Raw genomic sequence first — 57,671 nt, 5'->3', positions numbered from 1 at the left:
ATGTTGCTGGTAGACATTTATACCTATCGTGGCGTAAAACCTCTGATTGCAAGAATTAAGAATTCTATTGCAAGACAATCATTAACAATTACATTTTGGGGAATATCTGCTTTTATATTTGCGGCTTTTGCTGTTTTCATGTTTGGCATTAAGCACGTACAAAAATCAGATGCATACATCTATACCGGTTATCTGGTAGCAGGTTTTGCTTTATTTTATTTTCCAAAATTTGTATTCATACTTTTCGTCTTAATAAGGGATATACAAGGGGCGATATTGAGAACCACAAAATGGTTCAGTGAGAGAAAGAACAAAAGTGTTCCACAATTTAATGCGACAAGAAAAATGGAGAGATCCGAATTTTTGTATCAAATGGGTTTGTTCCTGGCAGCAATTCCATTTGCATCCATTTTATATGGAGTAACCAAAGGCAAGTTTAATTACAGGGTGATGCGTGAAAGTATACGTTTTGATCACCTACCAAAATCGTTCAAAGGATTAAAAATTGTTCAAATATCAGATATGCATTTGGGCAGTTTCAATAAAAATTTCGAAAAAATAGAAAAGGCAGTCGAGCTGATAAATGAACAGAAACCAGACTTGATTCTGTTTACAGGCGATTTGGTAAATAACTTTGCCGAAGAAACCAATGGGTGGGCTCCCGTTTTGGCTAAAATGAAAGCCAATATTGGTAAATATTCTGTTCTGGGCAATCACGATTATGGCGATTATTCCAATTGGAAATCGCCAGAGGATAAAGCCAAAAACCTTGCAGCTATAAAACATTTCCATAAAGAAATGGGATTTCGTTTGTTACTGAACGAAACAGAAACCATTAACATTAAAGGAGAAGAAATTGCACTTGTTGGTGTTGAGAATTGGGGTAAACCTCCTTTCCCTCAACATGGCGATTTAGATAAGGCTACCAATGGAGCAAATCAGCCTTTTAAAATATTAATGAGTCACGATCCTTCGCATTGGGACGAAGAGGTAATCAAAAACAGTAATATTGACCTTACCTTTGCAGGGCACACGCATGGTATGCAGTTCGGAATTGAGCGAGCTGGCATTAAATGGAGTCCGGTACAGTACAAATATCCACGTTGGGGTGGCTTGTATCGCGAAGGCGAACAATACCTGTATGTAAATCGTGGATTTGGATACATCGGATTCCCGGGTAGAATTGGAATGCCACCAGAAATAACTGTGATTGAATTGGCATAAATAAAAAACACATATTGTAGGGACATGCCATGGCATGTCCCTTTTTTATGAATGTGAACTGTAAAGACACAAGACCTTGTATCTCTAGGCATAAAAAAATGGGAATAATACTATGTTCATGCTTTCTCGCTGTAGTATTTTATCATGTTAATGCCCCCAAATCACTCACAAGATTACCTCTCACAATTTTTCAAGACATCAAATCACACGAAAGAATACTTCTTGCAAAACTGTAAGACACTTCATCACCCACAAGAATGCTTCTAACAGACTTGCAAGACACCAAATCACATGAAAGAATATCTCTTGCAAAACTGTAAGACATCAAATCACTCACAAGAATGCTTCTCGCAAACTTGCGAGGTATCAACTCACGCGCAAGAAAAGGGCAAACACCGCTGCTAGATAGCTTCGTGTTCGTGCGAACAGGACTCTAAGCACCTTCAAACATCCAAATTTATCTCTCGAAGATAAGCTCAACAAAGTTGAGATATCTGTTGCGAAATCATTGAGGGATTCCAAGCACACAAAAACAAGCAAAACAAAAACACGGATATAGCATAAACCGAATGAATAAGCCCAAAACGAAAGCACGAATTAGACAGGAGTGCTTGCACGTAAGCTAAAGAAGTAAAATTGATCATTTCAACTGCTTATTTTTAAAGATGATGAATTAACATATCCTGTTTTACGATTATGGTTTTATGATTAAATTTATTGGTAATTATAATTACTTATATACAGTGCTAATAGATAATTTTGATAATCATGTTTGATATTGTCTCAAGTTTTATTTTTGAAATAATTGGAGCATTCATTTTTGGGACTTTAAATGGTTTTAAAGGCAAACTGTCTGAGCAAATGTCAGGTCCTTATGATACAAACAAAAAAAGTTTAAGAAATGGAATTACTTCAATTGCAGTCATATTACTAATAATTGCAATTCTAACTTCTTGCTCTACCAAAAAGGAAACTTCGATAAGTCAATTTGAAGAATATATCGGAGAAACATATAGCAACATGCTTGATTCGATGATAATTGTATTTAAACATGTAGTTGATCAACCAATTGGTTCTAATGATTTCGAATATTTTATTAAAAAAACAATAACAGATTCCCTTACCAGAAAGGACTGGTTAAAAAATTCAATAGAAGCTGCTACAATTAAGAGTAGAATTAAAGAATCTGGTCTTCGCAATGATATCTACTTCGATATTTACAAGGTGGAATATATTGATGGTATAGTAATTAGCACGTATAAATATTGGGACATTTATCATCAAGACAGTATAACAGTTATTGATTCAACCTTCATTTTTAATCCCAGTAAACAAATTGACACCTCTCTACATAGAGACGAAATGCTAGTGCCTTCTGATTTTAACATTCAAGAATATATAACTAAAAGAAAGAATCACTTAGCTTTCAACAAGCACAGTAGGTTTTATGAAGGTCTTAGAATCCATTGCAAAGATACTATGATAGAGGAGTATCTAACATTTATAGAAATGACAAAATGGTATAATTTAGTTGAATTTTCAAAAGGTTTAGAACATGAAAATCCAGATTATAATAACTATTTTTTGCAAAGAATTATAGCGCTTGAATTATTTGCAAAAGAAACTTTATCGGACCATAAACATACAGAGGTAGCTAATTTTACTTTATCAACACCTTTCAAACCCAAGCTTATCGTATTACCAGCTTATGATAAAATATCCAACAGAGGTATTTCTCCTAAAATTCAAAAAACTATTGAAACACAATTACAAACTAGTACTGAATTTATACTAATAGATTTTCCAAGTAAAGACCTGATGCATGTACCCTATCAAAATGTATTTGATAAAAGATATTGCAAGCCCATTACCGATAATATTAACTGCGATATTATTATCATGAGTAAACTTGAGCTTGTGAAAAAGACAGGAAATATCTCAACAGATTTATGGAATGTTCGATTTAAAATTTATAATGTAAATTCAAATAAACAGTTTGATTCTCAAATCAAAATAGACAGTTTGTCTGCTTCCAAAATCACAACGGAATTAGAACAAAATAGAGAAATCTTATTAATAGAAATAATACAATAAACCTTAATTCTCTTATCTCATGGCAATAGGAGGTATGAATTTAAATACCATTGATCAACTTGGGTTATACTTGCTTGGAATTTTGATATTAATTTTAATCACACAGTTTATTGAAATTTATTATTGGCGCATAAAAAGAAACAGGATTATTAAAAATTATCAAATAATACTTACCACACTAGTTCTTACATTATTCTCAATATTCATTTTTAAAGTAGATTGGGAATTTACTGGAGAACTTAAAGACAGTAGAATAACAGGATCCATATTCTTTGTAATGATTAGCATGTGCAACTTAATTAGTTTAATATTGATTGGGTTTGCCAATATTATTAAAAGGATCTTTAAGAATAAATGAATGACAAATAAAAAGATATGTACACAATAAAAATCCAATCTTTGGAAATCATTGCCATCATCGTAACAGTATTGGGCAAATTCCTGTTTATGGATTACCTGAACTGGCGATTTCCTTTTGTATTAACTGCTACAGTAATATGGCTAACATACATAATCTACCAAAGCAAAAAATCTTCTGGTATACTTCAACATTGGGGTTTTAGGAAAGATAACTTTAAAGTAGTGCTAAAAATGGTTCTACCATTTGGTATAATTGCGCTTATCACATTTTTTACAATAGGCGCTTGGCAAGGCACTTTGAATATTACCTGGCATATACTTCCAGTTTTGCTCTTCTACCCTTTATGGGGTACCATTCAACAATTTCTATTAATTGCTTTGGTAGCCGGTAATTTAAACGAAAGCAAAAACAAGCTCAACAAACATCTTATTGTACTATTTACAGCAATTTTGTTTGCTGTGGTTCATTATCCCTCCTTCTGGTTAATTGGTGGGACTTTTGTGTTGGCTATTTTTTACGGCTATATCTATTTAAAAGAGAAAAACCTTTATATTCTGGGCATATTCCACGGTTGGTTGGGTGCTCTATTCTATTACACGGTTTTAAATCGTGATCCGTTTTATGAAATATTTGGGAAATTGTTAAATCTGTAAAAAATGAAGAGCCGCATATTTTGCAGCTCTTCAATTCTATTATATGTATCTAATATTAATAGCCAGTTAGCGAAAACGAAATCAAGAAATCAGCAAACATAGCATTGGTTTTGTTTTCATAGCCCAAACGCACACCAACATTTACAGGAGCCGAAAATCGTAAAACATGTAAATCACTTGTCAACTCAATTCCTCCCGAGGTATAATTGTCTTTAAATTTAAAAACTCCTGCATCAGTTACCGATCTTAAATCCTGATGCCCGAAATCAGCAAAAGCATTCAGCTTAATTCTTTTAAAATAAGTCAGTGGTCCCAAATTCCAATCAGGATAGAATAGTGGCAAAGCATAATCTATACTAGAAGACATCACGTGTTTTCCATACAAATCGCTCATACCTCTTGGACTCTTAATCATGTTTGAGAACAAAGAATTATTGAGTGATCGATACTGGTAACCAGCATATAATTTCAATCCGTGGTGTTTAATGAAACCTGGGAAATACAGATCCCCTTCTAACGAATAGGTTTCTCCCAATTCACTATCTCCGAATGGTGTATTTCTGTAGTTAAATTCCAGAATTTGCGCCCATTGATATTGTATATCGCGAGGAGCGGTTCTGGCAATATTGTATGCAAATAATTGATATTCCATAATCTCTTGTGAGATCGACTCATCGGCAAAATTGTACTTACCTAAACCCAAAGGGTTGGTTTGCGTTGTTGCCAAAGCTATAGTATTCAAATCGGCTAGTTTTGCAATATTGTAGGTCACTTTAGGAATTATTTTTCGGGTATACTGCCCCGATGAAATATTAAATGGCAGACTAATGCTATTCTCCCACTCCCACTGTCGCCAGGTTGTATTCACCAAAATGGTGTCTTGTTGTTTAGGAAAAATTCTTTCTGCAATTGTTGCATACTCACTATCTCTATCTCCAACTGTTAGTTTTGAATCAATAATAGGAAACCATCCACGATACGACAAGTTTGCATAAAACTGACCATTATCATAGCCTTCCTCTTTTTTATATCCAACGGTAGTCATTAATGTACTTAATTGGTTCTGACTTGCAAATGATATTCCAACATCAGCCTTACCGTCAAGTCCATCCACAAAAGCAGGTGCCCAGGAATGAAAATTAAATAAATGCGTAAGTTTCGAGTAATTTTTCACTGGAAATCGATCCAAATTTGCAGTATCAGGTTCAATTTTCTCTCCCAGCTGTTCTGATAAATCTTCGGCAAGTGGATAAGTAAAATATTCGCCTTTCCATTCTACCCATTTCTTAGGATCTGTTTTTGTACGTACAGGAAGATAACCATCCGAAGTATAATCTGAATAATACAATTGAATATCCGCATCAATCAACGCATCTTTAGCACCAAAACGCGATGAAGTTACCTGATAAATTTTATCCGTTTCCTTATCAAAAGCGAATAGATTATCAATTCCGCTAAATGCTCCGTTAAAATAAATGTATCGTTCACCAGGAGTAGGTCTAGACATATCATGTGATCCCGAACTAAACAATATCTCTTGATTATTTGTGTCAACATCTATACGAACCAAGTGTTTCCCATTTTTATTCAACAGAATCATAATAATAGAATTTTCATTTTCCCAACGTGGAGACATGAAATATTCTTGTTTTGATGCGGAGAATTGATTTAGTACTTTTCCACTAATCGCATCTAATATTATCAATTTATTATCACCTTTGTTATCCGTTTCAACAGCTACAATTTTCGATGCTTTCTTATTAAAACTAGGTGCAAACAATGAATGTTTGTGCTTGTAAGTTCTTCTTTTCTTTTTGTTGATATCATACGAAACAAGAATGCTTCTATCTCCTTTTTCCCATCTTAGATTTTCTTTTTTTTCTGACCAAATCAATTTCCCTTGCTGATAATCAAAATCTATATGGCTCATATAACCAGGAGTAAACAATTCCTTTTCTGTTCCATCCTGTTGAAGTAGCTCGAATTGCAATTTATCTGCCAAACCTTGTTTCAGATAAATTAATCTTCCATCTTCAATCTGTTGCAATACTCTTTTATTAGTAAAGAACTTTTCTCTATCAGATAATTTCACAAATTCCGATTTACTGGTCTTTGCATCTTCAACTTGCCATTCCCACAACAATTCCTTCATGCTATCGTAATAAAGCAATAATTTTCCATCGGAGTAATCATTCTTATTTTTCACCTCTTCCCAATCAATCTTCTCTACAGATAAATTTATAGCACTACGATCTTGAATTGCTGATAAATTCTTAAAATGATTGTCTCTTTCCTGATGCATTGCAGACTTTATTCCATCAGCAAAACTGGTAATTCCATATGGCTTTTGTGCTACCTTATTCAAGGCATTATCCCAAAGATTGTTCCCATAAGTCGCACGAGCCTTACCTACTAAATAGTAGCCTAACTTGTACCTATCAGTAATAAAATCCTGATAAGATCCATTAACAGCCTTATCGTAGGAAAAGATACCCTTTTCAAGTAATTGAGCACGCAATTCCTGTTTAAATTCAGGATTACGTCCTCTACCCGATTTTCCTAATGCAGTTTCCAAACAAACGGCATCACCTTCGAGAAACCAAGGTGGAATATACAAGCCTACAACAACAGCAGTTGCCTGTTGTCCGAATATATAATTTAAAAATCGCGTAAATCCTTGTTCTATTTTATCCAATTGAATTACGTGTCTATACTCATGTGTACTAACATGGTTCAGCCATAATTGTGCATCATTATCCTGTCCTGATGTAGTAAATAACTCCATACGTTTTGGAGCCCAGGCAACCATTCCGTTTGTAGTTGCACTGCGTGAATGTAAAACAACTGAGAATTTTTTAGGAGTGTGCTTTAAATCTTTCCCTCCTTTTTGAATTAGATCTTCGAATAGAGCCGCAATATACCTTGCCTTAACCTCTGTTTCAGCAGGAAAAATAATTTGAAACCGATCAGTATTTATTTGTTTCCAGGAAATCGATGCTGGATCTTGACCTGTATTAAAATATTGTGAGTTAGCTGATAAACATGATATCAGCAAAAGCATTGAAAAAAGGATTTTCTTCATTTCAGAGATAAATTTAGCTTATTTAACGCGTTAAATTACCAAACTATTATTAGCAGTGCAAAATTAAATTATTTCATAAAATCTGTTATTGATTGTTTTAACATGAATATATCAAAAGCAATCAATTTGGTTTGCAAAATTCAATTTCAATGCAGACCTTTGCCTCCTTAATATACAACAGTAAAATTATTTCTGAACAGAACTCAATTATGGGCAAAATAATTATCAAAACTCCGGAACAAATCGAGGGAATAAGAAAAAGTTCTCAATTAGCCGGAAATACTTTAAAAAATATAAGCAACTACGTTAAAGAAGGCGTTTCTACTTTATATCTTGACAATTTAATTGAAGAATACATGCGTGATAATGGTGCAATTCCTGCAACATTAGATTATCATGGTTATCCAAAATCAAGTTGTATTTCACTAAACGACGTTATCTGTCATGGTATTCCAAATGAGAAAACTATTTTAAAGGAAGGTGATATATTAAACATTGATGTTACCACGATTTTAGATGGTTACTTTGGTGATACGAGTACAATGTTCACAATTGGTGACGTTACGGATGAGGCTGCGCGTTTGGTAGAAGATACTGAACATGCTTTGTATTTGGGCATTGAACAGGTTAGACCTGGTAACTATTTCGGAAATATTGGTTTTGCAATAGGACGATTTGCTCAAGCAAAAAAGTACAGTGTGGTGTACGAGTTTTGTGGACACGGAATTGGATTGGAATTTCATGAAGAGCCACAGGTGGAGCACATAGCAGCTCGAAATTCTGGTCCTAAGATGAAAGAAGGTATGATTTTTACTATTGAGCCTATGATTAATTTAGGGAAGGCACGTGCGGTAGTTGACGAAAATGATGGCTGGACAGCAAGAACTGTTGACAAAAAATTATCTGCTCAATTTGAACATACTATTTTGGTTACCAAAGATGGATATGAAATTTTAACAGATGTAGGAGATTACGAAATCTTCAGATAAAAAATTCCAAACTATTAAGATATATGCCGTTTCAAAAGATTTTTGGAACGGTTATTTTTTTCTCTTTTCTGAAGAATTTTTTTGTATTACTTTAGCTTATCACTTTAAAAATTAAACCATGAAGAATGTTGCTGTTCTACTTGCAGGTGGAAGCGGAAAAAGAATGGGAAGTAATCTTCCTAAGCAATTTCTAACCTTAGGATCAAAACCCATTATTCAACATAGTATTGAAGCCTTCGAAAATCACAAACAAATAGACGAAATCTGTATTGTTATAAATGCTGATTACCATTCAGAAATAAACGAACTAATTTCGCTTAATAAGTTTAGCAAAGTTAAACATGTACTTAGTGGGGGAAAAGAAAGAAGTGACTCAAGTTTAGCGGCTATAGATGCATATGAACGTGAACAAAACGTTTACCTTATCTTTCATGATGCGGTTCGTCCATTTGTTTCGGAACGTATTATTAGCGATGTTATTAAAGAGTTAGAAAATGACAAAACGGTAGCTGTAGCAATACCAACAAGCGATACAATATTCTGTTTGAACGTGAATGATACAATTGAGTCGGTTCCGCCAAGACAAAATCTAAGGCGTGCGCAAACACCACAAGCATTCAAATATTCAACCATTAAACAAGCCTACGATATAGCAATAGAAGATCCTAATTTTATTGCAACTGATGATTGTGGTGTTGTTTTAAAGTACCTTCCAAACGAGCCTATTTTTATTGTTGATGGCGATGAATCAAACATTAAAATTACTTTTGAGCAGGACCTATTGCATGGCTCTCAAATATTGGATGGTGAGTAATAATCGAAGTAATATAAAAATTACTCAGGAGTTAAATTAGACTCCTGAATATATTTTCAATTTTCTCTCTATTTAAAATTGCCGGATTATTCTTTAATCTTTCCAAATTACAATTGGATAATACAGCAATATCTTTTTCTAAAATACCAAGATCATTCAGTTTTAAACTCAAACCTATTTGATTCCAAAGATTATCTATTTTCAGAACTCCATCTGTAAGGTTATCTGCGTTAATCAGATTTAAAATCCTCTGAATATCTTCTTTAGCAAAATCACAATTAGCTTTCATAACATGAGTCAATGTAATTGCAACCGCATGTCCGTGTGGCACATCAAATAAAGATGTCATCTTATAAGATAGTGCATGACTTGCTGTGGTCTTGGAAATATTTATGGCTTTTCCAGCCCAATAAGCACCTTCACTGACTTTATCCTTGGCGTGATAATCGTTATCGACAACAGCTTCCTCAAGGTTATTCCAAACCAAGCTAATCGCTTTCTTTGCGTATTCTTTTGATTCTACATTTCCTCCTGTTGCCCACATAGATTCAATGGCTTGACAAAGAGCATCAGCTCCTGTGCAGGCCGTTAGGTAAGCAGGTGTCGAATAAGTAAATTGAGAATCTACAATAACGTATTCAGGTAAAATATATTTGTGTGCGAAGGAGTATTTTTCACCATTAATATACATCACTGCAAAATGGGTTGCTTCACTTCCTGTTCCGGCTGTTGTTGGTATGGCAACAAATGGGTAAGGCTTCTGATCCAATCTATTTGCCTTAATGGTTTCTACCAGATCTTCCTTAACCTTCGATAAACTGTTAATCAACTTTGCGATATCAATGGCACTTCCTCCACCAATGGCAATTGTTAATTCACAGTTCTCCCGCTTGAACAGCTCAATTCCCTTCTCAACATCTTCCAATTTGGGATTCTCCTCAAAATCAGAAAACCTAAAATATGGAGTCCCTTGTAAAAGCGACTCCATTATTTTTTGAGCTCCGGATTTTTCGTACGAGGATTTACCCGTTACCAGAAATACCTTTTTGCCCGAATGTAATTTTAATATCTCCGATAAATTAGAGATACTATCCTTACCAATGTATATATTCTCAATCATTATTTTAAGAAATCCATCAAATTTTCCTTATTCTCAACAGGAGTTGTAGTTGGTCGTCCCAAGTCATTTCTTGCTCCTTTTTTCACTCGAATTTCCAAAATCGAAGGTCCGTCGCTTGCCAGCAATTTAGGTAGTACAGACTCTATAGATTCAATTGAATCAGCAAAAAAGGCTTCTTTATATCCAAAACCTTTAGCTATTTGACCAAAATCAATATCAAATCCAATAGTTGGCTGACCTCCTACTGAATCATGCGATCCATTATTGAAAACAATATGCTTTAGATTCTTGCAATCTGCAGCTGCAATAATTCCAAACGATCCTGTGTGCATAATGATCGCTCCATCGCCATCGAAACAATACACATTTTTAGATGAATGCATAGCTACACCCATTGCAATTTGCGAAGCATGTCCCATAGAACCCACAGTAAGAAAATCTTTCTCGTGTCCGGTATTGTGCTTTTCTCTTATCTCAAAAAGTTCTCTGGAAATCTTACCTGTAGTAGAAACAACAACGGAATCTTCTTCTATCATCTCAACCACTTTTTCGATGGCTTCTTCTCTTTCCGGATAAGTATTTACAGCCTCCTTTGTTGCAAGTTTATAGGTTTCAAAAGTTCCCTTTTTAACCAAAAACACATACGGACTTGAATTCTCCTTACAAGTTGCAATTGCTTTTTTCACTTGTTCATTTGCCTCTGCTGTATCTGCACTCAACACCTCACTAGGAATCTGCATTGCATCAAAAAGATCTTTCGAAACTTTCCCTTGCTTTACATGCTGAGGCTCATCCTTCTTTCCAGGTTCTCCGCGCCATCCAACAAAAAGAATCATTGGAATTTTGTAAACATCCTCATCAGCCAAAGACAATAATGGATTTACAGCATTACCAATTCCTGAATTTTGCATGTATACAACAGGCACTAAACCTGTTGCCAAATGGTAACCACTTGCTAAACCTACCGATGCTCCTTCATTAGAAGCTATAATATGCTTATCTGCTGGATAATTATCGAACATATAAGCAGAAAGTGAAGCCAAAAGAGAATCTGGAACTCCTGTATAGAAGTTCACATCATTGCTCTCCAGATTTTTAAAAAATGATTTTAATTCTATCATTCTAATCTTATTTAGTACCAGGTATCAGTTCTAGAATTTCCTTAATTGGCATGCATTTATCATTCGCATCCGACGAGCGTCCATTAGCTAAAATCGATTTTGCAACATCCATCATTGCTGGATATGAAGCACGTAACATGTGATTTGCATAGATCACCACATTAACTCCAACTTTACTAAATTCTTCTTCTGTAATGTGGTTGAATGTTGATGGTACAACTACAATAGGTGTGTTTTTATTATCTTTTCTGAATCGTTCACAAAACTCAATAATATCTTCTCCAGTTTTCTCTTTACTATGAATCATTACACCATCGGCACCAGCTTTAACATAGGCGTGTGCTCTTTCTAATGCATCTTCAACTGATTTTCCTAAAATTAAAGACTCTACACGAGCAATAACCATAAAATCCTCAGTAACCTGAGCCATTTTTCCAGCTTTAATTTTAGCAGAAAAATCTTCAATTGTATCTTGAGTTTGTGGAACTGCAGTACCGAATAATGAATTCTTTTTAAGACCTGTCTTATCTTCGATAATTACAGCAGAAACACCATGACGCTCCAATGTTCTTACCGTAAATACAAAATGCTCTACTTTTCCACCAGTATCACCATCGTAAATAATCGGCTTGGTTGTACACTCTAAAGTGTCATTCAAACCATGCATACGTGTTGTAATATCAACAGCTTCAATATCCGGCTTTCCTTTTGATGTAGAGTCAGTTAAACTACTTGACCACATGCCATCAAATTCCTGATTCATACCGTTTACACTCACCTTAGCATTCTCAGCAATTAATCCTGTTAAACCACTATGTGATTCCAAAATACGTACCACTGGTTTAGCCTGAATTAATCGACGTAGGCGCTTCATTCTAATTTCAGGTGTAGTCCCAATTGACTTTACCTTCTCGTTTAATTTTGATGAAGAGATTCCTTGCGTATAAGGTACATCGATAACCTTACCATTCCATTCTTTAATCGTGTCGATAACGCGTTGTCTTGTTTCTTGCTGAATTCCCTCTTTCCAATCGTCACCATGAACTACAAAATCAGGCTTAACATTCATCAAATTAGGTACGTAATCAAGAGTATCCTGAGGTATAACTTTTTCAACTCCCTTTAGGTTTTCTACGATCATTTTTCTTTGCTCGTAATCCAAATAAGGTAAACGCTTATAGCTAGCAATTGCCTTATCCGTTAGAACACCAACTGTAACACTTCCCAATTTAGCACCTTCTTTAATAATATTTAAATGCCCTGGATGAATGATGTCGGCACTCATTCCAATGTATACGCTCTTACTCATGTAATATATTTTTTAAATGTTTCACAATTCTATGGGCAACTTTTCCATCAACGTCGCCAACAACTTTTTTAACCAAACTCATTCGCTGGTCAAGCATTTTACTAGGATTCTCTAAATTTTCTTTTAACAGCTCAACCATCTGCTTATCATTATAAGCATTATCACCCACTTCCCAAAGATCAAAATTAAGCAGATCTAATCTGCCATTCAATTTATTAGGCATTAATTTATAATACCATCTCGATTTTACAAATCGATTTACCACTACTGGTTTACCCATCGCTGCAAATTCATAAATGGCAGCTGAAAAATCTGAAACCAGAATATCAGCTACAAGCATAAATGGAATAAGAGAATTTTCCGATAGATCTGCAAAATACACATTATCGTACTTATTCCAATTCTGAATCAATTCAAATTCCTTTATATACCTCTTCCTCATATAAATATAAAAATGAGGTTTAATAAGGATGTTATACTCACTCAGCAATTCAGGAAAGTTTTCAGATATCTTTCTAATTGATGAAGGATAAAAGGTTGGCGCATAAAGAATAGTTTTCTTTTTAGGATCTAAATTGTATTTTTCTTTTAAATCCTGAATCTCTTTTGGATTTTCTTGTAGTAAAGAATCCAATTTAGAATACCCTACTACAACAGTATTATCCCTTTTATCTGGATGAGCCCGAAGAATATTCTCACGAATAAATTCAGTCTCAACAAATCGAATATCAAATTCAGTATGAGTATCTCTTAAATAAACATTTTTACCTCCCCAACAACCATGAAAAATGGATACTGCTTTTTGATAATCTATATTTGTAGGTATTAATGCATTTCCAAATATTAAAAATTTACAAACTAAATCTTCTCTTGGTAATAAGTAATACTCAATGGAACGTTTCTTACAAAAAGCAATAGTGGTTTTATTTTGTTCCTGTATATTTCTTGATTTTTCCTCTGGAATTACAACAGCAAAACTTAAGGAGTTAGCATTCATCTCATCCATAACAGATATGAAATGAGGCAAGTAATAATTATTCTCTAAATAAAATAAAGCAAAAAAAGAATTTAACTGACTCTGCATATCTAGTCTTTTTATAAAATTGAAGATCTTATTTAAAAATTCCGGACTTAGACAATCTAATAAAAAATCCTAAGTTATCCTTTAAAAGTTCTCCCTTATCAACAGCACATGCTAAATCTATTTTAAAAGGAAGTTTCCTTGCAGGTACAGTCACTTCCATGACTCCAGAAAACTGATTTAAACTTGAAGTATACGGACTTGAATAGGTACCATAATTCTTACTGAAAGTAAAATATGTCTTGTATGGCAATCCAAGTAAATGCCCCATAAGACCTATATGAACAGCTTTAAATCTGTTATTTTCAATTACAGTGTGACCATCTTTATATCCTGTTGTAAACAAAGGTGATCCAATTGTTCTTCCATGATGAGTCCAACCCGAGCGATATTCGCTATGGTTAAAATAATTATCTCGTCCTCCAATAATATGGTCTCCTTCCTGAAAAATAGATCCTCCCTGATCAGTTGTATGATAAAATTCAAATAGTGCAGATTGAATTAATGACTTTTCATTCTTATTATTTTTGAAATATAAACCGTACAATCCATCTGGTAAGTTATTCATTCTTTTACCCGACCCATCTTCAAAAACTGTTTGATAGTATGCATTCAAACTAAAATTCTTGTCATTATAATATAAGTCGAAACGATAACTTCCAATGTGATTACCTAAGCGATACTCATCGTTACCAAATGTTCCAGCATCATCCCCTTCTATTTTAAATATTTTCATATATTTTGAAAATGATCCTGAAATATCGCCGTTTATAGGGTGTGTTCCTGCCCACAAGGCATAATGCTCGATACCAGCACTTGCGCTAAATTTATAATCTTTAAATATCCTTAAATAAAAGTTTTTGTGATGTATCCTTGCATTATCAATATATCTATTGTCAGTTGTAATTCCATCAGACAACAAGCCTTTAAACGAAATTAATCCATTGGTATAAGGCACGCCTGTCCAATCTGAAACACTTAATTCATATTTAGGATAGGCGCGTGAATTATTTGAATACATTAAATCTCCATTCGTTGATGATAGTCCATCCTTAAGAATGGAATTGTTTTTCTGTCCGATATATAAATTAAATATTTTCCATTTTAAACCAACATAAGCCTCATCCACTATTAAATTTGATTCATGACCTGAGTACGCAACACCACTTGTTTTCCACATGAAATCAATTTCTCTTTCATTACTGTCGTTATAATCCATCCCAAATGAAATATCTCCCATTATAAATCCTTTGTCTGGAACTCTTCCATTTTTGTTAGAATGTAACCAAAACGGTAAATTTTTATTTGTCCCTACAGCTGATGAAATCCCCACTTCATATTTGGTTTTCTTTTGTGCAAAGATCACAACACAAATCATCATCAAAGAAGCTAATAGAAAGGCTTTCAATTTCATTATTCTAATATTTAAATTTTAAAAGTGAACAAAGATAAGTATTATAATCTGAGATACTCAGAACCTTGTTTAATTTATCATTTTTTTCAAACAAATACTTAAACGAAATGATTCATGTAATATTGAGTAAGAGTGTATTTTTTGTTTTCTTTGCATAAAATCTCAAGTTTATGCAATTAGTTACAATCAACTCACTCATTATGCCAAAGGGAATTTATAATAATTTATCCATAGACAATAATGATATAATCGAATTGATGAATTAATTGATAACGTTCTATTTCCGTTAAAAGAAATAAAATTGTCTATAAGCATAATAAATAAAACATTATAAGAATTATATGAAAATTGTATTATTTTGTGAGCAGAAGTATACCATTTCAATGGTAAAACCAATACATGAACAAGCTATTTTAGAAGGTTGTCATGAAATATTGTGGTATATCCATAAAAATAATATTTCAGAATTTAGTTTGGATGTTCCTTGGACGAATAATATTAATGATATCTATGAATTCTCTCCTGATGCAATTTTTGTTCCATGTAATGTTGTTCCTTATGATTTACCTGGGGTGAAAATTCAAATTTCACATGGGTATGAATGTGGAGAAAAGCGTTATTTTCGAATTCGGGATTATTTTGATTTGTACTTAACCCAAGGACCATATTTTACAGATGGATATAAAAAGGCACTTAAAAACAAACGCAAAGCTGAAGTAGTTGAGACTGGTTGGTCACGAAGAGATGGAATTATTCGAGATTTAAATAAATACGATGATTATAAACAAGATCTTCTTACAAAATACAAGAAAGAAAAAATTGTTTTATATGCTCCAACTTTTCCTCCGTCTATAACTTCTTTGCCTTACTTGCAAGAAGGAATTCAAAAATTCGTTGAAGAACGAGATGATGTTTTGCTAATTCTCAAATTTCACCCTTTAACAGATAAAAAATGGATGAAAGCATATGAGACCATTGCAAACAATAATAAAAATATGCTGTGGATGGCAGATGTGGATATCAACAAATTCTTATTAATTTCGGATGTAATGATTAGCGATTCATCGTCTGTTGTTTTTGAGTTTCTGTTTCTTAATAAGCCAGTAATAACCTTTAACAATGCATCGAAAGTAAAATATTGGCGAAACATTAACAATCCATTACATCTAGCTGATGCTTTTAATAAAGAAATTACCTTGGATGAATTTGCCAATAAACGTAAAGAAGCAATTCTATACTTTGATCCCTATTCTGATGGAAACTCATGTAAGAGAATGTTAACTGCAGCTCAAAATTACATTGATCAATTTGGAGTTCCTGAAAAAAGAAATCTAGGTTATTTCAGAAGAAAAAAATCCTTAAAAAGATTTAAATAATGCGATACGAAATAAATCCTTCCTACAGTCTTCTTAAAGAGAAGATACTTGACATTCCTCGTATATTTGAAAATGAAGGACAAGTGATTCAAGATGGTCGAAATCTAATTAAATCAATAAAAATAGATGATTTAATATTTAATATTAAATCATTTAAAACTCCTAACTTAATCAACAAGTATGCTTATCGTTACTTAAGAAAATCAAAGGCTAAAAGATCTTTTCAATATGGTTCTAAGTTGTTAAAATTAGGAGTTTCAACTCCAGATCCTGTAGCTTATATAGAATACTCTAAACTTGGCGGATTGACTAGAAGTTATTATATCTCAATACAAGCTGAATATGATTACACATTCAGGGAACTAATTGGTCAAAACATTGAAAACATAAACGATGTGTTGATTGAATTCACTAGATTTACATACAACTTCCATAAGCAAGGAATTTATTTCATTGATCATTCTCCAGGGAATACACTAATAAAAGAAAACGATTCTGGTTTTAACTTTTATCTAGTAGATCTTAATCGAACCAAATTTACTTCTATTGATATAGATTTGGGCATAAAAAACTTCTACAGGCTAGGCTCTACTAAAGAAATGGTAGAAGTAATGGCAAAAGAATATGCAAAACTTTGGAATACGGATGAAAATTCTGTTATTGAAAAAATGATGCAACTAACAATGTCTCATAATGAAGCAATTAAGAAAAGAAAAGCCAAAAAGAAGAAAGCATAACTAGATAACTTGCATGCAAAGAGAATTTAATTAATCTCTTTGCATTTTTATGAATTCACGAATAATAATAGGTATAGATCCTGAACAAACATTATCGAAATCAATCTCTGAAAACTTATAAAACTTAAATGCTGAAATATCATCCTTAGCGTGTATTTTATTATAATTTATCACAGAGCATGCAAATGCCAAATCAATTGTAAATACAGAAATTCCGCCAAAAATATATTCATTGGGAAAAGACATAAAGTACTTCATGCTTTTCACATCTAAATTCAACTCTTCCTTAATTTCTCTGGAGACAGCATTTTCTGCAGTTTCCATCACATCTACAAAACCACCTGGCAAATCGAGCATTCCTTTTTGAGGTTCAATAGCTCGTTTGGTGAGAAGAATTTCACCATCATCGTTAACTATTAATGCGGCTACAGCAGCAGCTGAATTTATGTACAAATGAAAATTACAGTTTTCGCAAAGAAATGAGTTATCCTCTCGATATTTAAAATTTGCACTTCCACACTTCGGACAAAAAGCAATAACATTTTCCGGAAGTGTACCTTTATTAACAGGATTCATAAACATTGATTTTTTTGAAGAATAACAAATCTAAAGGAATGATTTCTGTTAACCAACAAACAATATAAATTTTCATTACAATTGTTCCATTTCTTGTTTTCATACTATTAAAAAAAATATTTTGGACTTCTATTAAGCAGGCAATTTTCTTATTTGGATTGAAATCAAACTAGGTAATCTATGCTGCATTTATAGTGATTATTTTAAAAAGTTACTACTTTTAGCAAGAAGCAAGTAACAAATGGGAACGGTCAACCTCATTTTTATTTTATATCCTGACATTAATTTCGGGGTTGTATCTTATTCAAATTGAATGGTCGCTAATTTTAATTGGACAAGATATTCAGACCGCCCATTATGTAAGCAACTAACCCAAATACCATAAACCCAAAAAAGGCAAAACTTCTTTAAAGTTCTGCCTTTTTTACTTTCTAATAACCAATTGCTTTGCTGTCTTTATGCCTGATTGTATCCGCACAACCAATAACATCTCCATTCTCCTGAACGAAAATATTCGCCATCATTCCAATTTTACTCATATCTATAATCACATGCCCCATTTTCTCTAATCTCTCTCGAGTAACATTATCAATTGCATTAGGTTCTATATAGATTTCATCTGGAAGCCATTGAGAATGAATTCTTGGTGCATTTACACATTCCTGAGGAGTCATTTCAAATTCCATTGCATTAATAATATTTTGAAAAACTGATGTGATAATTGTAGATCCTCCAGGAGTACCAAGTACCATTCGCAATTCTCCATCTTTTTCAACTATGGTAGGAGTCATACTACTAAGCATTCTTTTCTCAGGCTGAATCGCATTTGCCATTCCTCCCACTAAACCAAACTGATTCGGAACTCCGGGTTTAATACTAAAATCATCCATTTCATTATTCAACAAAAATCCTGCTCCATCAACCACCACCTTACAACCATAGTTGCCATTCAGTGTTGTGGTGATAGCTATCGCATTCCCAGCTTTATCTGCTATAGAAAAATGTGTGGTTTCAAAACTCTCAATTACATTTACTTCTCCAGCTTTAATTTCCTGAGAATCTGATTTTTTATCTATACTGATATCTGAAAATCTCTCATCCAGATATACATCGCTAATTAATCGGGATGTTGGAACATCATAAAAATCAGGATCACCCAACCATGTTGCTCTATCGGCATACACTCTTCGTTCCAACTCTGTCATAATATGAAAATGCTCCATTGATGCAAATCCATAATTCCTTAATTCAAATTTTTCTGCGCCTTTTAACAATTGAATCAATGCAATTCCACCACTCGAAGGAGGCGGCATTGAAATAATTTTACAATCACGATATTTCCCAACAAGTGCCTCTCGCCAAACGGCTTTATAGTTCTTTAAATCTTCATTTGTAATAATTCCATTTCCATTTTGAATTTCACTTATTAACAACTCCGCAGTTTTACCACCGTAAAACCCCTCTCTTTCATCAAGCTGTATTCGCTTTAAAGTTTCCTTCAATTCTGGTTGCAAAAGAATATCTCCTTTTAAAAACAGAGTATCCTTTACATATCTAATTTCTTTTTTTCCTGAATTCTGTGTTAATATTCTTTCGCGATAATCATTTAACTTATTCGCTTCAAGTTCAGTCAATTTAATTCCATTGCCTGCAAAATCAATAGCTGGTTGCAGTAATTTCTCCCATTGTATGCTTCCATATTTTTTATGCAATTCGCACATTCCATCTACACTACCCGGAACACCAACAGCCAAATGTCCCTTTTGACCAAGGTTTGTAAGCGCATTTCCAGAGCTATCAACATACATATTTTCATATGCGGCTAAGGGAGCCTTTTCGCGAAAATCAAGAGTATTGTATTTTCCATCAGCAGTTCTAATAACTGCAAATCCTCCACCTGCAATGTTGCCAGCTCTAGGGTAAACAACCGCAAGAGCAAACTGAACAGCAACAGCAGCATCAAAAGCATTACCTCCCTGTTTTAAAATATCTGCACCTACTTCCGAAGCCAGAAAATGTGCTGTCACTACCATTCCATCACTGCCTTTGGAAATCGTTTCTTTTTGATCACAAGAAGATTGCCCAATTAACAAGCACAAAATTAACAGTATCGAATATGCTTTTTTCATCATTAAAATTGATTTTTCAGGTTGAATTCCTAAAGATAATACTGTTTACTATGAACATTAAGCTACTTCAAAAAAATAATGTAGAAATAGTCTGATTTATATTGAATAAAAAGAGCTGTTGCAATTGCAACAGCTCTAACTTTTATGAATTATATTTATTAATTAAAAATATAACGTATCCCTATTTGCAATTGCCATTTAGAATTTACCGATACATCATCAATATAAGATTCTTTTAGGTTAGGATCGAATTGTAACCAAGGAATACCATTATTATCCACTCCATTAACAGTTATTGGTCGCGTTGTTGTTGCAAACTGACGAACTCCCCAGTTAGAACTAATCATATTCCCAATATTTAATACATCAATCGAAAATTGCAAGGTGTTTTTCTTTCCTCCTACATCAAAATTATAATCCTGCATAAATCTAAAATCCATTTGACCGTACCATGGCAACATTGCACCATTACGTTCTGCGAACTTGCCTCTTCTGTCTTTCAGATAATCATCCTGACTTATGAATGCATCTAAAGCAATCCATTGTTGAGCTGCATCAGCTGCAGCAATACCATTGCCACTGCCATCAACAATACCAAAATTTATGTCATTAGAATTTCTCGGCACATAAATTAGGTCGTTATTAGCAATAGCATCTCCATTTATATCTCCTGTGTATGAGTAGGAATAACGATTCCCTTTACCTGCTTCGTAGAACATAGCAAAAGAAGAAGCAAATTTTCCATACTTAATTTTATAAAGTGCAGAAGCAATTACTCTATGCTTCAAACCATATCTGGACCATGAATATTCTGGGCTATTAGGATTTCCTACAACCGGATTTCGTTGAAATGCATCAGCTGCAATTTCTGCTGGAATTGATGTTAAATCTTTAGCATTTAAATATGTATAAGCAATATCTGTAGTTAAACCACAATCCCATTTTTTAGCAAGTTTACCCGTTGCTGTGAATTGATATCCTTTACTTGTATTGTCCATTACAATTGCTCCGGCATCTAAAAATGCCTCTGATTCTGCAGAAGCAGAATAAATATTCACCTCATTAAATCCTGCAAATCTAGCTCTATTATCGCCAGTTCCAGACAATTGTCCCGATGGAGGTAACATATTATAATTTCTATGTACCACAGCATTTACATCTTTCGAATAAATACCCTCAACAGTTGCCAACCATCCATCACCAAACTTAACATCCAACGCCAAATTGTTTTTCCAGACTTGTGGGAATTTGAAATCGTCAGCCGTTGCATTTAACTGAAATTCATATCCTGCATCAATTCGTGCATTGGTTGATTGATTGCCTAGCCATACAAAAGGGATACGACCGGTAAAAATACCAGAACCTCCTCTAAGTTGCATTGTATTATCCCCTTTAATATCCCAATTAAAACCAAAACGAGGCGACCACATTAATTTTGAATCTGGCCACTGAGCAGGATCAAGTCTCACAGAATTTCCTTTTTCGTCAACCCAGCCGTCAAAATCACGACCTCTATTAGTTGCTTCATCTTGCGGTATATTATTATAATACTTAGGAAAATCAATACGAAGACCAAAGGTAAGTTTTAAATCATCGTTAAACTGAAATTCATCCTGAGCATAAAAAGCGATCTGTGCAACATCAACATCAGACCATGCAAATGCATTTTGCTGAGCATCCGTCACATCTTGATTCAAATCGTTAGTAGCATTTCCAACAAAGTAAGCAAAGTCATCATTTAAAAAATTCTGGACGCTAAAAGCGTTCACCCAAGGGTAATAAAATAAATTGAATGAATTCTCAAATTTGAATCTTTCATAGTTAAATCCAACTGTAATTGCGTGACGATCTGAATAATACGTTAAATTATCTGAAATCTGAAATACATCCTGATTTAAGCGATTATTAGTAGAGAACATTTCGGAACCTGCCGTTAATGCTACATTACCATTTAAATCCATAATATCAACAACTGGGAATGGCTCGGAATGTGGATTACGCTTATCGCGAAAGGCTGTATATCCAACCAATAATTTATTAGAAATTTTACTAGAGAACATGGAGTGAAGTTCTCCTACAACTGAATGAATTTCATTAAAAATTCGGTAAGATGAATTTTGGAAAGGCAAGCGGAAACTTGTTGGTCCACGACCACCAACAGCCTCTGGATGAGGAAGAATATCCTTCCATGCATCAAGCATATTATAACGTAAAACTAAATTGTGATTTCTAGAAAGATTTGCATCCAGCTTAATCAAAAATTTATCATTAGAGGTTTCATGATTGTATCCCTGATATTTTCCAGGATCGTAGCCCCATCGATTAATTAAATGCTGTTGAACTGCCATTGCATCAGCTTCTGAAACACTTGTTGTATTCGAATTTCCAGTATTTGAACCATTATCTGCAACAAATCCATGAGCCAACTGATCTCTTCTTTCCTGCTCATAGTTAATAAAGAAAAACAGCTTATTTTTTATAATCGGTCCACCAAGACTAATGCCATATTGCTTTGTGCTAAAATCCAGATTCTTAACCTTAAGACCACTCACTTTATCACCAATCATATTTTCGTTTCGAAAATAGTAATAAGTGGATCCTTTAAAATCATTTGTACCCGATTTGGTAACTGCATTTACACCAGCTCCGGTAAACCCTCCCTCTCGAACATCAAAAGGTGCCAAAGATACCTGAATCTGATCAATAGCATCGAGCGAAACCGGCTGTGCATCAGCCTGTCCTCCAGGAGTTGAAACATCAAGACCAAATGAATTATTAAAAATAGAACCGTCAAGAGAAAAGTTGTTATACAAATTGTTTCGTCCACCAAAACTATTGCCATCAGATTCTGGAGTTAATCTAGTCATATCTGACTGACTTCTTGAAATTGTTGGCAAGGCAGCAATTTTCTCTCTATTTACATTAGTTTGAGCTCCCGTTCTATCCTGACTTATTACGTCATTCTTATCGTAAATGACTGTAATTTCATCAATTTGCACATTGTCTTCGTGCAAAATCAGATTAATTTCGGCAGATTTATTTAACTGCAAATAAATATTTTCCTGCTTCGATTCCTTATATCCAATAAAAGTAACGGTAACCGTATAAGGACCTCCAATTTTCATATTTCTAATGTCATAACGTCCATCATCCTGAGTAATGGTTCCATATTGAGTTCCTGTTGGAGTGTGAGTAGCTACCACAGTGGCTGCAAAAACAGGAGTGTTGTTTGGATCTACAATTTTACCACGCATAGACGAGGTAGTAACCCCTTGTGAAAAAGCATCAGGCATTAAAAATGCCACAATTGCAAAGAGCAACAATAATTTAAATTTGTTCATAGTATAAAGATTAGATTATAATTAGGTGATATTAAAATACAAAAAAAACAAAAACAAACCCGCACTCCACCATTTCGATATTACTTACTACCAACACCTTACCATCATAATCAAACACTACTACTGTTAACCTATATTGAATTCAACAGAAATTACATATCCTCACAAGCTTTAAAAAGCAGTACTCACACAACTTATTGTTTATCATACTTTTACAATTCATATCTTTACTTATAATAAATTGTTTTTTACTAATCAGTTGGATAAAAAATTTGTTCTAATTTTTTGAAGAAGATTACAGAATTGCGAAAAAATTATAATTTCACGCAAGAATAAGTTATAATACCTATAACCCCACAACAAATGGAAAAGATAAACCAATTCATCAACTATCCTTTAATTACCTCAAAATCAATCAATATTAATCTTTATCATCTATTGATAATAATTGCGTTGCTTTTTACCACTATTTTTATTCTTAGGCTAATTAAAAGGATCTTTAAAAGATTAGTGGATGAAGATAAAATTGATCAGGGAAGTGGAACATCAATTTATCTAATCATTAAATACATAACATGGGTCTGTATTATTGCCTTTAGCCTTGATACTATTGGGGTTAAACTTACCTTGCTTATTGCGAGTTCGGCTGCCCTACTTGTAGGTGTTGGTTTAGGTATCCAACAAATCTTTCATGATATTGCTTCCGGCATCATCTTACTTTTTGAAAGAAATCTTAAAGTGAATGATATTATTGAGTTAGAAAACGAGATTGTAGGAAAAGTTGCAGAAATTGGTCTTAGAACTTCAAAAATTCTGACACGTGATAACATTATCATGATTATACCTAACTCGAAATTAATTAGTGACAACGTAATTAATTGGAGTCACAATGAAACCATAACCCGGTTTAATGTACAAGTAGGTGTTGCTTATGGATCAAATGTAGAAATGGTTGAAAAGGTGCTTTTGAAAGTAGCAGAAGAACATCCGGATATAGCTAAGAAAAGAAAACCATTTGTTCGATTTATCAATTTTGGAGATTCCTCTCTCGATTTTAAATTGTTTTTCTGGTCGAAAAAAAGCTTCATGGTTGAATTTATAAAAAGTGATTTGCGATTTGCAATCAATAAGGAATTTGAAAAAAATAACATCACCATACCTTTTCCACAAAGAGATGTTCACATCAAAAATAATTAGGGCAATTAAAAAGGGTATCCTAATTGGATACCCTTCATTAATAAAGTGAAATCTTCTTACTCACTCCATATTTTACTTTCCTGATCGATATACCAAATCTTTCCTGATTTTCCCTTACCAAAAGCAATAAACTGTTTCGATGTTGTTTCGATGGTTATTCCATTAAAATTTAAGCTATTTGAATAAATAAAATTCTTAGAATAGTATTGTTTTTGTTGATTGTACACTTTCATCAGTTCCATTTTTAAAGGATAATCCAAATCCTTTTTAGGCAACAAATTTCCTTTAACTTTTTCAGAAAACTCAACAAATGCCCATGTTTCAGGTTGGTGCATAGCTATCACACCTTGAGGAGACCAAACCCAATTGCTTTCAGGAAATGCTTTATTCGTTTTAGGGTTAATCTTTTTCTTGTATTTTCCATCCTTTACTTTCATTTTCCAATTGACTCTTGAAAAATTCACTCTCCATTGCTCACCATCTTTTGGCTTTCTTCCTTCAGGAGCACATTCCTTTAAAACCTGCCAAGGAAAAGCAATTTCCAGAGTCCATTTTTCATCCTCATCATTCGGATTGTTTAATGTACCATAAATCTTAACTGCCGATTTTAACCCCTGTATATCCCAGGCATTTATTGCTGGAGCTCCATCGCGATATGGTTTTGCAATTAACAAATCCCACACCGTATTTAAAGCATTCATTTCAAATTCATAATACCTATGATTATCTCCTTGTGGATCAATAAACACCTCAAAATCATTATCATAGAAGATTACCGTATCACGCTGTTTGAGTTTTGCACAAATATGTGGCTCTTCAATTTCCGCTGCTACATAAAAATAATTCTCATCCCATAGCATTTTGGCGCGAGTCTTATATTCAGGTTTAGGTTTCTTATCACCTTCTATATCTACAAAATAATTAGTCCATGGAGCGTTCTCCCATTCCTGTTCGCCAATAACTCCATCAACATTTATCGATTCCGCTGATTTGTAACACATGTACGACTCAGGATAAGATTGAGCAAACAAATTCCCAAAGCAATATATTGCGATTAGTACCGTAAGTAATTTCTTCATTTTATTTAAAGATTGTTTGAGTTTCTATTTGGCTAATCTAATGATAAAATTTTGTAATATTTCACTCTAAAACCCTCGTAAGATGGGAGAAATACGAAGAAATTCTTTGGAAACATACTACTAAACAGGTTTAGTTCCTACCTAAATAATTTAATAATTAATTGTATTGTTTTAATTTTAAAAGCTAATTCAAAATTCAACTATCATGCTTGATATATTATTTAAGAGAAGAAGCGTAAGAAGATATACTAACACATCCATCGATCAGGATAAAATAGACAGAATACTAAAAGCCGGACTATTGGCTCCATCATCAAAAAGTAAATATCCCTGGGAATTTATTTTATGCAATAAGCCAGAACTTAATCAGAAACTTTCGGAATGTAAACCCCATGGCGCAAGTTTTCTTAAACACGCCCCAGTATCAATAGTGATTACCGGGGATGAGTCGTTAAGTGATGTATGGATAGAAGATTGCTCTATTGCAGCTGGATTCATGCTATTGCAAGCAGAAAAAGAAGATATTGGAGCATGCTGGATTCAAGTAAGAGAACGTCCGCACAATGATTCAATAAGTGCTGAGGAATACATTAAAAATCTTTTAGAGATTCCTAAATCGCAACGAATTTTAGCAATTATAGCCTTAGGCAATAAAGAAGGAACTAAAGATGGGCGGGAAGAATCATTCCTCAAGAAAGATAAAATTCACATTAATAAATTTTAAAATAAAACGGAAACTCAAAAGGTTTCCGTTTTATTTTTCTCTCAAAATTAGTAACTTTTGCCTTCTTTAGTAATTATATCAACGAAAGTGTAAATACAGTACTCTTTTAGCTTATTCAAATTCATATTGTCCCATGATACGAACAAGGTGGTTTTTAATATTTTTGCTCGCTCAATTGTTCATTCTGTCATGTGCTCCGAAAAATGAAGATATTTTAACCACAAAAGAAAAAGAATGGTTAAAAAAACATCCAAATATTAAGATTGCTGTAAGTACAACATTTGCTCCATTTCAATATCTTGATAAAAACAATAAATCAATTGGTATATCTGTTGATATTCTAAATCAGATAGAAGAAAATATCAATTATCAATTTGATAAAATCTATTTCGACAATTGGTCTAACATACTAGAAGCTGGTAAAGCTGGCAAAGTAGATGCAATACTAGAAATTCAGGAGACAATGGATAGGAGGAAGTATTTTCATTTTACACATCCATTTATCACTCTTCCCCACTCCATTCTAATGAGAGATGATGCAGAAGATCATATTTCTTTAGATGAAATGGAAAATCTCAAAATTGGTGTTGTTCAAAACTACGCGGTTCATGAGCATATAAAACTTCTTTATCCTGAACTAAAATTGGTTGAATTAGCAGATGACTTGACCTGCCTTAGAGAGTTATATTCTAAAAATATCGATGCTGTCATCACCCAACAAGGATATGCTATTTACCTAATTCACAAAGAAATAATTCCCAACCTTAAAATAGTTGGTGATGTGGGGTATGATAATATTTTGGGCATAGGATCCAGAAAGGATTGGCCTATTTTAACCAGAATATTGGATAAAGGTCTTGCACAAATAACTCCTAAAGAACAAAATGCAATTTACAATCAGTATATACCTATACAAGTACGTCCATTTTGGCAAAAAGCTGTATTTTGGATTGTACTTTTTTCAGTAATGCTTGGTTTAGTACTAAGTACATTAGTAGTTTCTATCTGGAACAAAACGCTCAGAAAAAGAGTAAGTTTAAAAACCAAGGAATTAACCGAAGCGAAAAATAAAGCAGAAGAAAGCAATCAATTAAAAAGCTCTTTTCTAGCCAACATGTCTCACGAAATCAGAACTCCTTTAAATGCAATTCAAGGGTTTTCAGAACTTATAAGTTCCAAAGATTTAGATCTGACAAAAAAGGAAAAATTTGCCAATATCATAAATACCAACTGTCAATCCTTAACTCATTTAATTGATGAAATATTAGATTTATCAAAAATTGAATCGGGTCAGATAAAACTAATTGATCAGAAATTTGAACTTATCACATCCATAAATGAGATAATAAGCATACAACAACAAAACATTCCTTCGCACAAAAAGATTATCATTCAGTTTGTAAATCAGTTACAGTCTGAATCCTTCCATTTGATATCTGACCCTTTTCGGTTTAAACAGGTTTTAAATAACCTGATTGAAAATGGCATTAAATTTACCGAAAACGGATACATTCGGATTTATGCTAGTTTCAACAGTAATTCAGAAGTAATATTTTGTGTGGAGGACTCAGGAATTGGTATAGAGGAATCGGCCCTTAATTTTATTTTTGACCGATTCCGTAAGATCGAAATTGACAATACAGTTCTTTACCGAGGATCGGGACTTGGCTTAAATATTTGCAAAAAATTACTTCGTTTAATGGATGGTCAAATTTGGGTTAAATCGACACCTGGCAAAGGATCTGCATTCTACTTTACCCTTCCAATTAAGCAAGAAACTAAATGGCGTGACGCTGTTTCAGCAAATTAACCACCTCTTCCAGAGTATATCCTTTTGCAGATAATAAAACCAAATAGTGAAACATTAAATCGGCGGCTTCTCCCATAAATAAATCTTTATTGTCATCCTTGGCTTCAATCACCAATTCAACAGCTTCCTCTCCTACCTTTTGTGCAATTTTATTCATTCCTTTTTGAAACAAACTTGCCGTATACGATTTCTCTGATTGATTTTTCTTTCTTTCGGCAATAACCTGCTGCAATTGCAAAAGAAAATCAATTGAACTAGCCTTATTCTCCTCATCCCAACATGTATCAGTTCCTTTATGACAAACCGGACCTATCGGATCCACTTTTATCAAAAGAGTATCATTATCACAATCCAAGCTCAGATCTTTCAAACCTAAAAAGTTACCACTTTCTTCCCCTTTCGTCCATAATCTCTGTTTACTACGACTGTAAAACGTCACTTTTCCACTTTCAATGGTTTTCTGGTAGGACTCCTTATTCATATATCCTAACATTAAAACCTTTTGTGTTTTCACATCTTGTATAATTGCAGGAACTAGTCCATCTCCTTTATTAAAATCAATTTGATTTGTTAGATCTTTAAAATTCATATGTTTACTCTTATTGTGGTTAAATTATATTCTTGTTGGTATTCCTTTATTTTTCAGATATTTCTTCAATTCTGGGATTTCAATTTCCTTAAAATGGAAAACACTTGCCGCCAAGGCCGCGTCTGCTTTTCCATGAATAAAGGTATCAGCAAAATGTTCCATATTACCTGCTCCACCCGAAGCAATAACTGGTATGTTTACCATTTCGGATATTTTTGCCAAAGTTTCATTAGCAAATCCATTTTTGGTTCCATCGTGGTTCATAGAAGTGAACAAAATCTCTCCTGCACCTAGTTTTTCTACTTTCAAAATCCATTCAAACAAATCAATTCCTGTGGCAAGTCTTCCTCCATTTAAATACACTTCCCAATTGCCATCAACACATTTCGCATCCACCGCCAAAACAACACATTGGCTTCCAAAACGTAATGCCAAATCGGAAATTAACTTCGGATTACGAACTGCCGAAGAATTAATCGAAACCTTATCAGCTCCAGCATTCAATAGCATTTCAACATCTTCGGGTGTAGAAATTCCACCTCCAACAGTAAAAGGAATATTTAGTTCTTTAGCCACTTTCTGAACCAAATCAACTAAGGTTTTTCTTTTTTCATGTGTAGCCGTAATATCCAGAAACACCAACTCATCAGCACCTTGCTCTGCATAAAAAGCCGCCAGTTCAACGGCATCTCCTGCATCTCTCAAATCAACAAAGTTCACACCTTTAACAGTTCTCCCATCTTTTACATCCAAACATGGAATTATTCTTTTCGATAGCATAATTACAGTATAAATTCACGAACTAATTCCTTCATATCTATACGTTTTTCATAAATAGCTTTGCCGATTATAACACCCCAACAGCCAATTTCATTCAAAACTCGCACATCACTAACATCTCCCACTCCACCACTGGCAATCAGCTCCAAATCAGGAAATTCCTGCATTATACCATTGTATAATTCAACGGCCGGACCTTGCAACATTCCATCTTTTGAAATATCAGTGCAGATAATGGTTTTTACTCCTTTTTTCTGATACTTCTCTAAAAATTGATACAAGTGATAATCCGAATCTTCCTGCCATCCTGAAATTGAAACCATCTCGTTTCGAACATCAGCACCCAAAATGATTTTATCAGCTCCATATTTTTCCAACCAAGCTTCAAATAATTCCGGATTTGATACAGCAATACTTCCACCTGTAACCTGTGCAGCTCCAGATTCAAAAGCCAATTCAATATCCTGATCAGACTTTACTCCTCCTCCAAAATCAATTTTCAGATTTGTTCCCGAAGAAACTCGCTCTAATACTTTCGAATTGCAAATGTGTCCCGACTTTGCACCTTCTAAATCAACCAAATGCAAACGTGTAATTCCTAAATCCTCAAACTCTTTAGCTACTTGAAAAGGATCTTCACTATACACTTTTTCAGTGTTATAGTCTCCCTTAGTTAACCGAACACAACGACCTTTTATGGTATCAATGGCTGGTATAATTTTTATTCTAGACATTTGTTTCATTATAAATTGATAAAATTCTCAATAATTCTTACGCCCACATCTCCCGATTTTTCAGGATGAAATTGGCAAGCATAGAAATTATCCTTCTGCAATGCAGCGCTAAATGGCAGAATGTATTCACATTGAGCTGCTGTCGCTTCTATAATAGGCACGTAATAAGAATGTACAAAATAAACAGACTGATCACTTGTAATTCCCTTGCACAGTTCACCACTTAAATCAGTTAACTGGTTCCACCCCATGTGTGGTACTTTACGTTCATTTGTAAATCGCTTTACCTGAACAGGAAAAATCCCCAAAGAACTTGTCTCTCCTTCTTCAGAACTTTCGCACATCAACTGCATACCCAGGCAAATTCCTAAAACAGGTTGTTTTAAATCCGGAATCAATTTATCCAATCCACTTTTACGAAGTGAATTCATTGCCCAGGAAGCTTCTCCAACACCAGGAAAAATAACTTTATCAGCATTTAGAATCACTTTCTCATCTTTCGAAACAATTGGGGTAACTCCTAATCTCTCAAAAGCATATTTTACCGATTGAATATTTCCGGCTTCATAATCAATAATTACAATATCTTGCTTTTTCATACACTACAGTTTCCCTTTAGTAGATGGCAATTGCAAACAGTTTACATCTCTTCTTATTGCCATTCGAATTGCTCGCGCTAATGCCTTAAAAATTCCCTCAATCTTATGATGTTCGTTAGTTCCTTCAGCTTTAATGTTCAAATTGCACTGCGCTCCATCGGTAAAAGATTTGAAAAAATGGTAGAACATTTCCGTTGGCATTCCTCCAATCATTTCCCGATTAAACTCTGCTTCCCAAACCAACCAGTTTCTTCCGCCAAAATCAATTGCAACTTGTGCAAAACAATCATCCATTGGCAAAGAAAAACCATATCGATCCAAACCTAACTTATTTCCTAATGCTTTCTTGAAAGCTTCGCCCAAAGCTATTGCTGTATCCTCAATAGTATGATGTTCATCAACTTCCAAATCTCCATTCACCACCACCTTTAAGTCGATTCCTGCATGTTTGGCTATTTGATCGAGCATGTGATCGAAAAAGCCAATTCCCGTATCAAACTCACCATTTCCTTTTCCATCCAAATCTAAATAAATGCTGATTTGAGTTTCCTTGGTATCCCTATTTATCTTAGCGGTCCTCTGATCTAACCTTAAGTACTCAAAAATCTTTTCCCAACTTTCTGTTTTAAGAGCCACAAATGTTTCAAGATCATTTTTCGATTCAGATAGTTCATCGTCACCAATATCTCCACTTGCTGTGATAAAAATTGCGTTCGCATTTAAATTCTTTGCCAGTTCAACATCTGTCCATCTATCTCCTATCACAAAAGAATTTTCCAAATCATACTCTACAGAGAAATATTTGGTCAGTAATCCTGTACCTGGCTTACGTGTTGGAGCATTTTCTTCAGGAAAAGTTCTATCAATGCAAACATCTGTAAATTCAATTCCTTCATTTAAAAATGTTTTCATCATTTTATTGTGAGGAGACCAAAATGTATCTTCCGGATATGATGCTGTTCCTAAGCCATCCTGATTGGTAATCATCACCAATTCATAATCTAGTTGATCAGCAATTTTTGAAAGATTTCGAATCACTCCGGGATAAAACTCAAGTTTTTCTAGACTATCCACCTGATAATCCAAAGGCGGCTCAAGAATTAAGGTTCCATCTCTATCTATAAAAAGCACTTTCTTTTTTGTTGTCATATCCTAAAATTTTGAATCATAAGTTAAAAGAGCATTACGAAGCATCTCATTCTCTGTGTTGGTTCCTATACTAATTCTTACACATTGTTCCAATCCTTTAATTTTAGATCTGTCCCGAATAATAATTCCCTTTGCTAGCAAATAACGATACAAACCTTTAGCATCCGTCACTTTTATTAGAACAAAATTTGAATCTGAATGAAATACTTTTTTAACAAATCCTAAATTGATTAGAAAACCAATTAATCGATTTCGCTCCTTCACTATCTCTGTAACCTGATTTATAAATATATTTTCCTCCTTCAAGCCTTCCAATGCTTTTTCCTGCGTAAGACTATTCACATTATAAGGAGGCTTAATTCTATTCAAAATTTTAATAATTTCCAGAGAAGCAAGTCCAATTCCTAAACGAATTCCCGCCATACCCCAGGCTTTGGAAAGAGTGTGCAAAACCACCAGATTAGAATATTCGGACAACTTCCTGGACAAACTCTTGTTCCGCGAAAAATCAATATATGCCTCATCAACAATCACAATTCCATTAAACTTTTCCAGCAACTCTTCAACTTTGGATTCCTCAAACAAATTAGCAGTTGGATTATTCGGTGAACACAAAAAGAGCATTTTTGAATTCATATCTGCTGTCTGAATAAGCTTTTTAATATTGGGTTGAAAATCCTCATCAAGATTAACTTCCTTTATTGCAACTGCATTTACACCTGCAGCAACTTCGTACATTCCGTATGTTGGTGTACAAATCACCACATTATCCTTATTAGGTTCGCAAAAAGCCCGAAACAAGAGGTCAATAATTTCATCACTACCATTTCCCAAAATCATGTTCTCAGGATTCACGCCTTTAATTTCGCCGATTCTCTTTTTTAATTTTTTTTGCAATGGGTCAGGGTATCTGTTAATGCCATTTTCATATGGATTTTCATTAGCATCCAGAAATACGGATCCATTTCCTGAAAATTCATCTCGAGCAGAAGAATATGGTGTCATTTTTTTTACATTTTCACGTACAAAATCCTCCAAATTAAATTTTGATCCCATAATTCTATTCTGATTTAATCTTTTTCAAACGAACACTTACGGCATTACAGTGAGCATCCAGCTGCTCCGCTTTTGCCATCGTTTCAATCACAGGTCCGAGCTCCAACAATCCTTTTTCACTAATCTTCTGAAAAGAAATACTCTTCATAAAAGATTCCAAATTCACTCCTGAATACGCTTTAGCATATCCGTTAGTAGGTAAAGTATGATTGGTTCCTGAAGCATAATCACCAGCACTCTCAGGCGTATAATTCCCTAAAAATACCGATCCAGCATTTTGAATATGGCTCACAACTTCTTCTTCATTTTCAACAGATACAATAAGGTGTTCAGGACCGTACTCATTCGACATTTCAAGAGCTTCTTCCATTGATTCTACTAAAATGATTTTTGAATTTTTCAATGCCAATTCCGCAACATTTCTTCTGGAGAGTGCCGACAATTGAACTTCCACTTCTGCAACTACTTTGTCAACCAAATCTTTATCCCAGGTAAGCAGAATAACCTGACTATCTGCGCCGTGTTCAGCCTGCGAAAGTAAATCAGCAGCTACAAAGGATGGTTCAGCGATTTTATCTGCCAAAACTAAAACTTCCGAAGGTCCTGCAGGCATATCAATAGCTACACCAACTTTATTCACTCGCTGTTTTGCTGCAGTTACAAACTGGTTACCCGGACCAAATATTTTAAAAACATTAGGAATAGATTCTGTACCAAATGCCATTGCTCCAATTGCCTGAATTCCTCCAACACGAAACACTCTATCGATTCCTACCAGCTTGCTGGCATATAGTATTGCGGGATCAATTTCTCCATCTTTACCAGGGGGAGTACAAAGAATCACCTCTTTACAACCGGCAAGTTTTGCTGGAACACCTAGCATCAAAACGGTTGAAAAAAGTGGTGCACTTCCACCTGGAATGTACAAACCCACCTTTTCAATTGCTGTCGCTTTTCTCCAACAACTTACGCCTGTAGTTGTTTCTATTATTTTAGATTCCGGAAATTGAGATGCATGAAAAAGCTCAATATTTTTTGCAGCAACAGCCATAGCCTGCTTCAAATCTTCACTAATCAATTGAGTCGAAGCGTCAATTTCTTCACGACTAACTTCCAGTTCATCAATTTTAATTCTATCGTAAAACCATGTATATTTTAATAATGCTTTGTCTCCATCACACTTTATTTCTTTGTAAATCTGATTTACAACTTCTTCCAACTCATCCATATCGATTGCTGGACGGGTTAAGATTTGTTGCCAATCCTGTTTTTGCGGATATTTTATTACTTGCATAACTTTTTTCTCTAGCGTTTGAATATATCGAACTGTTTATAGCACCATCTTTTGAATAGGGATTATCAAAATACCTTCAGCTCCACTTAGTTTTAACTGATCGATAACTCCCCAAAAATCACTCTCGGTGATTACAGAATGTAAAGAACTCCATCCATCCTTCGCCAATGGCATAACGGTTGGACTATTCATTCCCGGAAGAACTTTTATAATATCATCAATTTTATCATTAGGGGCATTCAATAAGATATACTTGTTATTTTTAGCCGCCAAAACCGATTTCATCCTAAACAGCAAACGATCCAGAATTGCACTTTTCAAATTACTGATATTCTTATTGGCAACCAAACATGCTTCAGACACAAGAATCTCTTCAACTTCAGTTAATCCATTCTTAAATAAGGTACTACCAGAACTTACCAAGTCACAAATCCCATCAGCAAGCCCAATATTCGGTGCAATCTCTACAGAACCTGAAATTTCGTGAATTTCGCAATCCAAATTATTCGTATCAAGAAATTGTCGCAATGAATTTGGGTAAGAAGTAGCTAACTTTTTGCCATTAAAATACTCCAGTCCATTATAGTCAACATCTTTCGGAACAGCCATTGCCAATCTACACTTAGAGAATCCAAGTTTTTGAAGCACATCTAATTCTTTCTGTTTTTCAATTACAACATTCTCTCCTACAATAGCGATATCAGCTACTCCATCTTCTACATATTGAGGGATATCAGAATTTCTAAGATACAAAACCTCTAAAGGAAAATTAAAAGCACTAGCTTTTAATTGATCCTTTCCATTGTCTATTGAAATTCCGCATTCTTTAAGGATTTTAAGAGAATCTTCTTTAAGTCGTCCTGATTTTTGAACAGCAATCTTTAATTTTTCGCCCATGATTATTTAAAATTTTGGTTCCGACTGAGTACAGAAATAGGCAAAAAAAAAGCCCACCTGAATCAGGCGGGCATTAATAATGTTAGATTATATATCTTTTAGAATATGGCACAACATCGTAAGCTCACCTTGTGGTAAGTATAATGATGATGATGATGTAGTGCTACTAAATTCATTTTTTTCTCTTTTATGTGCTACAAAGATTAGTATTAAATTTTAAGTGAGCAAATTTTTCAGATAAAGTATTGAAAAATTAACTTTCCAATAACATCCCCCTTCATTATAATACCAATTAAAATTTCCAATCATTTCTGTAAAATTTCATTTTAAAATTAAGGGGTCTCCAAATGAAAATGAGCTTTTTTTTAACTCACCCCCTAATCGAAAACGTTACAACAAATAAAAATTCATTTTTTTGAGCATTACCCCCCTATTTTAATGTGGTGAATTAATTTTTATTTATACATTTACAGAATAAACCCCTAAAATACATAGGGTCATTTTTGAAAAAACCACATAATTTCAAATGACACACCCAAATAATAAGGGGTTGAATTTTAAAAAACTAATTATTACTAACTATTAGTACTATCTAATTTTAATCGTATGAAAAAGAATTACATCAATTTTCGAATAGACTCAATTATTCTCGACGAAAGAATCAAAAAACAATCACTTTCTTCAATTTATCGACAACAGTCGAATTTTCGCTTGGTTTAAAACGAAATCCGAGATTCCTTAATCCGGGGAATCTCGGTATTTCCAAAACAAAAAAATTAAGTTAATTCCATTATTACAAAATCTATTAGTTTATGAAAAAGATAGAAGCAATAATTCGCAAAACGAAATTTGAAGAAGTAAAAAAAGGTCTTCACGAAATCGGAATTGATTACTTAACATTTTGGGATGTAAGAGGTGTTGGTAAATCTGTAGAAGAAAGAGTGTATCGTGGTGTTGTTTATGATACAAGCAGTATTGAGAGAACTCTCATATCTTTTATTGTGAGAGATAAATTTGTTGATAGCTGTGTTGTAAGCATTCGTGAAAACGCATACACCGGAGAAATAGGCGATGGTAGAATTTTCATTTATGACGTTCAGGACGCCTATAGAATCCGTACGGGACATTCCGGAGATCGTTCATTATACGATGAAGAGTAAAAAAAGCAGCCACCTTATTTTCACGAATCAAAATTATTTTATCATGGAAGAGATACTTAACTTAAATACAATACAGACAACAGTAACTGCTACCGCGCACTCCATAGATGTAGTGTGGGTACTATTATCAGCAGCACTAGTAATGTTTATGCAGCCAGGTTTCGCGATGGCAGAAGCTGGTTTTACAAGAGCAAAAAATACAGCCAATATCCTAATGAAAAATCTATTGGATTTTGGTGTTGGCTCGATATCATTCTTTCTCATTGGCTATGCTTTAATGTTCGGAACCGACATTGGAGGATTAATTGGAAAACTTCCTTTTATGGAAGATATTACTCCAGATATTGACTACTCCTTTTTAATGTTTCAAACTGTATTTGCTGCAACGGCAGCAACAATTGTATCGGGAGCGGTTGCAGAAAGAACTGAATTTAAAACTTATTTATTTTTTAGTATAATTACAACTGCAATTATTTATCCTATCTCAGGTCACTGGGTATGGGGTGGCGGATGGTTAAGCCAACTTGGTTTTCACGACTTCGCAGGCTCTACAGTTGTACACTCTGTAGGTGCATGGATGGGTTTAATAGGAGCTGTTCTCATTGGACCTCGTATAGGAAAGTACAATGGCAAGGCAAACGCAATACCTGGTCACAACTTAACCTTCGCAGCACTTGGCGTATTTATCCTCTGGTTTGGATGGTTTGGTTTTAACGCCGGATCACAACTTGCAGCATCAGGAACCGACAATACTATAGCAATCTCTCATATTTTCCTTACAACCAACCTTTCCGCAGCTGGTGGTACATTAGCCGCATTAACTGTAAGTTGGTTAAGATACAAACGCCCAACATTATCATTAACCTTAAATGGTGCTTTAGCTGGTCTGGTAGCTATTACGGCAGGCTGTGATATTGTTAGTCCACACGCTGCCATCATTATTGGTATTCTTGCTGGTACCACTTTAGTGTTTTCAGTTGAATTTATTGATAAACTATTAAAAATTGATGATCCTGTTGGAGCGATTACCGTACACGGAGTAAATGGTGCACTTGGTACTATTTTAGTAGGATTTTTTGCAACTGATGGAGGAGTATTCTACGGAGGTGGATTTAGCCTTCTTGGAGTACAGTTATTGGGTGTTCTTGCTGTAGCTGCATGGGCTCTTGGAACAGCCTACGTATTATTTAAAATATTAAAAATTACAATTGGCTTACGCGTACCAGCTGTTGTAGAAGAAGAAGGTTTAGATATCTACGAACACGGAGAAAAAGCATACCATTAATAATTTTAAACTACTCGTTTCTCATCAAAGTGGCATGAAGATGAATTTCTTCTGCCACTTTTTTACTTTTTCAGCAATTTATTTTAAAATACTTCGTAATTTCAATTTGTAGTTAAATGAAAATTAAGAAATAATAATTACTTAAATTTATCGTTTCTTTGATGTTTCCGAGAATTATCACACACAATATTTAATTAAAATTGATTATTATGAAAAAAGTAAATGTCTTTCTTTTAGCATGTTTGTTCTTTACTCTAAGTATCGGTCAAACGGGATGTTATGGTCCATTTCGACTAACAAAAAACCTACACGAATGGAATAGTACAGTGGGCGATAAGTTTATAAATGCTTTGGTATTTTTTGCTTTCATAGTTATACCGGTTTACGAGGTTGCTGTTTTGGTAGACGGTATTGTTTTAAATACTATTGAATTTTGGACTGGAGATAACCCTGTAACTATGAAAGATGGAGATAAAGATGTCCAAATTGTAAAAAAGGATGGCAAAAAATATCGTATCACTGCCACCAAAAATAAATTCCATATCGAACAACTACAAGGACCTGATAAAGGTAGATTTGCTGAATTAATTTTTGATCCAACGACTGAATCATGGAACTTAAAAGACGGCGACAAAGATTTACAAAAGCTAGTTAGCATTCAGGAAGAAGCAAACTTAATCGAAATATACAAACCAAATGGAGATGCTATTTCTGTTAACCCAGACAGTTATAACTTAGCAGAAATTAGAAGTCAAGTGAATACAAGCTCAATTAACTGGGCATTAAGATAAAAATTATAGACCCGGCTTAAATAGTCGGGTTTTTTTATTCTTCCTTCAAAAAATTTTTTTCATTACTACTATAAATGTAACTTTAGTACTAGTCCAAAAACTAGTAGTTATGAACAAAGCTCCAACTCTCAACTTCTCCTTATTTCGTCCAATTTTAGTGATATTTTTACTATTGGCTTTTGTTCCCAAAATACACTCAAACACCACACACAAAACTCCTCAACCAGATAAAATTAAGTTACAATTAAAGTATTATCATCAATTTCAGTTTGCAGGATATTATGCAGCATTACACAAAGGCTATTTTAGCGAAGAAGGGTTAGATGTTGAACTGCTAGAGGGTGGTAATATCAATTCTATACAAATGGTACTTGAAGGTAAAGCCGATTATGGTATTGCCGCCAATGATATTTTAATTGAAAGAGTTAACAATAAACCAATCGTTCTTTTGGCATCTATTTTCCAAAGCTCTCCATCCATTTTCCTATCTCTAAAGGAATCGAATATTCATACGGCTCACGATTTAATAAACAAACGGATAATGCTATTAGATCAATTTCGTGATCCGGAATTACTTGCCATTTTCTATCAGGAAGGAATACAATTGTTTAATATTCAACGACAAACTACTTCCTACAATATTAATGATCTGATAAATAAAAAAACGGATGCCTTAAATGCTTACTCTACAAATGAACCTTATTTTTTAGAAGAACAAAATATCCCCTACTCCATTATCTATCCGCAGAGTTACGGAATTGATTTTTACGGAGATGGCATATTCACCAGTGAAAAAGAAATAGAAAACAACCCCAAACGCGTAGATGCATTCATTAGAGCCAGCAAAAAAGGTTGGGAATATGCACTTGCTAACTCGGAAGAAATCATCGATCTGTTAATTACCAAATATGGCGTAAAAAAAAGTAAAAATCATTTAAGATTCGAAGCCAACCAAATCAAAAAATTAATCCTGAATGAGTACGTTGAAATAGGTCATATTAATCCAGGTAGATTAGATAATATTGCAAAAATATGTGCACAAATGGGCATGATAAAACCCAATTACAATCTAGATGGATTTGTTTATCAACCCGAACAATTTAAAACACCATTCTGGTTAAAATGGACATTAATCATTATCACTCTTATTTGTTCCATTGTTATAATTTTCTCTCTGTATTTATTTATTTTTAATCGACAACTTAGAGTAGCTGTGATGAAGCAAACCTCCTCATTAAGTATTAAAAATAAGGAGTTAGAAAATGAAATAAGTGAAAGAATAAAGACGGAGGAAGCCTTAAAAATATCGGAGAAGCGTTTCCGCGAATTGATTGAAAACCTGCCATCGGGTGCGATTATTATTGAAGGAGACAAACTCTTTACCAACAAAAAGGCTTATGAAATAACTGAGTATTTAAATGAAGAAACACCAGATATTGAATCGTGGTTTGCTGCTCTTTATAAAAACAAAAAAAATGTTAATTTTCAAACCTATTTAAAAAGTAAAACTGAAAGCTTTAAACTACCAACTGTCAAGAGCATTACAACAAAAAGTGGATTAAAAAAACATGTGGAATTTCATGCTTATAGTTTCGACAATAAAGAAATATGGCTGATGAATGACATAAGTCAAAGAATTGCAACAGAAAAAGCACTTATTACCAGTGAATACAAACTAAGAACATATATTGATGAATCTCCAAATGGATTAGTCATTTTTAATCGAGAAACCAAAGTCTCATTCTCAAATATTTCCTTTACAAAACTTCTGGAATTAGAATCTGATTCGGATAAGGTTTACTACATAAGTGACTTTTTTGCTCCTATAGAAATGGAGAAAAACAAAGATATGTTGAAACAGCTCCTCACCACAGGTAAAGTTCAAGGAGAAGTAATAATCCAAACAGCAAATAAAACAACGCTTCCTGTATTCATAAATGCGGTCCAACTTAATAGCAACGAGTATTTAGCATTTGTCATGGACACCTCACAAATTAAAAAAGTTGAAAATGAATTAAAATTAGCCCTGAAGAAAGCTGAAGAGAGTGATCGATTAAAATCGGCATTCTTGGCAAATATGAGTCATGAAATAAGGACTCCTATGAATGGAATTTTAGGTTTTAGCCAACTTCTACTAAAGAACAACTTAACTAAAGAAAAGAAAGAAAAATATGTTGATATTTTAAATCAAAATGGAAGACAATTGCTTGATATTATTAACAACATAATTGACATCTCTTATCTAGAGGTACAGCAATTAAAAATTTTCTCTTCAGCATTTTCTATCTCCAAATTATTCAATGATATAGAAATATTATTCAAACTGGAAAAATTAAAATACCAAAAGGAACATCTAAACATCTCATTTATAAATAATGTTCCCGAGGAATATGATCAAATTAATTCTGATTCGGGAAAAATAAAACAAGTTCTTATAAATTTAGTGAATAATGCCTTAAAGTTCACTGCTGATGGCTTCATTAAGATAACAGTTGACTTATTCGAATCAAAACTTGTTTTTAAAGTTGAAGATAGTGGTATTGGCATTCCGAAACACAAGGAAAATATCATTTTTGAAAGGTTCGGACAAATTGAAAATGTATATACAAAACAATTTGGTGGTGCTGGTTTAGGACTCCCAATTTCCAAAGGATTGATTGAATTATTGGATGGAGAAATTTCTCTTTCATCAACTGTAGATAAAGGTTCTAAATTTGAATTTTTTATTCCCATTACTAAAATAAATGTCAAAGCTCAAAATGTAGAATTAAGAACAGAGATATTTAATTGGACTGGTAAAAAAATCCTAATCGTAGAAGATGTTGATATCAATATTAGTTATTTTACAGAACTTTTTGAAAACACTCAAGCCGAATTACTTATCTGTAAAAATGGGAAGGAAGCAATCGATCTGTGCAAATCCAGAATTGAACCTGATTTAATATTAATGGATATTCAAATGCCTGAAGTAAATGGAATTGAGGCTACTAAAGCAATAAGGCAAATCCTAACAAATACACCAATCATAGCACAGACAGCATACGCATCCATCAGTGATAAAGAAAATGCTATATTAGCCGGATGCAATGATTTCTTTGCTAAACCATTGAATTCTGAAAAACTACTAATGAGAATTAATCAATTTTTAGAAACGTCAACCTGAAGTTTTCGCTGCTTTTTCTCTTTGCGGTGCTTAAATCCTTTACGCTCCATTTTACCCCATTTTCTATTTCCCATGGCATACTGAATGTTCCCCTTAATAGAAAAAAACAAACAAATCGGGTGCAATAAAAATGGCTCTAAAACAGCGGCAATCCATAATTTAAAAACATCCCCTTTTCGTTCGTAACGATGAAAGGTTAATTCTTCATACAAAATAGCCCAAGTGGTAAAAAACAAGGCAAACGTATAAACAAAAAGAAATGTGATTAAAATAAAATTAAGACTTAAATTTCCAGTAGCATATAAAACAATGGCATAAATAATACCTATCAACTCAACAATTGGTGCCAACCATTCAAAAATAAACCAAAATGGATATCCCATCATACCCATGGCTCCATAGCGAGGCGAAAAGAATATTTTGGAATGATCGGTAAGCGTTTCAATTGTGCCACGTGTCCATCTACTACGTTGACGACCAAAAGTTCCTAGGTCCACCGGAGCTTCAGTCCAACACAAAGGATCGGGTACATACTCTATCTTGTATTTCTCACGTTGCTCCGACATATAACGACGAATACGAACAACCAATTCCATATCTTCACCAATAGTATGTGCATAGCCTCCACTCTGAACAACAACATCACGATCGAACATTCCCATGGCTCCTGAAATAATGATTAAACCATCTAATTTTGCCCATGCCATTCTACCCATTAAAAATGAACGAGTATACTCCAACACTTGCATCCTGGCTAACAAATTACGTGGCACTCTTACTTCAGATATTCGACCATCCTCAACAATACATGAATTTACAATACGTACTACGCCTCCTGCTGCAATCACTCTTCTATCTGTACGCTCTAAAAATGGCTTAACCAATTTTAAAACGGCATCGGGTTCAAGTATTGAATCAGCATCAATCGCCATAAACAAATCACGATCGGAAATGTTAATTCCAGCATTTAAGGCATCAGCTTTTCCACCATTTTCTTTATCTACAACAATTAAATTGGAATAAGAATTTAACTTCGACTTGTATACACCTCTAATTTCTTGTGTAGGTACTTCAATATTCACAGCGAAATTTACTTTCTCCAATTTGAAGGCTTCCTTCAACTCTTCAAAGGTTGAATCTGTGCTTCCATCGTTGATTACAATTACGTCAAAATTATTGTAATGTATGGTATAAATGGATTCCACATTATCTACAATAGTTTTGGCTTCGTTAAAAGCTGGAACCAATACAGAAACCGAAGGTGCCAAAGGCGAATCCAGAATTACACTGTAATCCACGAAGCTATTTTTTTTCAAATAATGCCTCAATGAAATTCCAGAAATTATACTCAAAGCCGTATAACTGAATATCAAAAGAAATGCATAAGATATGAATATCTTATCCAAAAAATAACTTATAAACCTTATCAACTCGTCGTAATTCATATTCTAGGATCTAACACATGGTTTATAATGGACTCTAACTGCTCATCAGCATCTTCCAATTTTTCTTTTAACTTATTTACCCCAAACTCACCAATCATTGCTATGGATTTACAAGCCTCCATTTGAATTTTAAACTCCTCATCGTTTAATTTATCTAATAAGAAATTGATCTCACTTTCCATTCCCAATTTCCCAATAGAACGAATGATATTCAACTGATTGGGCAACTCCTCTAACACAAATATTTCTTTCAATTTACTTACCGCATCTCTATTTTCCAGATCAATAAGAGTTTTTATCACCTTTCCTTTAACCAAGTCGTTATCATGATCAATTAACTCCATAACCTTTGCTGCAGCTTCCTTTTGTTTCAATACACGAATCATATCCAAGCAAAACATTACAACAGAGTCATTCCAATGATCCAACCAAAGATGAAATTCAGGAATCTCAATTCGGTTCTTACGAATTAAATCAAAAACATTTATTTGCTCCCAAACTGTAAAAGGTTTTTCCTGAGAATCAAGAAAAGCAAAAGGAACAAAGGGCAATAACTTTATCAATCCCATTTGAGATTCAATTCGTAACACTTCGTTTGACTTTTGCTGAAATCCCATAATTCTTCTGTTTTCGGATTTCACTCTCATATGACTCAGTTCTCTAATCCCAAATATTTTTTTATTCCAAGCCCTTCTATTTAATTTCTTAACTGAATCTTTATCTAATTTTAATTCGGTATAAAGCATTCGAATTTTGTCACTCACCTCTTTATTCTCAGCTTTATCAATCGACATTAAAACATGAATCATTACATTTCGATGAAACGTTTTTGTTTTTAATTCTTTTAATTCCTTAATGTCATCCTTGGATTGATTTCCAATTAAAAAACCTATAACATATTGAGAATATTTTTTATACAACTCATTGTATTTACTCTTTCTGAAGGCAATGTAAAGCTTCGATATCAAAATCGAAGGCAACAAAATCAACAGTGAAAAGAAAAATATCAAGATTAAATAAACAATTAGTCTATTTAACGCATTGTAAGGCAACCTTTCAAAGGTAAAATTCAAGATTCCTTTTAGCGAATCGATTATTCCTTCAAAAAAATCGAACACAATATAACACGTATCAGGGAGCATATTAATTACCTCCTGAAGATCAAAATGGCTGATATGTTCTAATAGTAAAGACATCTTAATCTCTCTTCTCCTTTTTTAATTTTAACTCCAATCTTACTGCTTCAAGTCTCTTTCGAACAAATGGTTTTAAGCCTGGAATAAAAGCTCCTGGATCTAAAAAATCCCCCAAAGCCGTATTCAAATTATCATCAAATTCTGTATTTGTATACATCTTATGATTGTCGGCATAAACATGCTTTTTTATTCTTATCGAGAGTCTATCAATTTCATTATTGATATCCTTCTCAATATTCTTTCTAAGTAGTAATTCCTTGATATATCCGCTGTAAAATTCCCGGTACTTTTTCACACCAAATAATGTTCTCAAGAGAGGAACATCATGATTTTTTTTGATATAAAACACACTCAAATTTTCCGCCTCGCTTAAAGTAAATACAGAACTAAAAGCACAAAACGAATAGTTTGCATCGTATGGAATCCACTCAAACTTTTTCGTACTGGTATTTTTATAGAGATAATAATTGTGTCGATGCAAAAGATTATAGGAATCAACATTCATAAATAGAGATGTTATTGCAAAAATCTTTAAACAATCCTCTACATTAAAAACACTTTCAAGGTCTCCCTGATCATTCGCTATTCTAATCAAATCAATCAATTCTGAGTATCCTTCTATAGATTTTGTTTTATTCTTGTAGTCGCTTTGGTACTCTAAAATATTTTCACCCATATATTTAAAGGTGGCCTTAGGTTCGCCCTTAAAAAACCAACCTTTTTTGTTTCCAAAATTGTGTTTCAAAAATCCTCTATTTATTTCTTCAACCAATACATATAATCCCAACAATTCGTTGTTTAAATAGACATTTGCATAGGCACATCTTGGAGCGGCAATTTTTTCCGAACGCAAGAAATCCAAAAAAAGTTTTTCCCTCATAAAGCTTGGATCTCTAAATGCATTGTTCAGGTTTATCGTTTTTAATCCATTTAGCTTTTGCTTTTTAACAAATTCTCCAAAATTAATTTTCAATGATTTTTTCTTCCCGGGATAAAAATCATAAGACGACTCCCCCTTTATTCTCACACCACATGAATAATAAATTTTTCCATTCACCTCAACATTTCCTTGAAGATATTTTTTGACATTTAAGGAATCTCGCATTTCCTTGTGTTGAATCAAGCTATCCCATGCAGCGTTCTGCAGGAAATTAATTCGAATCTCATGTACTTTCTCCGTATCAAATATTTCACTACCAGGTATATTTTTCCCTTCATCTTTCGGCTGCTGTGAATATGTATTAGAAAGAAAAACACATAGTAAAACTGATATGAATAGAATTTTCCGCCTCATCCTTATAAATTGTATGATAGTTTAATTGACAAACTCAAGATATTCCTATTGTCATTAAGCCTATATTCCTCTTTTTCTATTCCTGCGCGCAACAAATAAGTAAATCGTTTATCTAAGAATTGATCCTGATAAGCCAACCTTAACTTGTAGCTATCGGATGTATAGGTTTCAAAATTTGAGGTATTACCACGAAACTCATCCGGAGAAGTTCCCAATCCCACTTCCACTCCGATGTATTGCTTAGCATCACTCAAATATCTTCTTGTGGTAAACAGAAATGATTTTGATACTTTACTGTTTTTAGGGGTAAAATAGCCACGAAGAGAAAACCAATAATTTCGATAGTATTTTCCTATAGATCCTGTATAGATGTATACATTTTTACTTCCGCTACTGCCATTAAATTTCATAAATCGAATTCCTGCTGAGGCTTCAAATTTCGAAGGCAATTTCTGATACCATTCCGCACCGGCTCTGTGTTCTGGAAATAAATTATCCGGCGAATAACCATAATTTAAATACATGTAACTCGTTCTGGTTACACGAGGATATGCATCCAATTCAAACTGTTTGGAAACCTCTTTCGACCATAAACTTTCACCACCTGAAACCAAATCTCCAACATTCACTTTTCCTATTAAACTGCCCCATGAATTCTTTCTGCTTACTTGCAATGATGTGACATGCCATCTTCGAATATATGGCTCCTTGAAGTGTTCGAAATCATGTTTTAAAGCCAATGTATATCTTCGTGATCCAGATTTATACTTCTTGAATAATCTTATTCCCTCACTACTTGCGGGGTTTATTTCTAACAATTCATTTATTGCTTGCAGCGATTTACTTTCCAAACCTTTATCCTGCAGCAATCCAATTTTCTTGATAATAATTTTCTCCTCTCTAGGATAAAATGATAATCCATAATCGCAATAATACAATGCCTTGGAAAGCTCTCCCGACCATTTTTCACAATCTATACTAGCCAGAATAGCGTCTTTATTATCAAAATCCAGATCTAAAACCTTTTGCAATTCAAGTCTGGCTTCATCATATTTTTTATCCCAGGAAAACGTTCTTCCAATTAGAATTCGTGCAGGAGTAAAATTTGGCTTCTCTTTCAGTAAGGCGTAACAAATTGTTCTGGCATCTTCCCTTTGTCCATTAAACGCTAATTCTCTGGCTTTAGAAAACTCATTTTTGAAATTCTTAACACCAGGCATAGCATTTTCCTGAGCAAAAGAAACATCCATTTGCACTACGGAAAAAACAATTGTAAATATGAGAGTATAAATTTTTATCATATAATCGAATTGACTTATTTAATCTGCATAATTCATTTTATTTGCACTTCGCAACGAAATACTATCCATAACCGTCCCCATAAATGGGCGATAGTATTTCCAAAAGAACATTTTTCTATCCTTTACTTGATTCGGACTATAGAAAGCCCCACTTAATTTTTCAATTCCGTCAAAATATGAAGAATAAATCCCCATATTGTTATCAGAAAAATCACAGGCGAAATAAAGAAAATTATAATCTTTTTCGTGTTCTATAATTGCAGGGAAAGTACTTGGTATATTCAAAGAATCCAGCAAACTTTTTCCATTCTTATTCACATCTAAATTAAAATTGGCAAGAACATGATTTCGTGAATCCGTTGAGTTAATATCAAACCAAAAGGGATAATAAATTTCTGCAGGAACATTGTATTCCAATTGAGTGCTTAATTGGCTTTTTAAAATAGGAAAACGAGTATTTAAGTGCCTACCCTCTTCTAAAATTACAATTCGTTCTCTGTTGTCAACCAATACAATTCCTCCTTTTTTAAAATCATACTCATCCTTATAATTCTTTTGATACAAATCCGGAACCCATTTCGGAATTTCGGGATCCAATAGTGTATCAAGTGTATGGTAATATTTACCAAGCCATCCACTCCATTTGACACCAAACAATTGTTCTGTCTGTTTTCTTAATACTGATGATGTTGGTGATGCAAAAAAATTGAATTCTGCAATTATCGTTTTTCCTTTCCGTTTTAATTCCCTCAATAAATTTAATTCTTCTGGCTGTAAACCACCGTAAAATAAAGAGATCGTATCTTTCCCATAGTCAGGATGGTCTTTCCAATTGGAATTGTAAATTCCGTAAGTATCCGCAAAAAAAACAACATCCAAAGAGTCTGCCATCTCAACAATGGCATCCTTGGAATACAATTTTAAATCTTTTATAAGGTAATCTCCCTCCTCACTTGGGTGAAAACCTAAAAAATCAACAGCATAATTATACTCTTCACCATTCTTTTTTACCCATTTGTTCTGATTGGCAACCCAGAAAAAAGAAAGATGTTCAGAAAAGTTTTTATCCGGTGTTGTTTTATCAATCACCAAAAGATTTATCGGAATGTTTTTTTTAAGTTTCCAGCTAATCCATGATACTACAGGAATCAGTAAAAACAATAAAATTAACACTCGTAATAGCTTCCACATTCGCTTTTTTACTTTAAATTACTTATTATTCACCTTTATAACGGTGATACCTATAAATAAGTTATATTTTTTTGATAAGTATTTTTAATTGCTCCATATAAAGCTATATTTCATATTTGACTGAAATGAGGTATTTTTTCAAAAATCCTCTTTTTTATTTGAAAACAACATTTTGATATATTAATTATATTTAATCATCCATGAAGCATATTTCAATTCAAATTCTATTCGTAATATTTATCGCTTCTTTTTTATCGATAAATTGTAGTGCTCAAAACTCTAATAATGACAAAATCAATACAGAAATGAGTCGATCAAATAAACTTGCTGTGCTATGGACAAGTGCAGATAAAGATGTTGCTGAAAAAATGGTATATATGTATACCTATAATGCAGCAAAACAAGAATGGTGGGATGAAGTCGTTTTTATAATTTGGGGACCATCCTCAAAACTTTTAAGCGAAGATGATGACCTGCAAGCATACTTAAAAAAAATGCAGGATGTTGGCATTAAATTGTATGCCTGTAAAGCTTGCGCCGACATGTATGGTGTTTCCGAAAAGTTAGAAAGCCTGGAAATTGAAGTAAAATATATGGGACAAGATCTAACTGAATATTTAAAAACAGATTATAAAGTAATAACTTTTTAAGAATATGCTGAATCATTCAATTTACGATTTTCTTCTTGAGCTGCGTGAAAACAACAACCGCGATTGGTTTCACGCTAACAAAAAGAAATACGAACAAGCGAAAAAAGACTTCCAATTATTTGTAGAGCTCTGCATTGAGCAGATTAAGGATATCGATCCTGATGTATCAGGATTACAAGCCAAAGATTGCATGTTTCGTATTTTTCGTGACGTTCGCTTTTCAAACGACAAAAGACCTTACAAAACCAATTTCGGGGCTTTCCTGGCTAAAAATGGACGTAAAAGTAAATTTGGAGGCTATTACATTCACATTGAACCAGAACAATGTTTCTTAGGAGGTGGCTGTTACATGCCTGCCGCCAATGTATTAAAAGCCGTACGTACTGAGATTTATCATCACTCTGATGAGTTTCGTGAGCTAATTGAAAATAAAAATTTCAAACAACATTTTCCGGAAATGTATGGCGATAAGCTAAAAACCGCTCCCCGGGGCTTTCCAAAAGATTTTAAAGATATTGATTTACTCAATTACAAACATTACGCTGTGGGCAAATCGGTTCGTGATGAGCTTGTACTATCGAATGAGTTCTCCAGTGAAATTGAAAATACATTTAAAGCTCTGTATCCATTAAATCGATTTCTTAATGAAATCGTATTGGATTTATAGACAATTGAGTTTACTTATTGATAACATTTTATTCAAAATACCGTTTTACGAATATAAAACGGTATTTTGAATAATAACTTCGAGGCTGCATTAACAAAGAATAACATCTTTTAAATAATTTGATTTGTTGATCAATGAAATGATTACTTATTTAGCCGTCGTAAAATTTAAGAATGCATAAAAGTAAGTACATACAAAAAGTAGAAGATTACGTTATTGATTTACTGTGCGATTTGCCTGAAAGTTTGTGTTATCACAATCTTAAGCATACACAAGAAGTTGTTGAAGCAAGTAGAGTTTTGGCAAGCAGCAGTAAGTTATCTGATGTTGAAACTGAAATTGTTGTTATTTCTGCCTGGTTTCATGATGCAGGACACACCACCACTTATTTCGGACACGAAGAAGCTGGAGTAGAAATTGCAAAAAAATTCTTAAATGATATCAATTATCCTACACATAGAATTAAAGAAGTCCTAAACTGCATCTTAGCAACACACTACCCGCCTAAGCCAAAAAATGAAATACAAAAGGTACTTTGCGATGCAGACATGTTTCATCTAACATTAGATGATTATGAATCAAGAAGTATGAAGTTAAAAGAAGAAATTGAATCGGTAACCGATAAAGAAATTCCCTTGCGTTACTGGTGTGATCAAAATATTGAGTTTTTAAATGATCATTGTTATTTCACTTCTTATGGCAGGAAATTCCTGAACTTCCTGAAAGAAAAAAATTTAAATAAATTCTTTCATAATTATTGCAAAAACCAATAAGTTATCCATTAGAAAATCAAATAGCACACTCACAAACCACCTCTAATACACATTCATCCAATCACAAAGAAATATCACCACCAACAATTCACTAACTCTAACAAACTTATCAATATAGAATCATTCTTAAATTTTGCTTTACTATTTTTATGATACTGTAAACCTATATTTAAGAGCTATGAAACACCTTACTATCATTAAATTATTAGTTTTATCCTTTGTATTTATTAGTAGCACATCCAATCTATATGCCATAAAAGATCCAATTAAATATGGTAAAGTGAGTATGGATGAGTTAAAAATGACAACATATGAAAAAGATACTACTGCCACTGCCGTGTACTTGTGTGATTATGGAGTAAGTAAAATTCAATATGAACAAGCTGTAAAAGATTTCAAATATACCTACACTAGAATATACAGAATAAAAATTTTAAAAGATGAAGGTTTGGATTACGCCAATCTGGAATTTGGATTTAATAAAAACAGATATGATGTTAGTATGGTAAAAGGCTGTACTTACAATCTTGAAAATGGAAAAATATCCAAAACTAAAATTAATTCAAAAGATAGAATTCTAGAAAAAACATCAGATGACTATTTTACCTATAAACTTGCTTTAGCAAATGTAAAACCCGGATCAGTAATCGAATTTAAGTACCAATTGTCATCAAATATACCATGGAATCTGGATCCCTGGTACTTCCAAAAAGACATTCCTGTTCTACACAGCGAATTTAGAGCCTATCTTCCTGAATATTTCGTCTATAAAAAAAATGGCAAAGGCTATTTGCCATTTAAGGTAAACGAACACACCTATTCAACTGGAAATATGGGAAGCAGAACCTACACAGTGGACAATTATAGATTTGTTGTCAGCGATGCACCTGCTTTTAAAAAAGAGCCATACACTACCACAAGTAAAAACTATAAATCGGCAATCGAATTTGAAATTGCTGGTACAAAAGATGGACATGGAGTGTATCATGATAAAACAGGAAACTGGGATAAAATTAATACAAGTTTAATGGAACATTCCTATTTTGGTTCTCAACTAAAAGGTGGTGGATTTCTGAAAGAGGTAGTTGAAGAAATAAACTCGACCCAAAGCAGTGATGAAGAGAAGATGTTAGCTGCCTTCAACTATATTAAAACAAATATGAAATGGAACGAATACTATGGAAAATTTGTTACTACATCACTTAGAGCAGCTTTTAAAGAGAAAAAAGGGAATGTTGCTGATATCAACTTAATGCTTGTTGTCTTATTGAACAAACTAGGTTTAAATACCGATCCTGTAATTTTAAGCACCAGAAATAATGGTTTACTTAGCCTGTTCTCTCCTAGTCAATCAAAATTCAATTATGTAATTGCCAGTTGCAAATTGAACGATAAAAGATTCTTTCTTGATGCAACTGAAAAAAATTGCCCTTGTGATTTATTGCCAGAACGTTGTATTAACGATAAGGGAAGAGTAATCTCAAGCTCAGGCTCCTATTTTGTAGATATTAAAACGAATAGCATTTCCAGAACAGCAACTATTGCAAAAATGAATCTATCAGAAGATGGAATTGTCTCTGGAAATTTAAGTCTATCCCTTAATGGTTTTGCTGCTTTTGAATACAGAGAAGCCCTACAAGATCAGTCGGAAGATGAATTGCTGGAAACAATGGATGAAGCCTACAAAACACTTAATGTAGAGAGTGCTGAGTTCAAAAATTTAAAAGCCCCCGAAAAGAATTTAATAAGTAGTATGGATGTTGAATTAGTTGAAGAATTAGATATCACAAACAATTTAATTTATTTCAATCCATTTATAGTTAGCAAAATTGAATCCAATCCATTTACATTGGAAGAGCGTAAATATCCGGTTGACTATACTTATCCTACCGATAAAACATACCTACTTGAGCTGATCATACCTGAAGGTTACACTTTAGAAAGTAAACCTGCACCGACAAGAATAAATTTACCAGAAAAATCAGGACAATACCTTTATAATGTTGCTGCAGCAGGAAATAAAATAATGATTACAAGTCGATTTAAAATAAATAAGAGACAATTCTTATTTGATGAATATGCTAGCCTTAAAGAATTCTACAATTTAATAGTGGCAAAAAATGCAGAAATGATTGTTTTGAAGAAAATGTAATTGTCCAAAACAATGCTGATCCTACTTTGATCCACTATACATACAGTTAAAGGTATTATTCGTTAAATTAAACATTATGAATTCTCGTTACATAAATATATTAATCGTTTTTCTTTTATTATCGCTAAGTTCGTTTGCAAAAAAAACACCTAAGTACCCGAGCTCCGAAATTTCGGAGGATTTAAAAGTTAATGCTGACGCAGTCATTAGAACTGAATCCAACTCTCTGGAGATCATCTCTATTAATAAGGTTGTATTCAAATACCAAACTGCCATTACCATTCTTAATGAAAATGGGAATGGTTTTGGAGAAATAGAACTGTACTACAAAAAAACAAATCCCATATCGGAATTGCAGGCAGCTATTTACGACGCATCCGGTTATCTTATCGAAAAAGTGAAAACAAATGAGGTAAAAGATTATAGTGCTTCAGGATCCTCACTTTTTAGCGATTCCAGAGTGAAGCATTACGAGCCCATTCAAAAAAACTATCCATACACCATAGTTTACAGCTATAAAAAGGTATATGACAGTTATATCAATCTACGAGGCTGGTATCCATATCCTGGTTACAGATGTGCTGTTGAAGAGACTAAATTTGATGTTATTGCTAGTAATACAGATAACTTCAGGTTTAAACCTTATCGCCTAGAAGTTGAACCTAAAATTAACAAGGCAGCGAATGAAACTTCTTACCACTGGGAACTCAAGAATCTTTCTGCCTTAAAGAAAGAGCCCTACTCTCCTCCATTTTATGAAACAGTACCCAAATTGATTTGTGCTCCTAAAGATTTTCAAATGGATAAGATCAATGGTCACATGTCCTCATGGTCTGAATTTGGAAAATGGACGTCAACTCTTAATCAAGATAGAGATAATCTAGATCTTGAAAGTCAGGCAAAAATTAAAAACCTGGTAAAAGATTGCAAAACAGATGATGAAAAAGTTGAAGTACTATATAAATACCTTCAAAACAAAACAAGGTACATTAGCATTCAGGTAGGAATTGGTGGCTGGCAATCCTTTTTGGCTCAAGATGTAGAAGATAAAGCTTATGGCGATTGCAAGGCGCTATCAAACTACATGAAAGCCCTACTGAAAATTGTAAATATTCCTTCTTACTATACACTTGTTAATTCAGGTTCAAGTGCAGCAAATACAGATACTTCTTTTGTTCATAATTTTGCAGATCATGCCATTTTAATGGTGCCGCTGGAACAAGACAGTATTTGGTTGGAATGCACGAGCAAAACTCAGCCATGTGGATTCTTAGGTTCATTTACCGATGACAGAGAGGTGCTGTGTATGACTGAAGAGGGTGGAAAATTAATACATACGCCCGTGTACAACATGAAGGACAATGTGCAAGAACGAATTGCACAAGTCACGATTAAGCCTGATGGCAATGCATCGGCAAGCGTATCGACAAGCTATCAAGGAATACAATATGAAAATATAGAATACCTATACGATATTAGTTATGAAGATCAGAAAAAGAAGCTGTACAAAAGTATTAATCTACCCGATTTTAAAATTATTGATCTTACTTTAACCCAAACAAAAACAAGGATTCCGAAATCAGAATTACAACTTGATCTCGATATAAGAAACTATGCATCCAACTCTGGTGATCGATTGTTTATTCCTTTAAACCTTTTGAACCGCTCTACTTATATTCCTAAGAAAGTAAAGGAGAGAAGGACACCAATCTACTACAAAAGAGCCTATTGCGATATGGACAGCATTCACTTCACCATTCCATCAGGATATACTATAGAGAGTCTTCCTGAGAAAAAAATAATTGAATCGGATTTTGGAAAATACAGCAGTGAGGTGATTCAATCAGAAGGTAAAATCACTTATATCCGTAAACAAGAATACTATAAGTTTACCGAAGCGGCTGAACGATACAACGAGTTTCGAAATTATAAAAAAGCGATTGTTAGAGCGGATAAAGCAAAGTTGGTGTTAAAGAAATTCCAACAGTAAAAATGTAGAAAAGTAGAAATGTATAACAGGTAGGAAAATATGGCAAGCATTAACTATTTTGAAGAGTTAATTATTTGGCAAGATGCCAGAATCTTAACAAAAGAAATTTATTCTTCCTTTCACTCTTTAAAAGATTTTGGTTTTAAAGATCAAATTCAGCGTGCCTCTGTATCTGTTATGAATAATATAGCTGAAGGATTTGAACGATACTCAAATAAAGAATTCGTTCAATTTCTTCGAATAGCTAAATCTTCCTGTGCTGAAGTTCGCAGCATGCTGTATTTAGCTGAAGATTTAAATTACATATCTACAGCAGAATCAAATGATTACAGGAAAAAGTGTATGTACATTTCAGGTAGTATCCAAAACCTTATCAAGAAGCTACAATCACGAAAGTAATTAGGTAGATTTTGTAGTAATTCTACTTTTTGACTTTCTACCTTTCTACTTTTCTACTTTTCTACTTTTCTACCTTTAATACTGAGGCAATAAAAATGACACATTCACGCCACCTTCGCTTCTATTTTCCACATCCACCTTGGCTTTGTGAAGATCCATAACCAATTTAACCACAACCAAACCTGGGGTAAATCTTTTAAAGTTTTTGCTGTCCTCATCTTTTTTGAGTTCATAAAATCGGAAGGTATAGTTCACCTCACCATCAGCAAAATGAGCACCACTATCCTGAACAAAAACTTTTATTTTATTCCCTTGTAGTTCTGCTCCAATATTAATTTCGGATTTAGATGGGGCGTTGGTAATGGCGTTTTCAAGAATTTTTTCCATGCAAATTTCAAGCAATCGCTCATCCCCTTTCACAATAAAGTTTTTAGGAATATCTACTTTAAGCTTTACCTTACGTTCCGAGATTAATGGTTTTAGCTTCTCTGAACTGAGCTTAACAATTTCGGTAACAGGGATACCCAAAACCTTCATTTCGTAACGATCAAAACGCAAGGCTGATAACAACAAAGCGATATCCGAAATACCAATCAACTTCTCACAAGCTTGCTTTATGAATCGAACGTATTTCAAATTCGTTTTATTCTTAATGGCATATTCAAGCATATCGGCAAAGCCAACAATCCCATTTAAAGGTTCGCGTAGCTCTGTTGACATTAAGGATAGGAAATCATTTTTCGACTCTTCCAATGTTGACAACTGGCGATTGGCTTCCTCCAAATTCTTATTTGAATCCTCCAATTCCATCGTTCTGGCAGCAACTCTCTCTTCCAGCTGCAGGTTCATGAATTTTAAAGCTTCATTCTTGTGTTTTAGATCCAGATGTGTATCTACACGTGCTATCAGCTCTTGTGCATTAAATGGCTTGGTGACATAATCCTGAGCTCCAATATCGAAACCTTTGATAATATCCTCGCTATCAACCTTAGCGGTAAGAAAAATTACTGGAATATCCTTTGTTTTATCTTTCGATTTAAGATACTCACAGACTTCATAGCCATCCATTTCCGGCATCATAATATCCAAAAGAATCAAATCGAAACTATGTGTTACACACAGCATAATTGCATCTTTACCATTTAAGGCGTAATGTACTTCATAAGATTTGTTGGAAAGAATAGCTTGTAAAACCTTTATGTTATCAGGAATATCATCAACTATTAGAATACGGTTTTTCTTCATCGCCGCTTAATTATTTGTAGTAGATTAGTTTTATTGTGTAAAAGAATTTGGTAACGATTAAATTGAATACATACACCAAATTAAAGTCTAAATATAACATATAAATTCAAACTATAAAGAATAAAAAGGAAAAAGCTACTGCTGATGCGACTATGACTTACAAAATGGAAGCAAAATCATAGAAAATAAAGGCACAAATAAGAAAAATAGAACTGCTTTGAAAAAATGAGCTACAAAGTGCTTTCAAATCTAAGTTAAATTGATTGCAATGATTAAGCAATCGTTTTCGATGGTAAAACATAGATATATTTACACTTAGAAATAAAATTGGCAAACTTGACAGCTTGACAGTAGAAATTATTTTAATACATTTGTAAGATCATTACACTACTATTACAATTTTTTAAAATGGAAAATTTACCTAAAGAGATAGCTGAAGCTATCAAAAGCGGCTTAGAAGACAATCAATTGATTCAAATGGCTCAGGATCTGCTAGATCGTGGTGACCAGGAAAATGCCGCAAAAGTTTTGGATTTCTGTTTCTAAGATCCAATCCAGTTTACAAAAACAAAAGCCAAAAGAAATTCTTTCTTTTGGCTTTTGTTTTTTTTTAACCACTCCACTCACCCCTTACTCCCCTATAGGGGAAATCTTCCTATAAAGCATACTCTGATCTTACCAATTGAGATTTGGATTTTGGAACTTTGCATATTGGAGATTTCTCCTTTATACTTTATACTTGGTACTTTTTACTTTGAAACTTTCTCCTTTATACTTGGTACTTTATACCTTGGTATTTGAACTTGTAAAGCAGGCGGCAAAAGTCAATCAGTCCAATGGTCAAACGGTCAAACGGTCGAATGGTCGAATGGTCAAAAAAAAGAACACTCAGATCTTACCATTTGGAATTTGATTTTTGAAACTTTATACTTTATACTTTAGATTTTGTTTTTTGGGATTTGGAACTTTGCATATTGGAGATTTCTCCTTTATACTTGGTACTTTTTACTTTGAAACTTTATACTTTATACTTTATACTTTATACTTTGGATTTTGGGATTTGAAATTTTGGACTTTGGACTTTAACACTACACATGAACATGCATATTTCCATGACCAACAGTTCATTTTTAACGACATATGTCGATTATTTTAAATTTACTTAACATTTTGCTTGGAGGGAATAAAGATTTTTTTCTACATTTAATATAGAATTACAATACAGCTGTTTTAATTCTTACTTCGCCGGTTGATTTTTAATCGAATCAATAGGTAGAACTCAATCATCTCACAGATTTACATTCCTTGTGTTTTTAGTACTGGGATAACTAGATAAAAACAGAGGGAAGCGATAGATCTTTACTACTTAAATCACTTTACTTGTTAACTTCTAAATTTTATTTCTACAAAAATTAGAGACAATTAAAACAGCTTTTCTTTTTATTAAAACCGCACAGGACCCATAAGATCCAAGAAGACCTTCAAACAGAATGTTCTATCTCAATTGGTAGTAACAGCTGTAAATTCGAGACAACCTATGTTTGGGAGCGTTTAAAACCTTTCCAAACCAGGATTCTCACTTGCCATTGAACAAGAACAAACTGTTCGGAAGGTTTTCTTATTGCCTGGCACAATTTACC

General features: G+C 33.7%; 45 protein-coding genes (1 of these 45 cut by a window edge). 21 read left to right on the top strand and 24 right to left on the bottom strand.

Features of this window, described 5'->3' with window-relative positions:
- The 3 genes from GCQ56_RS05765 to GCQ56_RS05755 form a co-directional block, all read left to right on the top strand.
- A protein-coding gene (locus GCQ56_RS05765) for a metallophosphoesterase (protein ID WP_152733465.1) crosses the window boundary here: on the top strand, window positions 1-1,224 show its 3' portion. It extends 42 nt beyond the left edge of the window; the window shows 1,224 of its 1,266 coding nt (coding positions 43-1,266); the start codon falls outside the window, past its left edge; it ends in the stop codon at window positions 1,222-1,224.
- A gap of 768 nt (window positions 1,225-1,992) precedes the next feature.
- Complete coding sequence (locus tag GCQ56_RS05760) at window positions 1,993-3,318, top strand: hypothetical protein (RefSeq protein WP_152733464.1); 1,326 nt, start codon at window positions 1,993-1,995, stop codon at window positions 3,316-3,318.
- 375 nt (window positions 3,319-3,693) lie between these two features.
- The gene (locus GCQ56_RS05755) at window positions 3,694-4,332 is read left to right on the top strand and encodes a CPBP family intramembrane glutamic endopeptidase (RefSeq protein WP_152733463.1); all 639 of its coding nucleotides are present in this window, start codon (window positions 3,694-3,696) and stop codon (window positions 4,330-4,332) included.
- 55 nt (window positions 4,333-4,387) lie between these two features.
- Here GCQ56_RS05755 and GCQ56_RS05750 read toward each other — a convergent pair whose 3' ends face one another.
- On the bottom strand, window positions 4,388-7,414 hold the full coding sequence (locus GCQ56_RS05750; RefSeq protein ID WP_152733462.1) for a hypothetical protein: 3,027 nt from the start codon (window positions 7,412-7,414) through the stop codon (window positions 4,388-4,390).
- A 209-nt stretch (window positions 7,415-7,623) separates the two neighbouring features.
- Between GCQ56_RS05750 and map the strand changes: the two genes are divergently transcribed.
- Together map and ispD are read left to right on the top strand one after the other, a co-directional pair.
- On the top strand, window positions 7,624-8,403 hold the full coding sequence (gene map / locus GCQ56_RS05745) for a type I methionyl aminopeptidase (RefSeq protein WP_152733461.1): 780 nt from the start codon (window positions 7,624-7,626) through the stop codon (window positions 8,401-8,403).
- Window positions 8,404-8,521: 118 nt separating this feature from the next.
- On the top strand, window positions 8,522-9,217 hold the full coding sequence (ispD, locus tag GCQ56_RS05740; RefSeq protein WP_152733460.1) for a 2-C-methyl-D-erythritol 4-phosphate cytidylyltransferase: 696 nt from the start codon (window positions 8,522-8,524) through the stop codon (window positions 9,215-9,217).
- 31 nt (window positions 9,218-9,248) lie between these two features.
- Here the strand turns inward: ispD and GCQ56_RS05735 are convergent, their stop codons facing one another.
- The 5 genes from GCQ56_RS05735 to GCQ56_RS05715 are packed head-to-tail and all read right to left on the bottom strand — an operon-like array spanning window position 9,249 to window position 15,262.
- Entirely contained in the window at window positions 9,249-10,337 is a 1,089-nt protein-coding gene (locus GCQ56_RS05735) for a phosphonoacetaldehyde reductase (protein WP_152733459.1), read from the bottom strand.
- A complete protein-coding gene (aepY, locus tag GCQ56_RS05730; protein WP_152733458.1) occupies window positions 10,337-11,458 on the bottom strand; it encodes a phosphonopyruvate decarboxylase in 1,122 nt (373 codons plus the stop codon). The genes GCQ56_RS05735 and aepY overlap by 1 nt, the downstream gene beginning before the upstream one ends.
- A gap of 7 nt (window positions 11,459-11,465) precedes the next feature.
- Window positions 11,466-12,767, bottom strand: coding sequence for a phosphoenolpyruvate mutase (gene aepX / locus GCQ56_RS05725; RefSeq protein WP_152733457.1), 1,302 nt, complete (start codon window positions 12,765-12,767; stop codon window positions 11,466-11,468).
- The gene (locus GCQ56_RS05720; RefSeq protein ID WP_152733456.1) at window positions 12,760-13,851 is read right to left on the bottom strand and encodes a CDP-glycerol glycerophosphotransferase family protein; all 1,092 of its coding nucleotides are present in this window, start codon (window positions 13,849-13,851) and stop codon (window positions 12,760-12,762) included. Before GCQ56_RS05720 ends, aepX begins: the two co-directional genes overlap by 8 nt.
- A 28-nt stretch (window positions 13,852-13,879) precedes the next feature.
- Entirely contained in the window at window positions 13,880-15,262 is a 1,383-nt protein-coding gene (locus GCQ56_RS05715; RefSeq protein WP_152733455.1) for a capsule assembly Wzi family protein, read from the bottom strand.
- A gap of 341 nt (window positions 15,263-15,603) precedes the next feature.
- Here GCQ56_RS05715 and GCQ56_RS05710 point away from each other — a divergent pair, with 341 nt between their 5' ends.
- Together GCQ56_RS05710 and GCQ56_RS05705 are read left to right on the top strand one after the other, a co-directional pair.
- Entirely contained in the window at window positions 15,604-16,638 is a 1,035-nt protein-coding gene (locus GCQ56_RS05710; RefSeq protein ID WP_152733454.1) for a CDP-glycerol glycerophosphotransferase family protein, read from the top strand.
- On the top strand, window positions 16,638-17,375 hold the full coding sequence (locus GCQ56_RS05705; RefSeq protein WP_152733453.1) for a hypothetical protein: 738 nt from the start codon (window positions 16,638-16,640) through the stop codon (window positions 17,373-17,375). Before GCQ56_RS05710 ends, GCQ56_RS05705 begins: the two co-directional genes overlap by 1 nt.
- Window positions 17,376-17,405: 30 nt before the next feature.
- Here the strand turns inward: GCQ56_RS05705 and GCQ56_RS05700 are convergent, their stop codons facing one another.
- The 3 genes from GCQ56_RS05700 to GCQ56_RS05690 form a co-directional block, all read right to left on the bottom strand.
- Window positions 17,406-17,951 (bottom strand): NUDIX domain-containing protein, encoded by a 546-nt coding sequence (locus GCQ56_RS05700; protein ID WP_152733452.1) that lies wholly within the window; start codon window positions 17,949-17,951, stop codon window positions 17,406-17,408.
- A gap of 431 nt (window positions 17,952-18,382) precedes the next feature.
- The gene (gene ggt / locus GCQ56_RS05695; protein ID WP_152733451.1) at window positions 18,383-20,083 is read right to left on the bottom strand and encodes a gamma-glutamyltransferase; all 1,701 of its coding nucleotides are present in this window, start codon (window positions 20,081-20,083) and stop codon (window positions 18,383-18,385) included.
- Window positions 20,084-20,238: 155 nt separating this feature from the next.
- Complete coding sequence (locus GCQ56_RS05690) at window positions 20,239-23,421, bottom strand: carboxypeptidase regulatory-like domain-containing protein (RefSeq protein WP_152733450.1); 3,183 nt, start codon at window positions 23,419-23,421, stop codon at window positions 20,239-20,241.
- A 363-nt stretch (window positions 23,422-23,784) separates the two neighbouring features.
- Here GCQ56_RS05690 and GCQ56_RS05685 point away from each other — a divergent pair, with 363 nt between their 5' ends.
- Window positions 23,785-24,618, top strand: a complete 834-nt coding sequence (locus GCQ56_RS05685; protein WP_152733449.1) for a mechanosensitive ion channel family protein — start codon at window positions 23,785-23,787, stop codon at window positions 24,616-24,618.
- Between the two features lie 56 nt (window positions 24,619-24,674).
- Here GCQ56_RS05685 and GCQ56_RS05680 read toward each other — a convergent pair whose 3' ends face one another.
- The gene (locus GCQ56_RS05680; RefSeq protein WP_152733448.1) at window positions 24,675-25,697 is read right to left on the bottom strand and encodes a carbohydrate-binding family 9-like protein; all 1,023 of its coding nucleotides are present in this window, start codon (window positions 25,695-25,697) and stop codon (window positions 24,675-24,677) included.
- A 205-nt stretch (window positions 25,698-25,902) separates the two neighbouring features.
- Here GCQ56_RS05680 and GCQ56_RS05675 point away from each other — a divergent pair, with 205 nt between their 5' ends.
- Both GCQ56_RS05675 and GCQ56_RS05670 read left to right on the top strand, forming a co-directional pair.
- A complete protein-coding gene (locus GCQ56_RS05675) occupies window positions 25,903-26,421 on the top strand; it encodes a nitroreductase family protein (RefSeq protein WP_152733447.1) in 519 nt (172 codons plus the stop codon).
- A 133-nt stretch (window positions 26,422-26,554) separates the two neighbouring features.
- Window positions 26,555-28,231, top strand: coding sequence for an ATP-binding protein (locus tag GCQ56_RS05670; RefSeq protein ID WP_152733446.1), 1,677 nt, complete (start codon window positions 26,555-26,557; stop codon window positions 28,229-28,231).
- On the opposite strand, the gene hisIE is transcribed toward GCQ56_RS05670, so the two are convergent.
- From hisIE to hisG, 8 genes are read right to left on the bottom strand one after another with little or no spacing between them, the layout of a single operon-like run.
- A complete protein-coding gene (hisIE, locus tag GCQ56_RS05665; protein ID WP_152733445.1) occupies window positions 28,200-28,820 on the bottom strand; it encodes a bifunctional phosphoribosyl-AMP cyclohydrolase/phosphoribosyl-ATP diphosphatase HisIE in 621 nt (206 codons plus the stop codon). The genes GCQ56_RS05670 and hisIE overlap by 32 nt on opposite strands.
- A gap of 24 nt (window positions 28,821-28,844) precedes the next feature.
- The gene (gene hisF / locus GCQ56_RS05660; RefSeq protein ID WP_152733444.1) at window positions 28,845-29,600 is read right to left on the bottom strand and encodes an imidazole glycerol phosphate synthase subunit HisF; all 756 of its coding nucleotides are present in this window, start codon (window positions 29,598-29,600) and stop codon (window positions 28,845-28,847) included.
- Between the two features lie 2 nt (window positions 29,601-29,602).
- Window positions 29,603-30,334 carry a 1-(5-phosphoribosyl)-5-[(5-phosphoribosylamino)methylideneamino]imidazole-4-carboxamide isomerase gene (hisA, locus tag GCQ56_RS05655; RefSeq protein ID WP_152733443.1) on the bottom strand — a complete coding sequence of 244 codons (732 nt, stop codon included), beginning with the start codon at window positions 30,332-30,334 and terminating at the stop codon, window positions 29,603-29,605.
- An 8-nt stretch (window positions 30,335-30,342) separates the two neighbouring features.
- On the bottom strand, window positions 30,343-30,933 hold the full coding sequence (hisH, locus tag GCQ56_RS05650; protein ID WP_152733442.1) for an imidazole glycerol phosphate synthase subunit HisH: 591 nt from the start codon (window positions 30,931-30,933) through the stop codon (window positions 30,343-30,345).
- Window positions 30,934-30,936: 3 nt separating this feature from the next.
- On the bottom strand, window positions 30,937-32,082 hold the full coding sequence (hisB, locus tag GCQ56_RS05645; RefSeq protein ID WP_152733441.1) for a bifunctional histidinol-phosphatase/imidazoleglycerol-phosphate dehydratase HisB: 1,146 nt from the start codon (window positions 32,080-32,082) through the stop codon (window positions 30,937-30,939).
- A 3-nt stretch (window positions 32,083-32,085) separates the two neighbouring features.
- On the bottom strand, window positions 32,086-33,138 hold the full coding sequence (hisC, locus tag GCQ56_RS05640) for a histidinol-phosphate transaminase (RefSeq protein WP_152733440.1): 1,053 nt from the start codon (window positions 33,136-33,138) through the stop codon (window positions 32,086-32,088).
- A 4-nt stretch (window positions 33,139-33,142) separates the two neighbouring features.
- The gene (gene hisD / locus GCQ56_RS05635; RefSeq protein WP_152733439.1) at window positions 33,143-34,432 is read right to left on the bottom strand and encodes a histidinol dehydrogenase; all 1,290 of its coding nucleotides are present in this window, start codon (window positions 34,430-34,432) and stop codon (window positions 33,143-33,145) included.
- A gap of 36 nt (window positions 34,433-34,468) precedes the next feature.
- Window positions 34,469-35,329, bottom strand: coding sequence for an ATP phosphoribosyltransferase (gene hisG / locus GCQ56_RS05630; protein ID WP_152733438.1), 861 nt, complete (start codon window positions 35,327-35,329; stop codon window positions 34,469-34,471).
- Window positions 35,330-36,141: 812 nt separating this feature from the next.
- Here hisG and GCQ56_RS05625 point away from each other — a divergent pair.
- The 4 genes from GCQ56_RS05625 (at window position 36,142) to GCQ56_RS05610 (ending at window position 41,728) form a co-directional block, all read left to right on the top strand.
- Window positions 36,142-36,489, top strand: coding sequence for a P-II family nitrogen regulator (locus tag GCQ56_RS05625; protein WP_152733437.1), 348 nt, complete (start codon window positions 36,142-36,144; stop codon window positions 36,487-36,489).
- Between the two features lie 43 nt (window positions 36,490-36,532).
- The gene (locus tag GCQ56_RS05620; protein WP_152733436.1) at window positions 36,533-37,774 is read left to right on the top strand and encodes an ammonium transporter; all 1,242 of its coding nucleotides are present in this window, start codon (window positions 36,533-36,535) and stop codon (window positions 37,772-37,774) included.
- A gap of 209 nt (window positions 37,775-37,983) precedes the next feature.
- Window positions 37,984-38,565: a DUF3332 domain-containing protein gene (locus tag GCQ56_RS05615; protein WP_152733435.1), complete on the top strand. Its 582-nt coding sequence runs from the start codon at window positions 37,984-37,986 to the stop codon at window positions 38,563-38,565.
- 109 nt (window positions 38,566-38,674) lie between these two features.
- Window positions 38,675-41,728, top strand: a complete 3,054-nt coding sequence (locus GCQ56_RS05610) for an ABC transporter substrate-binding protein (protein WP_152733434.1) — start codon at window positions 38,675-38,677, stop codon at window positions 41,726-41,728.
- On the opposite strand, the gene GCQ56_RS05605 is transcribed toward GCQ56_RS05610, so the two are convergent.
- From GCQ56_RS05605 to GCQ56_RS05585, 5 genes are all read right to left on the bottom strand, one after another.
- Complete coding sequence (locus GCQ56_RS05605; RefSeq protein ID WP_299993419.1) at window positions 41,704-43,026, bottom strand: glycosyltransferase family 2 protein; 1,323 nt, start codon at window positions 43,024-43,026, stop codon at window positions 41,704-41,706. The two genes, GCQ56_RS05610 and GCQ56_RS05605, sit on opposite strands and share 25 nt — an antisense overlap.
- Window positions 43,027-43,169: 143 nt before the next feature.
- On the bottom strand, window positions 43,170-44,369 hold the full coding sequence (locus GCQ56_RS05600; protein WP_152733432.1) for a HEAT repeat domain-containing protein: 1,200 nt from the start codon (window positions 44,367-44,369) through the stop codon (window positions 43,170-43,172).
- Window position 44,370: 1 nt separating this feature from the next.
- Window positions 44,371-45,663: a CotH kinase family protein gene (locus GCQ56_RS05595; protein WP_152733431.1), complete on the bottom strand. Its 1,293-nt coding sequence runs from the start codon at window positions 45,661-45,663 to the stop codon at window positions 44,371-44,373.
- Window positions 45,664-45,665: 2 nt separating this feature from the next.
- On the bottom strand, window positions 45,666-46,964 hold the full coding sequence (locus tag GCQ56_RS05590) for a YaiO family outer membrane beta-barrel protein (RefSeq protein WP_152733430.1): 1,299 nt from the start codon (window positions 46,962-46,964) through the stop codon (window positions 45,666-45,668).
- Window positions 46,965-46,982: 18 nt separating this feature from the next.
- Complete coding sequence (locus GCQ56_RS05585; protein ID WP_152733429.1) at window positions 46,983-48,155, bottom strand: hypothetical protein; 1,173 nt, start codon at window positions 48,153-48,155, stop codon at window positions 46,983-46,985.
- Window positions 48,156-48,460: 305 nt separating this feature from the next.
- Here GCQ56_RS05585 and GCQ56_RS05580 point away from each other — a divergent pair, with 305 nt between their 5' ends.
- The 6 genes from GCQ56_RS05580 (at window position 48,461) to GCQ56_RS05555 (ending at window position 54,786) form a co-directional block, all read left to right on the top strand.
- Window positions 48,461-48,805, top strand: coding sequence for a DsrE family protein (locus GCQ56_RS05580; RefSeq protein WP_152733428.1), 345 nt, complete (start codon window positions 48,461-48,463; stop codon window positions 48,803-48,805).
- A gap of 4 nt (window positions 48,806-48,809) precedes the next feature.
- On the top strand, window positions 48,810-49,472 hold the full coding sequence (locus GCQ56_RS05575) for a DUF2461 domain-containing protein (RefSeq protein WP_152733427.1): 663 nt from the start codon (window positions 48,810-48,812) through the stop codon (window positions 49,470-49,472).
- 173 nt (window positions 49,473-49,645) lie between these two features.
- On the top strand, window positions 49,646-50,245 hold the full coding sequence (locus GCQ56_RS05570; protein WP_152733426.1) for an HD domain-containing protein: 600 nt from the start codon (window positions 49,646-49,648) through the stop codon (window positions 50,243-50,245).
- A gap of 178 nt (window positions 50,246-50,423) precedes the next feature.
- Window positions 50,424-52,397 (top strand): DUF3857 domain-containing protein, encoded by a 1,974-nt coding sequence (locus GCQ56_RS05565; protein ID WP_152733425.1) that lies wholly within the window; start codon window positions 50,424-50,426, stop codon window positions 52,395-52,397.
- Window positions 52,398-52,473: 76 nt separating this feature from the next.
- A complete protein-coding gene (locus tag GCQ56_RS05560) occupies window positions 52,474-54,387 on the top strand; it encodes a DUF3857 domain-containing protein (RefSeq protein ID WP_152733424.1) in 1,914 nt (637 codons plus the stop codon).
- 39 nt (window positions 54,388-54,426) lie between these two features.
- The gene (locus tag GCQ56_RS05555; RefSeq protein ID WP_152733423.1) at window positions 54,427-54,786 is read left to right on the top strand and encodes a four helix bundle protein; all 360 of its coding nucleotides are present in this window, start codon (window positions 54,427-54,429) and stop codon (window positions 54,784-54,786) included.
- Window positions 54,787-54,861: 75 nt separating this feature from the next.
- Here GCQ56_RS05555 and GCQ56_RS05550 read toward each other — a convergent pair whose 3' ends face one another.
- Complete coding sequence (locus GCQ56_RS05550; RefSeq protein ID WP_152733422.1) at window positions 54,862-56,031, bottom strand: hybrid sensor histidine kinase/response regulator; 1,170 nt, start codon at window positions 56,029-56,031, stop codon at window positions 54,862-54,864.
- 408 nt (window positions 56,032-56,439) lie between these two features.
- On the opposite strand from GCQ56_RS05550, the gene GCQ56_RS20245 reads away from it, so the two are divergent.
- Window positions 56,440-56,577, top strand: coding sequence for a hypothetical protein (locus tag GCQ56_RS20245; RefSeq protein ID WP_193323719.1), 138 nt, complete (start codon window positions 56,440-56,442; stop codon window positions 56,575-56,577).
- The last annotated feature ends 1,094 nt before the right edge of the window (window positions 56,578-57,671 follow it).

The organism is Marinifilum sp. N1E240 (assembly GCF_009295825.1).
Lineage (GTDB): Bacteria > Bacteroidota > Bacteroidia > Bacteroidales > Marinifilaceae > Marinifilum_A > Marinifilum_A sediminis.
The sequence above is the reverse complement of the archived record's forward strand: the minus strand, read 5'-3'. Positions and strand labels throughout refer to the sequence as shown.

Excerpts from the sequence above, each read along its gene's own strand:
- GCQ56_RS05760 (WP_152733464.1), top strand. The coding sequence starts at position 1,993 with ATGTTTGATATTGTCTCAAGTTTTATTTTTGAAATAATTGGAGCATTC.
- GCQ56_RS05755 (WP_152733463.1), top strand. The coding sequence starts at position 3,694 with ATGTACACAATAAAAATCCAATCTTTGGAAATCATTGCCATCATCGTA.
- GCQ56_RS05750 (WP_152733462.1), bottom strand. The coding sequence starts at position 7,414 with ATGAAGAAAATCCTTTTTTCAATGCTTTTGCTGATATCATGTTTATCA.
- map (WP_152733461.1), top strand. The coding sequence starts at position 7,624 with ATGGGCAAAATAATTATCAAAACTCCGGAACAAATCGAGGGAATAAGA.
- ispD (WP_152733460.1), top strand. The coding sequence starts at position 8,522 with ATGAAGAATGTTGCTGTTCTACTTGCAGGTGGAAGCGGAAAAAGAATG.
- GCQ56_RS05735 (WP_152733459.1), bottom strand. The coding sequence starts at position 10,337 with ATGATTGAGAATATATACATTGGTAAGGATAGTATCTCTAATTTATCG.
- aepY (WP_152733458.1), bottom strand. The coding sequence starts at position 11,458 with ATGATAGAATTAAAATCATTTTTTAAAAATCTGGAGAGCAATGATGTG.
- aepX (WP_152733457.1), bottom strand. The coding sequence starts at position 12,767 with ATGAGTAAGAGCGTATACATTGGAATGAGTGCCGACATCATTCATCCA.
- GCQ56_RS05720 (WP_152733456.1), bottom strand. The coding sequence starts at position 13,851 with ATGCAGAGTCAGTTAAATTCTTTTTTTGCTTTATTTTATTTAGAGAAT.
- GCQ56_RS05715 (WP_152733455.1), bottom strand. The coding sequence starts at position 15,262 with ATGAAATTGAAAGCCTTTCTATTAGCTTCTTTGATGATGATTTGTGTT.
- GCQ56_RS05710 (WP_152733454.1), top strand. The coding sequence starts at position 15,604 with ATGAAAATTGTATTATTTTGTGAGCAGAAGTATACCATTTCAATGGTA.
- GCQ56_RS05705 (WP_152733453.1), top strand. The coding sequence starts at position 16,638 with ATGCGATACGAAATAAATCCTTCCTACAGTCTTCTTAAAGAGAAGATA.
- GCQ56_RS05700 (WP_152733452.1), bottom strand. The coding sequence starts at position 17,951 with ATGAATCCTGTTAATAAAGGTACACTTCCGGAAAATGTTATTGCTTTT.
- ggt (WP_152733451.1), bottom strand. The coding sequence starts at position 20,083 with ATGATGAAAAAAGCATATTCGATACTGTTAATTTTGTGCTTGTTAATT.
- GCQ56_RS05690 (WP_152733450.1), bottom strand. The coding sequence starts at position 23,421 with ATGAACAAATTTAAATTATTGTTGCTCTTTGCAATTGTGGCATTTTTA.
- GCQ56_RS05685 (WP_152733449.1), top strand. The coding sequence starts at position 23,785 with ATGGAAAAGATAAACCAATTCATCAACTATCCTTTAATTACCTCAAAA.
- GCQ56_RS05680 (WP_152733448.1), bottom strand. The coding sequence starts at position 25,697 with ATGAAGAAATTACTTACGGTACTAATCGCAATATATTGCTTTGGGAAT.
- GCQ56_RS05675 (WP_152733447.1), top strand. The coding sequence starts at position 25,903 with ATGCTTGATATATTATTTAAGAGAAGAAGCGTAAGAAGATATACTAAC.
- GCQ56_RS05670 (WP_152733446.1), top strand. The coding sequence starts at position 26,555 with ATGATACGAACAAGGTGGTTTTTAATATTTTTGCTCGCTCAATTGTTC.
- hisIE (WP_152733445.1), bottom strand. The coding sequence starts at position 28,820 with ATGAATTTTAAAGATCTAACAAATCAAATTGATTTTAATAAAGGAGAT.
- hisF (WP_152733444.1), bottom strand. The coding sequence starts at position 29,600 with ATGCTATCGAAAAGAATAATTCCATGTTTGGATGTAAAAGATGGGAGA.
- hisA (WP_152733443.1), bottom strand. The coding sequence starts at position 30,334 with ATGTCTAGAATAAAAATTATACCAGCCATTGATACCATAAAAGGTCGT.
- hisH (WP_152733442.1), bottom strand. The coding sequence starts at position 30,933 with ATGAAAAAGCAAGATATTGTAATTATTGATTATGAAGCCGGAAATATT.
- hisB (WP_152733441.1), bottom strand. The coding sequence starts at position 32,082 with ATGACAACAAAAAAGAAAGTGCTTTTTATAGATAGAGATGGAACCTTA.
- hisC (WP_152733440.1), bottom strand. The coding sequence starts at position 33,138 with ATGGGATCAAAATTTAATTTGGAGGATTTTGTACGTGAAAATGTAAAA.
- hisD (WP_152733439.1), bottom strand. The coding sequence starts at position 34,432 with ATGCAAGTAATAAAATATCCGCAAAAACAGGATTGGCAACAAATCTTA.
- hisG (WP_152733438.1), bottom strand. The coding sequence starts at position 35,329 with ATGGGCGAAAAATTAAAGATTGCTGTTCAAAAATCAGGACGACTTAAA.
- GCQ56_RS05625 (WP_152733437.1), top strand. The coding sequence starts at position 36,142 with ATGAAAAAGATAGAAGCAATAATTCGCAAAACGAAATTTGAAGAAGTA.
- GCQ56_RS05620 (WP_152733436.1), top strand. The coding sequence starts at position 36,533 with ATGGAAGAGATACTTAACTTAAATACAATACAGACAACAGTAACTGCT.
- GCQ56_RS05615 (WP_152733435.1), top strand. The coding sequence starts at position 37,984 with ATGAAAAAAGTAAATGTCTTTCTTTTAGCATGTTTGTTCTTTACTCTA.
- GCQ56_RS05610 (WP_152733434.1), top strand. The coding sequence starts at position 38,675 with ATGAACAAAGCTCCAACTCTCAACTTCTCCTTATTTCGTCCAATTTTA.
- GCQ56_RS05600 (WP_152733432.1), bottom strand. The coding sequence starts at position 44,369 with ATGTCTTTACTATTAGAACATATCAGCCATTTTGATCTTCAGGAGGTA.
- GCQ56_RS05595 (WP_152733431.1), bottom strand. The coding sequence starts at position 45,663 with ATGAGGCGGAAAATTCTATTCATATCAGTTTTACTATGTGTTTTTCTT.
- GCQ56_RS05590 (WP_152733430.1), bottom strand. The coding sequence starts at position 46,964 with ATGATAAAAATTTATACTCTCATATTTACAATTGTTTTTTCCGTAGTG.
- GCQ56_RS05585 (WP_152733429.1), bottom strand. The coding sequence starts at position 48,155 with ATGTGGAAGCTATTACGAGTGTTAATTTTATTGTTTTTACTGATTCCT.
- GCQ56_RS05580 (WP_152733428.1), top strand. The coding sequence starts at position 48,461 with ATGAGTCGATCAAATAAACTTGCTGTGCTATGGACAAGTGCAGATAAA.
- GCQ56_RS05575 (WP_152733427.1), top strand. The coding sequence starts at position 48,810 with ATGCTGAATCATTCAATTTACGATTTTCTTCTTGAGCTGCGTGAAAAC.
- GCQ56_RS05570 (WP_152733426.1), top strand. The coding sequence starts at position 49,646 with ATGCATAAAAGTAAGTACATACAAAAAGTAGAAGATTACGTTATTGAT.
- GCQ56_RS05565 (WP_152733425.1), top strand. The coding sequence starts at position 50,424 with ATGAAACACCTTACTATCATTAAATTATTAGTTTTATCCTTTGTATTT.
- GCQ56_RS05560 (WP_152733424.1), top strand. The coding sequence starts at position 52,474 with ATGAATTCTCGTTACATAAATATATTAATCGTTTTTCTTTTATTATCG.
- GCQ56_RS05555 (WP_152733423.1), top strand. The coding sequence starts at position 54,427 with ATGGCAAGCATTAACTATTTTGAAGAGTTAATTATTTGGCAAGATGCC.
- GCQ56_RS05550 (WP_152733422.1), bottom strand. The coding sequence starts at position 56,031 with ATGAAGAAAAACCGTATTCTAATAGTTGATGATATTCCTGATAACATA.
- GCQ56_RS20245 (WP_193323719.1), top strand. The coding sequence starts at position 56,440 with ATGGAAAATTTACCTAAAGAGATAGCTGAAGCTATCAAAAGCGGCTTA.